The sequence below is a fragment of the Providencia vermicola genome (assembly GCF_020381325.1).
Classification (GTDB): domain Bacteria; phylum Pseudomonadota; class Gammaproteobacteria; order Enterobacterales; family Enterobacteriaceae; genus Providencia; species Providencia vermicola.
This window is the reverse complement of sequence record NZ_JAGSPI010000007.1, coordinates 115,344-173,014: the sequence shown is the minus strand read 5'-3', so window position 1 is coordinate 173,014 and position 57,671 is coordinate 115,344. Positions and strand designations below refer to the sequence as shown.

The following is a 57,671-nucleotide window of genomic DNA, read 5'->3' as shown; positions in this document are numbered from 1 at the left end:
CAATTTGCCCAACAGGCAAAAGTTGAAATCATTATTAATAGCCAAGAAATGAATGGCTTAAAAAGCCAAGGCATCAAAGGGCAGTTAACCTTGCAAGAAGGATTGCAGCAGCTTGTTGGCACAAATCCAGTTCAGGTCCAAATACACAATAATCGTATTTCTATTCATCGGGTAAATAGCTCCCCCACAAGTGAAAACGTCATTAAGTTAGATAATATTACGGTGACAGCAAGCCAAATACAGCAAGGAGATTGGGTCTACAGTAGTCCTTCATCGGTGAGTGTGATCAGTAAAAAACAAATTGAAGACAGGCCACCGAAGCATATTGCTGACGTACTGGAGCTCACCACAGGCGTGTATTCCAGTGTCAGCCAGCAAGACCCGTCTCTATCAGTGAATATTCGTGGGATCCAAGATTATGGGCGCGTGAACATGAATATTGATGGAATGCGGCAAAACTTCCAAAAAAGCGGCCATGGGCAGCGTAACGGCTCAATGTATATTGATTCTGAGTTGCTTTCTGGCGTTGAAATTCAAAAAGGAAATAGTGGTGGCATGGGGAGTGGGGGAACACTTGGCGGAGTTGCCACATTTAATACGGTAAATGCGTCTGATTTTTTATCGAAAGATAAGTCATTTGGTGGAAAATTACATGCCAGCACAGGGACAAACAATACTCATTTTATCGGCAGTAGCGCATTTGCCTTGGGAAATGAAAAGGGTGATTTACTGTTTGCCGCCAGTGAACGCCGCTTAGGTGACTATAAACCAGGGACGCACGGGAGTATTGGCGATATTCGCATCAACAATGATGCAGGGCATTATGACGAATTAGTGCGTGGTTTAAAACATACCCGAATTAACGATAGCAATTACCAAATGACCTCATATTTGGCGAAAGCAGGTTGGAATCTCAGTGAGTCACAACGCTTACAATTCAATTACTTAGAAACAAAAGTGGCGACACCGAATGCAGGTACATTAACTAATTTGACGCAAACGTGGCCATATAAACTTGGATGGAAAAGCAGTGGGTTTAGTGATGTGACAACCCAAAACTATTCCCTTGATTATACGCAGTTTAGTGGCAGTCCATGGAGTACAGAATTTAAAGGGAAAGTGTATTTTGTTGATACGAAAGATGACACTGAAACTTATTCAACGAGCCAAATTTTTAATAATGGCTACCAGATGGATACTCGGGTTAAAACATTCGGGGTGCAACTCGAAAATCATTCAGAGATCGAATTTAATCATAATAATTTATTAAAAGCGCATTATGGTTTTGAAACTTTCCAAGATAAAGCCAGTAGTAGCTCAACACGAGAAGCCGCATCGGGCGTAACACCAGATGGAAAACGTACGTTGAGCTCATTGTTTACTAATTTAACTTACGAATATGATGATTGGTTAACATTGGAAGGGGGAATGCGTTACGACTACTATACCCTCAAAGGGCAAACCAGCATGCGTTATGCCATCTTCCCTTATACAAAGGAAAACCCATGCACAGGTAGACGGTTACGTGATTGCCCAAGTACGCTGTATACAGAACATTGGAATGTTGATAAATCAGAAGGGGCGTTTTCACCTAACGCTCGTTTGGCTATCCGTCCAGGTGTCGAGTGGATGGAGTTCTTTACCAGTTATGGCCGTTCTTGGCGTCCACCTGCGATTACCGAAACACTCACGACAGGCAGTGCTCACAGTTCTTCAACACAGTTTCCTAACCCATTTTTAAAAGCGGAACGCTCAAATGCGTGGGAAATCGGGGTGAATCTGAATTACCCCCAATTGATGCTTGAAGAGGATCGATTATTGGCTAAAGTGGCTTATTTTGACACACGAGTTGATAACTATATCAACCTTGCTATTAACCGAACTAAGCCAGGGTTAGTTAACCCAAGTATAGGGAATGCAGCGTATAGTAATAACTTGAATACGACACGTTTTAGAGGGTTTGAATACCAACTCAACTATGATGCAGGGTTTGTTTATGCAGATTTAACGTTCACCCATATGATTGGCAAAAATAAATTCTGTGCTAACCGTGCGTGGTTAGGTGGCGTCTTGAAATTCCCAGAAGGTATTGGCCCCGGTAATTGGTATGCAGAGCCCGATGAGCAAGCGAACAATTATGTTAACTGTGATAGCGGTTCCATCTTTGGTAGCGCAGCAAACTTACCCGGTGACAGAGGGGCATTCACACTCGGCGGACGTGCCTTTGATAGAAAATTAGATGGCGGAATGGTTATCCGTTTCACCCCTGGCTTCCAAGACTACTCGGCACAATCAAACTACCCATATTTAGCGGACTGGCCGAAATATACCCTCGTCGATTTATACGCAAGTTATTCAATTACGGATAATTTAATTATTCGCGGTAACGTGGAGAACTTAACCAATCGGGCCTATGTGGTGAGCTACGGGGAGAGCTTAGCGAATACATTAGGTCGTGGAAGGACGATATCTGGCGGGGTTGAGTTCCGTTTCTAAATACGTCTAATCACTTGGGAAATATGCTTTCATTTTTGATTGGGATAATGCTTAGCTAAGTATTGAGTGAAAAATACGAAGCGATTGGTATCGATATTTATAACGGAAACAATAAGATGGGGAGCTTGCTCCCCATTTTAGATCTACATCAAGAAATGTTTAATTAAATAATAAGAGATGTTAATCATTTAAAGTGAAATTGTATCTTTGACTAGGCTATTTTTAAGAAAATTGTCTATGATAATAAGAGCTTCGGAGATTATCGCTGATGTCCTGTAAGTCGTTGTATATTATATTATATATCGAATTCAGGTTCGCTTTTTCATATTCTATACGCTAGAATCCTTACAGAAATTAAGTGAACAGAGTGGTTTGTTTTCGTTATTAAATTAGCGGCTTTGTTCCAAATAAAACTCCTAGCCTTTGCGTCTAAGTTTGTTTTCACAAATATGATGCTCTGGCCGTGGTCTTAGAGCCACCAGGGTGCAAGATAGAAATGTCTGCATCTCCCGTATTTGGAAAGGTGTAATTATGCAGCAACTCGTCGATCAATTTGACCGGAAATTTTATTATCTTCGGCTTTCTATAACAGATGTTTGCAATTTCCGTTGCACATACTGCCTACCTAATGGTTATCAACCAAGTGGTCGCCATGAATTCCTCACACTGGATGAGATTCGTCGTGTCAGTAGCGCATTCGCTGATTTAGGCACAGAAAAAGTGCGTATCACAGGCGGTGAGCCTACTATGCGTAAAGATTTTAGTGAAATTATCGCCACTATTCATGAAAACGCAGCGATTAAAAAAATCGCAGTTACCACCAATGGTTATCGCATGGCGAGAGACGTTCAATCGTGGAAAGATGCAGGCCTGAATGCAATTAATGTCAGTGTGGATAGCTTAGACCCACGCCAGTTTGCGGCAATCACTGGGCAAGACAAATTCTTCCAAGTGATGAAAGGGATTGATGCTGCTTTTGAGGCGGGTTTTGAAAAAGTGAAAGTCAACGCTGTGTTGATGAAAAATATCAACGACATTGCCCTGAAGTCATTCTTAAATTGGATTAAGCATCGCCCCATTCAGCTACGTTTTATTGAATTAATGGAAACAGGGGATGGCAGTGATATTTTCCAACGTTTTCATGTTTCTGGTGAAACGATTCGCGACCGTTTAATTGAAGAAGGTTGGTATCGTCTTCCCCGTTCTCGCAATGACGGCCCTGCCCAAGTCTTTAGTCACCCAGATTACCAGGGTGAAATAGGCCTTATCATGCCGTATGAAAAAGACTTTTGCCAAAGCTGCAATCGCCTTCGTGTATCTTCTTTAGGCAATCTCCATTTGTGTTTGTTTGGTGAAAATGGCATTCCTCTGCGGGATTTACTAGGGGATGATAACCAAAATGAAGCGCTAAAAGCGCGGATACAGCGTGGTTTGCATCACAAACGCGAAACGCATTTTCTACATATGGGTGATAGCGGCATTACCCCTAATTTGTCCGTTATTGGCGGTTAATTCTTTTAAGATTTTCAGGAGAAACTATGTCCCAACTGACTCACCTCAATGCGTCGGGCGAGGCGCATATGGTTGATGTTTCAGCTAAAGCTGAAACTGTCCGTGAAGCTCGTGCAGAAGCTTATGTCACCATGAACCCCGAAACGTTAGCTATGATTGTTGATGGCAGTCACCATAAAGGGGATGTGTTTGCAACGGCACGCATTGCGGGCATCCAAGCCGCTAAAAATACATGGCAGTTAATTCCATTATGCCACCCTCTGTTGTTGACGAAAGTGGAGGTTGTTCTTGAAGCAGAACAATCACATAGCCGTGTTCGCATCGAAACATGCTGCCGCCTAACAGGTAAAACTGGGGTGGAGATGGAAGCGCTGACGGCAGCCTCGGTGGCGGCATTGACCATTTACGATATGTGCAAAGCGGTACAAAAAGACATGGTCATCGGCCCTGTTCGTTTGTTAGAAAAAACAGGCGGTAAATCTGGAAATTTTAAGGTGGAATGATGATTACAGTATTATTTTTTGCACAAGTTCGCGAATTAGTAGGAACAGATAGACTTGAAATAACAGAAAAATATCAAACCGTTGAGTCTCTACGTTTTGCTTTATCGCAAAAAGGTGATCGCTGGGCGTTGGCGTTAGAAAGCGGAAAATTACTGGCAGCAGTTAATCAATCATTTGTTTCCCTCGAACATTCACTGGTGGAAGGGGATGAAGTCGCCTTTTTCCCACCAGTAACAGGGGGATAATGATGGAAAATACCCATATTGCCGTCCAAACACACAACTTTAGTGTTGGTGAACAATATCAATGGCTTGCTGAGTGTGATAGCGATGGAGCCGTCGTGACTTTTACAGGTAAAGTTCGTAATCATAACCTTGGTGATACTGTTGCGGCCTTAACGCTTGAGCATTATCCAGGTATGACGGAAAAAGCCTTAGCAAACATTGTAGTAGAAGCAAGAGAACGTTGGCCTTTGCAGCGTGTGAGTGTGATTCATCGCATTGGTACTTTGCAGCCAGGTGAGGAAATTGTGTTTGTTGGGGTGACAAGTGCGCATCGTAATGCAGCATTTCAGGCCGCTGAATTTATTATGGATTACTTAAAAACTAAAGCGCCATTTTGGAAAAAAGAGACGTTGCCAGATAACGAACGCTGGGTTGAAGCGAAAGAAAGTGACGAAACGTCCGCAAGCCGCTGGTAATCGCACTTTTTCCTCCGAAAAATACGAATTTGCCGAATGGTAATGTCATAATAATGTGTTAGACTTTGGTTAATTTTCTCCGATTGCAGTATTTTTACTGTGTCGATTTTTATTTTAGCAAAAGGGTAACCATCATGGGTCAGTTTGATCAACGTAATGATTCTCTTGTCCAGAGGGCCGAAACTGGCGTTCAGGCATTTATGTCGCAAGTCTATGGTTGGATGACCGTCGGTTTGCTGTTGACAGCATTTGTGGCTTGGTATTCAGTCAGCAGTGGCTTGTATTACACCATTGCGACTAACAAAATTTTATTTTTCGGAATGATCATTGCTGAACTGGGTTTAGTGATGGGTATTTCCTTCTTACTACAAAGAATTAGCGGAATGATGGCGACGGGCATGTTTATGCTCTATTCATTGTTAACGGGCTTAACTATTTCTGTCATTCTTGCTGCGTATACTGGTGAATCTGTCGCAGGTACCTTTGTTATCACTGCGGTCATGTTTGGTGCATTAAGCTTCTATGGCTACACCACTAAGCGTAGCTTAACAGGAATGGGTAACTTCTTGTTTATGGCGCTGATTGGTATCGTTGTGGCTTCTTTAGTTAACATCTGGCTACAAAGCTCAATGATGTACTGGGTGATCACTTACGGTGGTGTGTTACTGTTTGCTGCGTTAACGGCTTATGACACTCAAAAGCTGAAAGAAATGGGTGCTCAAATTAATGAAGATGACAGAGAAACAATGCGTAAATACTCCATTATGGGGGCGCTATCTCTGTACTTAGACTTCATCAACTTGTTCCTAATGTTACTGCGTATCTTCGGTGACCGTCGCTAACTGCGAGTAAAGCATTCATCACTAGAATGTTTTAGTGAATAAAATTCAAAACCCTTGTGACTTCGGTCGCAAGGGTTTTTTCATCATAATCGTACTAAAAAATATAATTTTCTTATTATTTGAATGCTAAACCTGAGTTTAATTAGGCAGACAAATTGACTTATATTCATCATAGCATCAGGCAATTTTCTTTCTAAAGAGATAATACGCCGCAGAACTGGTGATAATAGCAATAATCAGCAATGGCCATAAACTTTGGAAAATCACTGAAAAATCTGCGTCTTTAAGGTAGATTTGTTTAGTGATTTCAGTGAAATGGCGAATTGGGTTAACCCAAGTGATATCTTGTAGCCAAACAGGCATGTTCTCGACTGGGGATATATAGCCAGATAGCAGTACAGCAGGCATCATAAAGACAAACACCCCAATGAAGGCTTGTTGCTGCGTTGAGCACAGCGCTGAAATTAACAAGCCAAAACCCACTAGCGATAGACCATAAAATAGCATAGTGGCGTAAAACAGCAGTAGTGAGCCTGCAAATGGGATCTGATAACAAAAAATCCCGATAACCAACACCAGACTTGCTTGGGCTGTCGCCACTATTAATGCAGGCACCGCTTTACCAATAAAAATCTGCCACGTTGTTAATGGGGAAACCAGGAGTTGATCTAGCGTCCCTTGCTCCCGCTCTCGCGCAATGGAAAGGGAGGTCACAATCAGCACGCCAATCGTAGTAATCAGCGCCACCAAAGAGGGCACAATAAACCACTTATAATCTAAGTTTGGGTTGTACCAATTACGAATAACCAACTCACTATTATTAGGTTTGATTTGGTTTTGTGTTAACTCTTGTTGATATTGCATCACAATCTGTTCAACATAATTCGCCGCAATTTGTGAACTGTTTGAATTGCGACCATCGAGTAACAGCAGCATGTTCGCGGGAGTATGTGAGTCGATATCTGCGCTAAAATTTTGGCTAAAACGCACGGCTAACAGCGCCTTACGGTTATCGAGAGTGTCGCGAACTTCATGTTCACTTTTGACGAGCAACACGTGGGAAAACGCACTGGCTTTGGCTAACCTCTGAGTAAGTTCAACAGAATGTTTGCCGCCATCTTGGTCAAAAATTGCAATGGTGGTATTTGTGACTTCTAGTGTTGCCGCAAGTGGGAACAAAATCATTTGGAAAATCACAGGTAAAATCAAAATAATTCGAGTTTGTGGTTCTTGTAATAATGATTGTAACTCTTTCATAATTAAGGTGTATAAGCGATAAAACATAGTACACCTCAATCCAATCGACGGCGAGTTTTCAGCGCCGTTAGGCCAATAAATAAGATTGCTGATGCAACCAATAATAAGAAATCGATCAGTAACACCCAGTAAATATCCCCTGCAAGGAACAACGTTTGCAAGCTGCTGACAAAGTAACGTGCGGGGATAAAATAAGTTACCCATTGAATGATGGCTGGCATGCTATCAATCTCAAAAATAAATCCAGACAGCATAATTGCAGGTAAAAATGCAGCATTTAATGCCACCATTGCTGCATTAAATTGGTTGCGGGTAATGGTGGATATTAATAGTCCCATGCCAAGGGCAGTAGCAAGATAGAGACTCGTAATAACAAACAGCACCAATAATGACCCGCGGTATGGTACGCCCAGAACAAAGGTTGTAACGAGCATGCAAAGTACCATCACAAAAGAGCCAAGAACTTGGTAAGGTAATAATTTTGAGAGTAATAATTCAGTACGAGTGATTTGGGTTGAAAGTAAGGCTTCCATTGTGCCGCGTTCCCACTCCCTAGCAATAACCAGTGATGTTAAAATTGCGCCAACCACAGTGATAATAATGCTAATTGCTCCTGGAATAATAAAATGTTGGCTTATTGCTGCCTCATTAAACCAGTAACGCATATTGAGCTCAATTAATGGTGAAACCGTGTTTGCCCGGTTTTCACTTTGTTGCTGCTGCCATATTTGCCAGACACCTTTGGTGTAGGCTTGAACAAAGTTTGCGGTGTTCGGTTCACTCCCATCGGTAATAATTTGTATGGCAGCGTGCCCGTCAGGTTGTAGCAGCTGAGCCGAGAAATTTACTGGGATCACGATAATTCCACGAATTTCACCTGCTTGCATTTTATCGATTAACGCTTTTCGGTTATCACTGATAGTGGCATCAACAAAAGGAGAGCCCGTAAAGGTATCAACGAGCTCTCGTGCAGGCTGGCTTTGTTGCTCCATTAAAATGCCAAGGCGCAATTTACTTGAGTCCAAGTTAATGCCGTAACCAAAAATAAATAGCAGCATCAATGGGATCAGCACTGCAATTAGAGCACTACTAGGATCGCGTACTATTTGTTTGGTTTCTTTCCAGCACAAGGCTTTTAGCCGACGCCATGAAAAAGAAGAGGCGGCATGATTCATTTGGCCTCCTGTTGTTTGTCGTAATTCATTATAAGTTCGATAAATGCATCTTCCATGGAGGGATCTGGGTTATCACGAGTCGCAACTTGTTGTTTTAGCGCGTCAGGTGTGCCAGCTGCGATAATTTTACCATGGTAAACAAGCCCTATTCGGTCGCAATATTCCGCTTCATCCATAAAATGTGTGGTGACCATCACGGTCACGCCTTTATCCACCATCCCATTGATATGTAGCCAAAATTCACGACGAGTTAATGGGTCGACGCCTGAAGTGGGTTCATCCAAAAATAAAATATCGGGCTCATGCATGAGTGAGCAGGCAAGGGCAAGGCGCTGTTTATAACCCAAAGGAAGGGAGTCTGTAATTTGATTGATAATTGGCTTGAAGCTAAAGGCATCTACCATTTCTTGGATTTTAGCTGACTGTTTTTTATGATGTAATCCATAAACTCCCGAAAAAAACTTTAGGTTTTGCCCCACTTTTAGATTCCCATAGAGGGAAAATTTCTGCGCCATATAACCAAGGTGCTGCCTGGCTTTATTTGAGCTGGTTTTTAAATCCATACCCAGCACTAAAGCATGTCCCTCAGTGGGCTTCATCAGGGCGCACATCATTTTAAAAGTTGTTGATTTTCCTGCGCCGTTTGGGCCTAACAGCCCAAAAATTTCACCGCGTTTGACTTGAAAATTGACGTGATCTGTCGCTGCAAAATCCCCAAATTTTTTGGTGAGATTACGCGCTTCAATCACCGTTTCCTGAGGGTTTGGTGGAATTTGTGGCACAATGGCGGCTAACTCTGAACGGTGAGAAGGGCCACCGCCAAGAAGGTCAATGAACGCATCTTCAAATCGCGGTTGTGCGGCAATTAGCTTGTTTTCTTGCATATTGAGGGCACTTAACAGACTTTCTGGAGATGCATCAGGCTTTAGAATCAAACGAACATAGCGGCCTTGGATAACGCCATCAGTCGTTTCAGGAAGCACTAATGCATTTTGTAATACTGTGCGCTTTTGTGCAGCTGGAACCTCAAGTAAATAGGAACGCCCCGCCATTTTTTGTGTTAATAATTCAGGCTTGCCAGAATAGAGCGATTGCCCTTTATTAAGAAGCAATACCTCTTTACATTGTTGGGCTTCATCAAGATATGAAGTGCTCCATAATATTAGCATTCCATCATCAGCAAGAGTGTGAACCATCTGCCACAGCTCACGCCTCGCAATAGGGTCAACGCCAACGCCTGGCTCATCCAATAACAATACTTTGGGCTTACCAAGCAGTGTACAGGCTAAACCTAGCTTTTGTTTCATTCCACCTGAAAGTTTGCCTGCAAGGCGTTGCGTAAAAGGGGCAAGGTTAGTGAATGAAAGTAACTGTTGATAGGTTTTTTCGCGCTCTTCGCCAATAACACTGCGCAAATCGGCGTATAAATCCAAATTCTCTTGAACCGTTAAATCCTCATACAAACCAAACTTTTGTGGCATATAGCCGAGGTTTGCACGCACTGCGATACTGTCTTGAATAGGGTCTAACCCCATCACACGAATATGCCCAGCATCAGGTTTGAGTAGCCCTGCGAGCATACGCATTAATGTCGTTTTTCCTGCGCCGTCAGGGCCAACTAACCCTGTGACAGATCCACCGTGGATATCGATTGTGAGGCTTTCAACTGCGGGAGAATCTAAGCCGCTAAAGCTTTTTTCGACGCCTTTAAGACTGATGCTGTAATCATCACTCATGGCTATTTTTTACTTCTTGTTATTTGCAAAGTAAATGGTGACAGGCATGCCTTGGCGTAAAGCATCATCTGCATCATCAACAATAATACGTAAACGATAAACCAAATCGGTTCTTAAATCAGGTGTTTGTACACTTTTAGGCGTAAATTCAGCCGTTGGAGAAACAAAGCCAATTGTACCATGGTATGGTTGATTAGGGCGGCTATCAGTATAGAGGGTGACTTGCGATCCTGGAACAGCGTTGCCAAGGTGCGGTTCACTGATATAAGCACGTACCCAAACTGGGTGAGTGAGGGTAACACTAAAAATACTGTTTCCTGCACCAACATTGGTGCCTGGTTCGATGGCGCGGGTTAAAATAGTGCCATCAGATGGGGCAATTAGCACTGTATCTTGTAAATCTAGCTCAGCCTGGGCAACAGCAGCTTCTGCTTGTAACCATTCCCCTCTAGCTGCCGCAATTTCTTCTTGGCGGAAGCCACTTTGGTATTGATTCAATTTGTCTTGGGCGGCTTGAAGAGCTGCAAAAGCTTGATTGCGGTTATTTTTTGCATTATCGAGATCATTGGCAGAAATGACACGAGAAGCTGCTAGGCCTTGTTGGCGTTTATAAAAGTTATCTGCATATTGCCAAGCCGCTTGCCGTTGAGCAACTTCAGCTTCAACTTGGGCAATTTCTTGGGTGCGGTAGCCACTTTCTTTTAGCATTAATTGGGCTTTGGCGCTTTCTCGCACACCTTTAGCTTTATTTAATGCATTAATGTAAGGTGCATCATCTAATTGACCAAGCTTATCACCAATCGCAATGCGCGCGCCCTCATCAACAGTTAAGGACACGAGCTTGCCAGGTACTCTGAAACTTAAGTTAACCGTTCGTACATCAACATTGCCATATAACGTTAATGTTTTATCTTGTTGAGATTGATAGTAATAATAACCAGAAACTGCAGCACCGATTAATATAACAATAATAAAAACAAAAATAGAACGGCTTTTATTGTTCATCGTTGACCCTAGTTAATCGACAAGAAATGATTTCACTTTAATCAATTAATCATATCACTTTTCAATCTGTTTGCGATGACGTAATCCCGCTAATAATATATTTGTATGTTCAATAAGAACTTGATTAATAATTTTAAATTCATTTTCATTGATATGTTTCCACCCCGTTTGGCGTAATAAGGTTTCACGAGCGATACGAAATGACAACGTTTCACCTAAAATGGCGTGGGTATGAATAAGTGTTGTGAGATGATTGGGATCAGCCCCGATATAAACAGCAATTAAGCGGTTTAAACGAGAATGGATAGGGCCTAAAGCTTGCTCATGAATAATGGTATAAGCTTCGGTGGGGTTAAGTTGTTCTCGCGCTAAAATACGAGAAAAACTTAAATTTTTCTTTTCAAGCTGAAAGTAATTATACGTTATCACTGTTTTTTGTAATAAATCGAGTGCTTCTTGGGGTGTTTTTTCATTAGCGGATTGATTTAAAAAGCGATCAATGGAAAGAAACACATCGTGGAAACTGTCTTTAATATTTTTTGCAATCATCTTCGCGACAGCTAAATACAGCCCTTCTTTAGAGCCAAAATAGTAGGAAATTGCGGCGATATTTTGCCCTGATGCTTGCGCAATCTTGCGGGTAGTTGCCCCATCAAGCCCTTGTTCTCCATAAACATCCGCGGCTGTAAGTAGTAGTTGTAACTTTGCGTTTTCTCCCCGCAAGGTTGGTGACGAATTTATATTCATAAACATTCCTTTAAATCAGAATTAAATCATACTTTATAAGCTCTAAGTGGCTCTTTATGTTTAAAAGGGGTCATAAACGACAACTCATAGTGTTGTATAAGTATATATACTATATAGAGGGAATTTTATATTAATTTATTACCCAAACTAAATTAATATATTTATCACCATCAAATAATGTTAGAATTTTGCAATGTCGCACGGCAGTTTGCGCTTTTTTCTTCTGACTCACTTCCCCCAGAACTGCCACAATCAACTTGAAGCGGTGAAGCTCGGAGTAATTTAATTTGACAACTTTTTCAGACCTCGCGTTAAACGAGGAAATTTTGCTTGCCATTAATGAGTTAGGCTATGAAAGTCCAACGCCTATTCAACAACAAGCTATCCCCGCAGTGCTTGCAGGAAACGACCTTCTTGCGAGTGCACAAACTGGAACAGGTAAAACAGCAGGCTTTACACTGCCTATTTTACAAAAGCTGGTTTCTAACCCTCGCGGTAATAATCGTCGACCAATTCGTGCACTCATTTTGACGCCAACGAGGGAGCTTGCGGCTCAAGTTGCTGAAAATGTAAAAGAATATAGCCGTCACTTGCGTATTCGTTCATTTGTTGTTTTTGGTGGTGTGAGTATCAATCCACAGATGATGAAATTGCGTGGTGGGGTAGATATTTTAATTGCTACGCCAGGTCGTTTATTGGATTTAGAGCACCAAAATGCGGTTGATCTTTCTCAGGTCGAAATGTTTGTATTGGATGAAGCTGACCGCATGTTAGATATGGGCTTTATTCACGATATCCGCCGTGTTATTAATAAATTACCGAAAAAACGCCAAAACTTATTGTTTTCAGCAACCTTTTCGGATGACATCAAACAGCTAGCAAATAAGTTACTGAATAATCCCGTAACTATTGAAGTTGCCCCTCGAAATTCAGCATCTGAGCAAATAACGCAATATGTTCACTTAGTGGATAAAAAGCGTAAAGCTGAGTTACTGTCATTTATGATTGGTCGTGATAACTGGCAGCAAGTTCTTGTTTTTACAAGAACAAAACACGGCGCAAACCGCTTAGCGGAGCACTTAAATAAAGATGGTGTTAAAGCAGCTGCTATCCACGGCAATAAGAGCCAAGGTGCGCGAACACGCGCTTTAGCGGATTTTAAATCTGGGAATATCCGTGTTTTAGTCGCAACGGATATTGCAGCTCGTGGCCTTGATATTGAGCAACTCCCTTATGTGGTGAATTTTGAATTGCCAAATGTAGCCGAAGATTATGTTCACCGTATTGGTCGCACTGGTCGTGCTGAAGCGATAGGTATGGCGGTGTCATTAGTTTGTATTGATGAGGCTAAGCTACTTAAAGATATTGAAAAACTGCTGAAGAAATCGATCCCATTGATGGCGATTGACGGTTATGAACCCGATCCATCTATTAAAGCAGAACCTATCCAAAAAACACCGCAGCGCAATGAACGCCGCTCTGGTGATAGAAACCATGGTAACAATACTAAGTCTCCACGTCGTAGTCATTCACCAGCAGCGAAAGCCGGTGGTAACAGAGGTTCAGCATCTACATCACCGTGGAAAAGTGCCCAGAAAAAAGTGAGTCAAGGGCGTAAGGATAGCTAGTTACATCAAAAAATGATGTGGCTATTAGTAACATAATGAGTGCATTAAATTTTAAGGGGGTAAGGTTTGGCTTTATTCTCTTAAAATGCACCTTTCATTCTTTTAATCTATTGTTTAAACCAATCATTTGATTGATGCTAATCCTTCCAGCTTAATATTAATTTCAGCACGATACTATCTCGGTGATCATCAAATTGAGATGTACAGCATAAGATAACAATATTTTCACAAAATCCCTTTCAAATTTTAATAAAACAAATTAATTTCATCAGTGAATTATCAAAACGGGCATAAACGGGTTTATGCGGGTAAATACGGGCTTTTGTATTTTTCTTTGTATTTGCCCGTATTTGACCGATATGCAAACTATTAAGCGATACAGCATCGCTAAGTTAGGGGGAATTTGTGTTTTCTGAGATAAAAATCACAGAAAATGGCTTTTTCCCCTGATCCTAACGTTATGAGAAAAACGGCTCAGTAATCATGAATTGATACGGCTATACTCATCACCATATTGAAAGGGGACAAATATGCTACAACTCGAAAGACATAACGCTATTGTTGCCCTCATTCAAGAACATGGTGCAATGCGTGTTAATGATTTGGCCGAGCGTCTACAGGTATCTCGGGAGACAGTGCGGCGAGATTTAACAGACCTTGAACATCAAGGAATGGTGAATCGAAGCCATGGTGGGGCGTTGTTGTCAAATAAGCTAAAAACGTCGTTGATACCCTATTATGCACCTCAAGAAATGCCACCTTCAGTAAAACAAGGCGCATTCCGAGTTCGAACGGCATTAAATATAGAAAATAAAACACGCATGGCGAAAGTTGCGTTGGATTTTATTCAACCACAGCAAATTATTTTATTAGATGGTAGCAGCAGCAGCTGGTTCTTAGCTAGGCAACTTCCGGAGTTTGAATTAACAGTTGTAACGCCTTCTGTTGCGATTATTCAAACGCTGATGCCGCGGACATCGACGCGTGTCGTCGGGTTAGGTGGGGAATTTTCTGTTGCAGAAGAAGCTTTTTTTGGTGAAACGACAATCAAACAAATTAATGAACAGAATGTCGATACACTATTTTTTTCCTGCCAAGGAATTGATAGAGACAGAGGCATTTATGCGGATAGTGAAGCTCATGCAGCACTCCTTAGGCAAATGTTTTTAATATCGCGTCGAATTGTTTTATTAGTTGACCAAAGTAAGTTTGGAAAGATAGGAACAGCTCGAGTTTGTGGATTTGGTGATATTGATCTATTAATTACTGAAAAATTTGATGACCCATTATTCCAAAAAGAAATGACGTGGCATAACGTTAAAGTTATTACGATTAATTAAACTTATAATTAAATAATAAAACTCTGAATTTATATATGTCAGAGGCAGCATTGTATTAAATAAAATATTTATTAGGATGAAAAGATGAAATACTTAATTTCACCGTCTTTAATGTGTATCGATATGATGAAAGTATCTGAGCAATTATCATTTTTAAATGATAATGCGGATATGCTGCATGTGGATATAATGGATGGGCATTATGTCAAGAACTTGGCATTGTCAGTTGATTTTATTAGACAAATAAAACCCTACACACAGCTACCCATTGATGTTCACCTCATGGTAGAACACCCAATGGATTTTATTGATGATTTAATTTCTGTTGGAACTGACAGTATTTCTTTGCATGCGGAAATTATAAGTTCATATGCATTTAGAGTGATTAATCATATTCGTAATAAGGGCAAAAAAGTTGGGATTGTTTTAAATCCTGCGACAAGTATTGAGGTGTTAAATCCTTATATTCATTTAATTGATAAAGTAACTGTGATGACGGTTGATCCGGGGTATGCAGGGCAAGCGTTTATTCCTGAAATGGTAGAGAAAATCCATGCTTTGAATCAGAAAAAAGCAGAAGGGAATTATTCATTCTTAATTGAGGTTGATGGTTCTTGTAATAAAAACACGTATAAAGCCTTATTAAAAGCAGGTGGGCAAGTTTTAATTATGGGAAGTAGTGGGTTATTTAAAAAAGGTATTCCGCTATCTGAAACGTGGCAAACGATGCAAGAAGATATTCTTACCTCACTGAATTATGCTTAGTTTTAAGGATTAATTATGGCAGGAAAAGTATGTGTATTTGGCTCGTTTAACTTTGATATGGTTGCCAGAGTATCTCGTTTCCCATTTCCAGGTGAATCACTTGTTGCAAACAGCAGTATGACAAGTGCAGGTGGAAAAGGAGCAAACCAAGCAACGGCGGCTTTAAAATCAGGTGCAAATGTCCATTATATCGGAAAAATAGGTGAGGACGCTTTTGGGCAATATGCACGTAGGCATCTAAAGTCAGTTGGTTTTAATGCAGTTACCTTATTGGTAACGAATGAAATTTCAACTGGAAATTCACTCGTTTATGTCGCTGAGCGTGATGGTGATGCTGAAAATATGATAGCCGTTGACCCCGGCGCAAATATGACAGTGACAGACGATGAAATCACCCAATGTGAGCCAACAATTTCTTGTGCTGATGTTGTATTAGTGCAATTAGAAAATAATTTACAAGCTATTGAGCGCGTGATTGCTATTGGCAAGGCGAATAATGCTTTTGTCATTTTAAACCCAGCGCCTTGGCAGCCAGTGACGAGTGAGATGTTACAACAGGTTGATTTAATTACACCTAACTCAACTGAGGCATGGCTAATTACAGGGTGCAAAGTGGAGGATTATGAAAGTGCGAGCCGAGCTGCCGACTTAATCCACGCTAAAGGATGTAAAAACGTCATTATCACAATGGGTTCGCTTGGGGCATTGTTATCTGATGATGAAGGGAAAATGATTATTCCGTGTTTTCCTTCACAACCTATTGATACGACTGGTGCTGGAGATGCATTTAATGGTGCATTAGCGGCGAGATTAGCAATGGGAGATTCAATCCGTTTAGCGACCCGTTTTGCATCTGCCTATGCGGCTGTGAGTGTTGAAAAGCTAGGGGCTGGCACGTTACCTGATTTATCCGAAGTAGAAGAAAGGTTACTCGCTCAGTCTATTTAATCAATTAAATTTAATAATAAAGGCATTAGGAAAATTTAGTTACATAGTTATCAAAATAATAGAAAGCACCATCCCTACATATAAGGTAAATATAATGAAAGCTATTAATAAATTATTGCTTTGTACTATTGTTGTCTCTGCATTCTCAACAGGTTTAGCTAATGCTGAAGATAAAATAAAAATTGGTTTTGCGAATAGAACATTAAATGGCGCATTTTTTAATGGGCTTGATCAATACATGCAAAAGCATGCTAAAGAAAAAGGTTATGAAATAATCACGACAGATGCACGCGGGGATTTAAATAAGCAAATCTCAGATGTAGAGGATATGTTATCTCAAGGAATTAATTATTTAGTTTTAAATCCACAAGACCCAGAAGCAGGTATTCGTATTACGAATATGGCAAAAAATAAAGGTATTCCAACCATTATTTTAGACAGTGATATTCCACTAAGTGCTCCTGTCATAACACGTGTTCAGGCTGATAACGGAAAAAATAATGTCTTAATGGGAGAGTATGCAGTTGATTTATTTGGTAAAAATCCAATGAACTGTGTCTTTATCAGTGGGAATCAAGGTAATTTAGTCGGTGAAGCACGTCGAGCAAACTTTGTTCGTGGTGTGATGGAAGCACAACTTAGAAAATATAACCAAACAAATCTAACAGTATTAAGCCAAGGTTGGGGAAATTGGGACCAGCAAGGTGGTCTTAAAGCGATGGAAGATTTGCTCGTTGCACAAGGAGATAAAATTAATTGTGTTTATACCGAATCTGATGAAATGGTCTTAGGTGCAGTTTTATCTTTGAAAGCCGCAAACAAATTAGATAACGTGAAAATTTTCTCGAATGATGGATATAAAAAAGCACTTGAAGCGATTTCACGTGGTGAATTGCAAGCAACATCTTCAAATAACCCAGATACACTAACATCTGCTGTTATCGATGTTATTGCTAAGCATAAAGCAGGCCAAACAGAATTCCCTGATTATTCTTACATCACGCCAGTTGTCATTAATAAAGATAATGTTAAGAAATATTATGATGAAAAAGCACTGTATTAATTAAGTGCGTGAGGTGCGGTAATTGAATACCGCACCTCTAAAAATCTATCATAGTTAATAAAGCAAAAGGTATTTATGATGGAAGAATATGCAATTGTGACAAAGGGTGTGAAAAAAAGTTTTGGTGGGGTTCATGCCTTAAAAGATATTAACCTTAAAGTTAAGCGGGGTGATATACATGCAATTGTAGGTGAGAATGGAGCCGGAAAATCAACATTAATGAAAATTCTATCTGGAATATATACAAAAGATAGTGGGCAAGTTTTTATTAATGGTGAAGAAGTGAACTTCACGACACCAAAGCAAAGTAGACAACATAAAATTGGTATTATTTACCAAGAACTTGCTATTTCACCTGAGCTAACTGTCGCCGAAAATATTTTTCTGGGGGACCTTGGTTTTGGGAAAGCGACTATAAACCGAAAATTATTAAATAAACGTGCTAGTCATGTTTTAAAAAATTTAGGTTTTGATATTGATCCCACCGTTAAGGCTAAAACACTGAGTGTTGCATATCAACAAATGGTTGAAATAGCGAAGTCATTGGCTCGAGATGTTAATATTTTAATCTTAGATGAGCCTTCAGCAGTATTATCTGAGCGTGAAATTAATATTTTATTTAGCCAATTGAAATTTTTAAAGGCACAAGGTGTCACTATTTTATATATTTCCCATCGGTTAGAAGAAATATTTAGAATTGGGGATGCAATTACGGTTATTAAAGATGGGGAAACGACTAAAGAACTGGATCCTAAAACGTGTACAGAGGACGATATTATTACAGGTATGGTGGGGCGAAGTTTTGAAAATCTATACCCAGTTAAAAATATGCCAAGTAATGAGATTGCTTTGCAGGTCGAAAATTTATCCACTAAAAGCTTACTTAATAATATTAATCTTTATGTTAAAAAAGGTGAAATTGTAGGTCTAGCTGGGCTCGTCGGCTCAGGACGCACGGAAATTGCAAGATGCTTATTTGGCATCGATAAAACAATGTCGGGTAGAATCATTAAAGATAATAAAGAAATTATTATTCACCACCCAAGTGATGCAATGAGCAAAGGTATTGGATTAGTTCCAGAAGATAGAAAAATTCAAGGCGCAATTTTATCTAGACCTATTCGTGAAAATATTAGTTTGACAAAGTTACGCTCTATTTGCCAATTAAAAGGTGTTATTCGGGTTAGTAAAGAACGGGCATTAGCGAGCATTTTTAAAGATAAGTTAAAAATTAAATTTAATAATATGGATAACCCAATTTCGAGTTTAAGTGGTGGGAACCAACAAAAAGTCGTTATTGCCAAATGGCTAAATACAAACTGTGATGTATTAATTTTAGATGAACCCACTCGAGGTGTTGATGTTGGCGCTAAAGTTGAAATTTATCACTTAATTAATGAATTAGCGAAAAAAGGTTTTTCAGTAATTGTTATTTCATCGGAAATGATTGAAGTCATTTCACTTTCTCATCGTGTTTACGTTATGAGTGAAGGGCGAATTACCGCTGAGTTACAAGAAAGTGAACTATCAGAAGAAAATATCATGCGTCACGCTATTGTCAAACATGAAAAAACAGCTGCAATGGCAAATTAACTCATTTTTAAATGTAGCGCTGTAATCTAAGTTACAGATAAAAATAAAAAGGATACACCATGGAAACACTAGAAAACTCAAATTTGAGTGTGGAAAATAAATCGAATAATCAATCATCTTTATTAAGAAAAATAGCAAAGTTGATCGGCGAGAATTCAACACTACTTGTTTTTATTATCATGCTTGTTGTTGCGGGTTTTTTATCGGATCGGTTTTATAGTGCAGATAATATTACTAACGTATTAAGGCAAAGCGTTCCTCTCGGGCTAGCTACACTAGGTATGCTATTTGTTATTTTAACAGGGGGAATTGATTTATCCGTTGGTGCAATTATGGCCTTAGTTTCTGTGGTTGTTGCATTAATGATCCCTGATATTGGTCTATGGCCCGCATTAGCCGTTGGTATTATTATGGCAACCATTATTGGTGCTTTTGCAGGCATTTTAGTGACCTGGTTTAATATCGCACCATTTATTGCCACATTAGCAATGATGACAATTGCTCGGGGCTTAGGGTTGATAATATCAAAAGGACAGCCTGTATTTATTGATGACCCTGCATTAATCGAATTTGGTACTGGTTATTTATTTGGGATCCCTTTACCTGTTTACGTATTTGGTATCTTTATTTTACTAGCTCAATTTTTATATAAGCATACGGTATTTGGTCGTTTAGTAGTTTCAATTGGTTCAAATGAAACGGCAACACGCTTTGCAGGTATTCGAGTTAATTATTACAAGTTAGCTGTTTATGCGCTAAGTGGGTTAGCCTGTGGGGTTGCAGGAATTTTAGCCACAACAAGAACAGGTGTTGGTTCTCCGGTATTAGCGGTTGGTTTTGAATTAGATGTTATTGCTGCGGTAGTTGTGGGTGGTGCAAGTTTAGCGGGGGGGCGAGGCACAGTTATTAACACGATTATTGGCGTTTTAATTTTAAGTATTATTTCTAATTTGATGAACCTGATGAATATCTCTGGTTATAACCAACAAGTGGTTAAGGGCATCATTATTATTATTGCTGTGATGCTAGAAAGTATTAAATCAAAAGTAAAATTGTAAGAACACTAGGTAGTGAGCTAATAATTAGAGTTTATTTCCTGTAAAAAAACGAGCAAATAATTATCCATTATGGAGAGTGCGATTATGAGTAGTGATATTTTTTCTTTAAAAGGGAAAGTTGCCATTGTCACTGGTGGTAAGCAAGGTATTGGAAAAGTTGTTGCACAATATTTAGCGAATGCAGGTGCTGATATTGCTATTTTTGATCTTGCTGATGCCAGTGATATCGCTGAGCAATTAGAAAAAAATTATCATATCAAAGCAAAAGCTTATCGCTGCAATGTGGTAGACCCTGAAAATGTGAAGGCGTGCATTGAGTCCGTTGGAATTGATTTTGGTACCTTAGATTTATTATTTAACAATGCAGGGATTTGCTTGCATAAGCCGGCAGTTGATTGCGCCCCTGACGAGTGGCGTAAAATTGTTGATGTTAATTTAAATGGTGTTTTCTTTGTTGCTCAAGCATTCGCTCGTTATCTGATCAAAAATAATAAACCAGGTAGTATTGTGAACACAGCATCGATGTCTGGGACTATCGTGAATATTCCACAAGAGCAAGCGTCTTATAATGCATCAAAAGCGGCTGTCGTGCATTTAACCAAATCTTTAGCAGTTGAATGGAGCCAGCTTGGTATTCGCGTTAATTCAATTAGCCCTGGCTATATTCGGACTGAAATGACGGCGACGGTAAGACAAGATTGGCAGGATGAATGGGTTAAAATGATCCCATTTAAACGAATGGGGACACCTGAAGAGCTTGCTGGTGCTGTCATTTATTTATTATCTGACGCTGCAAGTTATACCTCTGGTGCTGATTTAATAATCGATGGTTGTTTTACTATCGTTTAATTGTTCATATTTTGAATGAAAAACACCTCAGTAAGTTATACTTATTGAGGTGTTTTTTGTCATTGCAAAGCACGTTCATTTTTATACTTATTTAGCCAAGAAAATGTATTATAGTCAGCTCAAATTCGTGCCTTTATTTTCCATGTGAACATATTGAGCTATCTTATGGCCAATATGTCCTGTAAAAATTGATTTTTACCTTTGTTGTTTTTGTGAGCCATTTATGCGTGTTTTATTAGCTCCTATGGAAGGAGTTTTAGATCCCCTTGTTCGCTCTTTATTAACTGCGGTCAATGATTATGACCTTTGCATCAGTGAATTTGTGCGAGTTGTTGATACATTATTACCAGCAAAAACATTTTACCGTTTATGCCCTGAACTCAAACATCAAAGTCGAACATTGTCGGGAACCCTTGTGCGCGTTCAAATACTTGGCCAGCACCCACAATGGCTAGCTGAAAATGCTTATCGAGCTATTGAGTTAGGGTCATGGGGGGTTGATTTAAATTGTGGTTGTCCTTCAAAAACAGTCAATGGTCACGGTGGTGGTGCAACGTTATTAAAGCAACCAGATTTAATTTATCGGGCAGCAAAAGCGATGCGTGAAGCCGTGCCAAAAGAATTTCCTGTGTCAGTTAAAGTACGTTTAGGTTGGGATAGTATTTCATTCGCTCATGAAATTGCGGATGCTGTTCAACAAGCTGGGGCAACGGAATTAACGGTTCATGGACGTACAAAAGAAGATGGCTATAAAGCTGAGCGTATTAACTGGCAAGCGATTGGTGAAATTCGACATCGATTATCAATTCCAGTAATAGCGAATGGTGAAATCTGGGATTATGACAGTGCTCAGCGTTGTCTTGAAGTAACAGGCTGCGATGCTGTTATGATCGGCCGAGGTGCACTTAATACTCCAAACCTTAGCCGTGTCATTAAATATAATGAAATAAAGATGCCTTGGGAGCAGGTTGAATCTCTACTACTGAAATACACGGAACTCGAAAAGTTAGGTGATACAGGCCATTACCATGCTGCTCGGATTAAACAATGGTTGGGTTATTTACGCAAAGAATACCAAGAAGCCGATGAATTATTTTCACAGGTTAGGGCGTTGAAAAATGCAGAACAAATTGCAGCGGTAATTATGCGAGTTGTTAACCATTAATTGTAAACAATCCTGTTTAGTTACTATTTTTATTTGCGAATTTCGCTTATAAGGTCTTTACTTAAACTATATGGTAGGTATATCTAATGCCTATGGTCGCATGTTTTTTAGCTATTGTTAAATAAAACCTAGTCTTGGGAGGCTTTAAATGGGCGTGATTGCGTGGATTATTTTTGGTTTGATAGCTGGTGTTTTAGCTAAGTGGTTGATGCCTGGCACTTATCATATGGGTTTCATTATGACAACGGTGCTAGGGATTGTTGGGGCAGTCGTTGGTGGTTATATCAGCACGTTTTTTGGCAAAGGTAAGGTTGATGGTTTTAACTTTGGTAGCTTTGTCGTTGCAGTGATTGGTGCCATCGTTGTGCTATTTTTAGCAGGGATATTTGCAAAATAGTCCTGATAGACCAAAAAACTTTCTTAAATAAGCCACTTCAATATGAGTGGCTTATTTATTATATAAGCTAAAAAATCAAGGTTCTATTGGTAAGCCATTATCTTGGCCCCATTCTGCCCATGAGCCGTCATATAGACGTACATTAGCGTTACCTAATAGTGTTAATGCCATAAGGACAACAGCGGCTGTCATTCCTGAGCCACAAGTAGTGATTGATGGAGCTTGAATGTCTACGCCTTGCTCTGCAAAGATAGCTTTTAGCTCTTCAGGGGATTTAAACTCGCCATTCGCAACTAACAAGTCCCATGGAACATTTTTACTTCCTGGAATGTGCCCCATGCGTAAGCCTGGGCGAGGTTCGGGTGCTTGCGCTAGGAAGCGGGGAGCTGCTCGAGCATCAATAATTTGTATTTGACCTTCGTTAACAACATCAATAACTTGCTGTTGGTTTAACGCGTTTGTATCTTTACGGGATGCTTTAAATTGCTTGCGCGCAGGAGGTGTCACTTCACCCGATTGTGTTGCAAAGCCTTCAGCTTTCCAAGCTTCGATTCCTCCTGCAAGGATTTTTACGTTTTTGCATCCCATTGTTGTAAATGTCCACCAAGCGCGTGGTGATGAAAATAAATTATTCTGTGAATAAATAATAACTTGAGTGTCATTATCAATTCCCATCGAACCAACTGCTTGGCTAAAGACTTCTGAACTTGGCAGCATATGCGGTAGGTCGCATGTTTTATCGGCGATTTCATCTTGATGGAAAAATTGCGCGTTTGGAATGTGCTCTTCTAAATAGTGCTGTCGGCAATCATAAGGGGCAGTTGGTGGTGGAGACGAAGCATCAAGTACAATGATATTGCCATCAGATAGATGTGCATTAAGCCATTGAGGGGTTACAAAATAATCGTTGTACATAAGTTATCTCCGTCCTGGGTTGATAAACCACTTTATACTATTGAACTTGGTTTGGTGCAGGCAGTAATGATGGTGATTGTGGTTGCCCCTGTTCTATCGGGGTTGTGGAGCGAGTGTAGATGTTCATCCCTGCAAGGACGATGCCGCCTACGGAACCAAAAGCGCATAATGCGCAAAGTGCGATAACAACCTTTTTCATTTTTTATAGCCTGCGTAGAAATAAGAACCCAAAGTATAACTGGATGAGTGTTGCAAACAAGTTAAAAGCGATTTTTTCTGCCTCTGAATTGGTGTTTTGCAAAAGGCTTCCCAATTTTTATGTATAATGGGTTTTAATACAGTAGTTTTGCGAAGCGGTTGGCAAAAGTTATTTTTCGTGTTTCCCTGCCGTTGTGGTTTTCGTTACCTTACATCTTACATTTGGTCATCAACGTAATTTATGTCCCTATCAAACAAAATTAAAGAGCAAATAACCCAGTGGTATAAAGGGTTGTCATCACAAATTGATGGGTTTGTTTCCCGTGCGCCGCAGCGCCAAATGATAGCGGAAGTTGCTAAAAACTTAGCGGATGACGGTGGGCGTCATTTAGTTATCGAAGCGCCCACCGGAGTAGGAAAAACGCTTTCCTATTTAATTCCAGGTATTGCAGTGGGTAGGGAAGAAGGGAAAACGCTCGTTGTTAGTACAGCGAATGTGGCATTACAGGATCAAATTTTTAGTAAAGATTTGCCGTTGTTGAGCAAAATTATCCCAGATTTAAAATTTACGGGTGCATTTGGGCGTGCACGTTATGTTTGCCCAAGAAATTTAGAGGCTATTTGTGCCGCAGAAGGCGAACAAATTGATTTAATGCTACTGGTGGAAGATAAAACGGAGATAGCCAATAGCGAAGAGCGGGCAATTTGTCAGCAATTACGTAATGACTTCAATTCCTTTATATGGGACGGTTTACGGGATCACCACAAACGGGCTTTTCCAGACAGCTTGTGGCGTAAAGTTAGCACGGACAAAATGAATTGCTTAGGTCGTAATTGCCAGTTCTATCAACGATGCCCATTTTTTATTGCAAGGCGTGAAATTGAAGATGCTGATGTCGTCGTGGCAAATCATGCTTTAGTGATGGCGGCGATGGAAAGCGAATCGGTGTTACCTGATCCTAAAAAGTTACTATTAGTTTTGGATGAGGGGCACCATGTACCCGATGTAGCACGGGATGCTTTAGAGGTTGAAGGTGAAATCACATTAGTGCAATTGAATGCACAAGTGGATAATTTTATGAGCCATGTGGGGCAATATTTAGCGCAGTTTCGACCAGTGAAGCCCCCTAAATTGGCAAATCCAGATAAATTGCAACAGCATGCTGAAAAGCTGCGTGAGGCATTTCGTGATTTTTCTTTATTAGCAAATGCAGTATTACCTGAAACATCAAAAGAAAGTGAGTATCTTTTCCCGCTAGGTGTATTGCCTGAGGCAATGCAACAGTGTTGCCAAGATCTTTTTAAACAGACGGATGCATTAAAAGGTTTAGCGGAATCAATATTGAATGATTTGACGGAGCAAACTGCAAAACAAGACATCGTACGTTTACATCGTTCTATATTAACAACGAGCAGAGCGATGGGCTATTTCGAGAATATGGCAAAACTTTGGCGATTAGCCGCACTTGAACAAAGTTCAGGCGCGCCAGTTTCGAAATGGTTAAGTCGCCGCTATGAAAAGAATCAGTCACGTATTTTTATGCATTGCGCAGGCATTCGAGTGAGTGAACAGCTACAGCATCTATTATGGCGTAATGTGCCTCATATTGTCATTACATCAGCAACACTTCGCTCCTTAAATAGTTATTCAAGGTTTATGGAATTAACGGGGTTATCGGAAAAAAATGATGACCATTTTGTGACGTTGTCTTCGCCTTTTAATCATGTTGAGCAAGGGAAAATTATTATTCCTCAAATGGAATATGAACCTACAATAACCACTGAATCACAACATCTTGCTGAAATGGCAGCATTTTTTCGTGAGCAATTCACCGAAGGTAAGCACCGTGGTGTTTTGGTGTTATTTAGTAGCCAAAGGGCAATGGAAGGGTTTCTTGAACATGTAAAAGACTTGCGCTTGCAATTGTTAGTTCAAGGAGATCAGCCACGTTATCGTTTGGTTGAAACTCACTGTGAAAGAATTCGTAAGGGGCAAGCAAGTGCGTTGGTTGGTTTACAGTCCTTCGCAGAAGGGCTTGATTTAAAAGGTGAGTATTTAACACAAGTGCATATTCATAAAATTGCATTTCCGCCTGTGACCAATCCAGTTATCGTGACCGAAGGGGATTGGTTAAAATCGTTAAAACGCTATCCGTTTGAGGTGCAAAGCTTGCCAAGTGCTTCCTTTAATTTAATTCAGCAAGCAGGGCGTTTAATCCGTAGTCATGAATGTTACGGTGAAATTATTATCTATGATAAACGCTTACTGACAAAAAATTATGGTAAACGTTTATTAAATGCTTTACCTATTTTCCCAATAGAACAACCTGAAATGCCTAAGGTAATAAATAAAAAGTAGAAAATATTGAATATCTATTAGGTTATAAATAATAAAAGGCCACAATTAAGTGGCCTTCAGGTCAATTATAATTGACTCTATGGTATGACATTACTCAATATTTGCTTCTAAAAACCAAAGGAATTTATCCATATCACGAGATGCAGCGGTAAACATATCTGCAGTATCTTCATCCTCGACTTCATCAATAGCTTTACGAATATCATTTGCGACAACAGCATAACGGTCTGCGAGCGCTTTTAAATGGTCTTGTACGCTGTGGATATTAATTGGGTAAGCTTCTAATGAAGTAAAGCGGTTAACTTCTTGTGTTGTCCCTATTGCGACCCCACCTAATTGGACAGCACGCTCTGCAAACTCGTCTAAATGTTCAACTAAAGTGGTTCTAAAACCATCTAACATTTCATGGACAGCAATAAAATTGCGACCACGCATATTCCAGTGAGCTTGTTTTGTCATTAAAGAGAGATCCGTAAAGTGAACAACCATAACATTTAAAATGCCAATGGTTTCTAATTTTACGCTATCTTCCAAGTCGTTACGTGTATATAGAAGTTCAGTTGAAGATGTTTTAAATAATTTGGCTGTGCTCATGGTTCATCCTCTTTTTAAATATTGAAACTGCTTGGTAACCTCATCTGTTAATAAATATAAAGTAATCGGTTTAATTTGTCATAGTGTAATAAACGATTAATTTAATAGGCCGATTCGATATGGTTTATTCTACTTGATTTTATTGTGGCTGCTGGAGATTTATTGTTTTTTGCAATAAGTGCGATAGGTCAAAGTTATATTAATTTAAAACAATTTTAATAAATAAATATGACAAAAAAATGAAATGTTAATGGCAAGATAACAGGTTAATAAACCGAGAGAATAAGTTTATTAACCTAATTAATGCTTCAAAAAACAAGATATTATTTGTTTTCTATGAGACTTCTTCAATTTTTGATTTCGGTGAGGCTGTGGATGTTGACCCGATAGAGGCACAAACAATACACAGCAGAGCCAGCCATTGGGTTAATGTCAGGTGCTCTTGCAAGAAAACAATGCCGAGGAATGCGCCCATGCATGGCTCTAGGCTCATTAATGTGCCAAACGTTTTTGCTGGTAGGCGTGTTAAGGCAATCATTTCAAGGGTATAAGGAAATGCTGTCGATAAGATGGCAACGGCTAAAGCGAGGGGTAAAATTGCTGGGTCAAACATCACCTCAAAGCCTGTCTGCATAAGTCCGATAGGGAAGAAAATCAGAGCAGATATAAAGGAACCAATTGCCACGGTTGCTGCGCCGTAACCTGCACCTGCACGTTGGCCAAATATAATGTAAATTCCCCAACATACGCCAGCCCCTAGCGCATAAATAGCGCCGAGTGGGTCGATGGAATTAATGTTATCACCGATAGGTAGCAAAAAGAGTAACCCAACAATAACCAGCCCAATCCACAAAAAATCGATAGGTCTGCGGGAAGAAAACATCGCAACCGCTAATGGGCCTGTAAATTCCAGTGCGACAGCAATCCCAAGAGGGATGCGTTCAAGGGATAGATAAAATAGGTAATTCATTGTTCCGAGGGATAGCCCGTACGTTAACAATGGAACCAATGAGCTTCTTCTAAACTTCAAGCGCCAAGGTTTAAAAATAACAAACAAAATGATAGTGGCCAGCAATAAGCGTAAGCCTGTTACACCTGGAGCGCCGATAAGAGGAAATAGTGTTTTAGCTAAAGAAGCGCCACTTTGAATTGAGGTCATTGCTAGTAATAATAACCCTATTGGTAATAGTGGAAATGCGCTCTTTTTGGTATCGGCAGACATAAATAATAAAACCTCAGAAAAACGTCACTAAGTCAGTAAACACGCGATAACAGTGATTCGTGTTAAATAAAAATTAAAATATTACGATGAAAAATAATTTCACAGGATTATCGCATAAAATAAGACTGCTTTATATTTGTTTATTACCTCATAGCACTCGCTGATGGGGGATAAAATGTGATATAGGGAAATCGATATTGGTTTAGTGAAATAGCAATGGTATAAAAAGAGATTAATAGGGTTTTATTATGGCAAATAATCTGGGTTGAGCTTCTTTAACGCTCCCGTATAATCCTTTTTTCACTAAAAAGTCATAATAAAATAAAAAACGAGGACGTAATGGGAACAATTAAAAGTATTGCAGTATATTGTGGCTCTAGCATGGGTAAACATGAAATTTACCAGCAAAAAGCCATTGAGTTTGCAAAAGAGATGGTCAAGCGTGACATTGCATTAGTATATGGTGGTGCCAGTGTCGGTATCATGGGGACAATCGCAGATACTGTTTTATCGTTAGGTGGAAAGGCAATAGGAGTTATACCGTCATTGCTCGAAGAGCGTGAAATTTCACATAAGAACCTAACTGAACTGTATAAAGTTGAAACAATGCATCAGCGAAAAAATAAAATGATTGAGCTGGCGGATGCTTTTGTTGCTTTACCAGGTGGATATGGCACGTTAGAAGAATATGCAGAAGTGTTTACATGGAGCCAAATTGGCCTGCATACCAAGCCTTGTGCGTTGTTTAATATCAATAATTATTGGCAGCCATTAATTGATATGACAAATAAAATGGCGGATGAAGGTTTTTTACACGAAAAGTATCGTCATATGGCGATTGTCAATGATTCACCAGCAGCGTTAATTGATAGTTTCGAATCTTATATTGCACCACCAGTGAAAACATACGATTAATCTGCGTAAAAATAATGGGAAAATGATGATAAGAGAAGCAACACATGATGATATAAATGCTATTTTATCCCTCTATCAAATTTTGTTTACGGAAATGGCCTTACTTGACCCTGAGCGCATGAAGCCGGCTGAACAATCACAAGAATTTATTGAAAATGCCATTGTTGATGATAAATTTCATCTATTAGTCGCGGAATTTGAAGGCGAAGTTAAAGGGTTTTGTATTGCCGAGCACCAATCTGCGGCCCCCTATAATTGCATGGTTCCACGGGATTTCGCCTATGTTTTTGATTTGATTGTCTCCCCAGATTTTCGTGGTGAGAAAACAGGGCATCAATTACTTGATGGCATGAAAAACTGGGCGAGAAATAAGCAGTTTAGCCACATGGAGCTATCGGTATTAGCACAAAACCATAATGCGATTCGTTTTTATGAGCGTGAAGGCCTATCTGAAATTACTCGCACTATGGGCATTAAGTTATAATTTACCTCATGTCGGCCGAATACGGCCGATATATCCTATTTTTCATATAAATTAGCAATATATTACTAAGGTAATTATATTTATAATATATTGTTTTATATTAACTTTATTTTTTTTGATATTTTTAAAAAGCCTAATTTAGATTACTTTCATTTTTACATTAAAACTGAAGTGGTTAGGAATTATATGGAATATCCTTTTAAAATAAAGCGAGTTTCACCCGCATTAGGCGCTCTCATCAGTGGTATTGATTTATCTCAACACATTGATGATAAAAAGTTTACAGCGCTGAACTATGCGTTGCAGGCATATCATGTTCTTTTTTTTAGAAACCAACCTATACAACCTGAACAGCAAAAACAATTAGCTGAGCAGTTTGGTCTATTACACACACATCCTATTTACCCTCATACGCCTGAATGCAAAGAAATAATGGTACTTGATACGGATGAACAAAACCCACCCGATAACGACAATTGGCATACTGATGTTACATTTATTGAAACACCGCCAATGGGGGCTGTTTTAGCAGCAAAGCATATTCCAGAATTAGGTGGTGATACATTATGGGCCAGCGGTGTTGTGGCTTATAGTGCATTATCTGCTCGGTGGAAACATATGCTAGCGGGTCTACAGGCAGTACATGATTTTACCAAGTCATTCCCAGAGTATCGTTTTAGCCATTCAGAAGAAACTCATTCGAGATGGTTGAAAGCCAAAGAAAATAACCCACCCGTATTGCACCCTGTCGTTAGAACTCACCCAATTTCAGGGCGAAAAGCATTGTTTGTTAATGAAGGTTTTACTACTCGCATCATTGGGTTAACGCCAAAAGAGAGCGAAATGACATTAGGTTTTTTATTCCAACATATTAATAAACCAGAATTTCAGGTGCGTTGGCAATGGCAAAAAGATGATATGGTGATTTGGGATAATCAAATCACTCAGCACTATGCGACAGCAGATTATTTGCCCGAAAGGCGTATTATGCACAGGGCAACAATCATTGGCGGCGTACCTTATTAGAATAACTGTGGAATGAAGATTATCAAAAACAGAACAAGATCTAAGCGCTCGATTATGGCATAATGCGCCGCTATTTATACCCGTCGTATTACAGATCATAGAAATCGCTGTTTTCTTTACTGTTTAAAGCAGTGCTGTTGGCTTTTTCTATGATGCGCATTCTTTAAGACAGGTAACTCTACACCGTTTAATTTAAGGCATAGCAGTGTTAACAACCAACAATATCACTATGCAGTTTGGCAGCAAGCCACTGTTTGAAAACATTTCAGTTAAATTTGGTACAGGTAACCGTTACGGTTTAATCGGCGCAAATGGTGCGGGTAAATCGACGTTTATGAAGATCTTAGGTGGCGATTTAACCCCAACAGCGGGTAACGTCAGTACAACAGATCCGAATGAACGTATTGGTAAGCTTCGCCAAGACCAGTTTGCATTCGAAGAATATACGGTTCTGGATACGGTCATTATGGGCCATACCGAGCTGTGGAATGTGAAACAAGAGCGTGACCGTATTTACGCACTACCTGAAATGAGCGAAGAAGATGGCTATCGTGTTGCTGACTTGGAAGTCGCATATGGTGAAATGGATGGCTACAGTGCGGAAGCTCGTGCGGGTGAATTATTATTAGGTGTAGGGATTCCTGTTGAGCAACATTATGGCCCAATGAGTGAAGTTGCACCAGGTTGGAAACTGCGTGTATTGCTGGCACAAGCCTTGTTTTCTAATCCTGATATTTTGTTACTCGATGAGCCAACGAACAACTTGGATATCGATACTATCCGTTGGTTAGAGCAAATCCTGAATGATCGTAACTGTACTATGATCATTATTTCCCATGATAGGCACTTCCTTAACACAGTTTGTACGCACATGGCGGATTTAGACTATGGTGAGTTGCGTTTATTCACAGGTAACTATGATGAATATATGATTGCAGCGACACAAGCGCGTGAGCGCTTACTGTCTGATAATGCGAAGAAAAAAGCGCAAATTGCTGAATTGCAATCTTTCGTTAGCCGCTTTAGTGCCAACGCATCTAAATCGAAGCAAGCGACATCACGTGCGCGCCAAATTGATAAAATTCAATTGGATGAGGTTAAAGCGTCTAGTCGTCAAAACCCATTTATTCGTTTTGAACAAGAGAAAAAACTGTTCCGTAATGCCCTTGAATTAGAAGCGGTAGCGAATGGTTACGATCAAGGTCCACTCTTCAAAAACGTTAATTTACTGCTTGAAGTGGGTGAGAAAATGGCGGTTATCGGAGCCAATGGTATCGGTAAAACCACGTTCTTAAAAACCTTAATGGGTGAGCACCCAGCAACAAGTGGGATGGTTAAATGGTCAGAAAATAGTCGTATTGGTTACTATGCACAAGACCACGCCGAAGATTTCGAAACTGATCTAAATGTTTTTGACTGGATGAGCCAGTGGAAAAACGAAGGTGATGATGAGCAAGCGGTGCGTAGTATCTTAGGCCGTTTATTATTTTCACAAGATGATATTAAGAAAAAAGTGAAAGTGTTATCGGGTGGTGAGCAAGGCCGTATGCTATTTGGTAAGTTGATGATGCAACAACCAAACATTTTGATTATGGACGAACCAACCAACCATTTAGATATGGAATCCATCGAGTCATTGAACTTAGCACTAGAGATGTACCAAGGAACATTGGTGTTTGTTTCCCATGACCGCGAGTTTGTCAGCTCACTAGCAAGTCGTATTTTAGAAATCAAAGAAGATAAAGTGATTGATTTCAAAGGTACTTATGATGAGTACCTGACAAGCCAAGGCGTTGTTCTTTAAATAAGCTTTTCTCTAACATAAAGCCCCAGTCACGTGTACGTGACTGGGGCTTTTGTATTTAAAACAGAATTAGCTTTAACTTAGTTCTTTTTCACAAACTCAGATTTCAGCTTCATTTGGCCAAAACCATCAATTTTACAATCGATATTGTGGTCACCTTCGACTAAGCGAATGCCCTTCACACGGGTACCGATTTTGAGCATGTTAGAACTGCCTTTAACTTTCAGGTCTTTGATTACGGTGATTGTGTCGCCATCCGCTAACAGATTGCCGTTAGCGTCTTTAACAATCAGTTCATCGATATCTGCCACGGGTTCTGCGTCATTCCATTCGTGCGCACATTCAGGGCAAATATACATATCGTTATCAGTATAGGTGTATTCAGACTGACATTTCGGGCAAGGAGGGAATTGCATATTCATACTCTCAGTAGCATTATAAAATAATAAAGGGTGGTGATATTTCTACGTACAGGCACCACAAAAGAGGGATAGTATAAGCTCAAAGGGCCATTAATTTGTTTTTTCGGAATAATCTTAATTTTATACCTGAAAAGAGATTAATTAGGCGAAAATATTTTCACCTAATTAAATAACTCGCTAGTTCGAGTTGCAGATTTCACAGTGTGGGTCTTTGCTCAACTTAAATTGGCGAAAATCCATTGTCATCGCATCAAACAGTAAGACTTTGCCTGAATTCACTTTGCCATAGTTGGCGAGGAGTTTAATGGTTTCCATTGCCTCCAATGTGCCGATAGTCCCAACTAGCGGAGACATCACTCCCGCCTCGACACAGGTTAAGCTGTTTTCCCCAAACAAACGGCTTAAACAGTGGTAACAAGGGGTGTTTTCTTCATAAGTAAAAACAGACAGTTGGCCTTCCATACGAATGGCTGCGCCAGAGACTAGCGGTGTTTTCTGCGCTAAACATAAACGGTTAAGTTGCTCACGAATAGCAACGTTATCGGTGCAATCTAAAACCACATCATGACGAGTGATTAATTCACTAAGCTGCGCATCCTCAAGTTTGGCATTAACCGTATCAATATGTATATGTGGATTAATTGCACAAAGTTGCCACTTTGCAGAATCAACTTTGGGTTCGCCAATTGTGGTATCACGGTGCAAAATTTGTCGCTGTAAGTTAGAAAGCGATACGGTATCAAAATCAACTAATGTTAAATAGCCAACGCCCGCCGCAGCAAGATATTGCGTTGCCGCGCAACCCAGCCCACCTAAACCAATGACCAGTACTTTGCCCGCTTTGAGCTTTTCTTGCCCGTCAAAATCAAAACCGCGAAGAATTATCTGACGGTTATAACGCAGCATTTCGTTATCGCTAAGTTCTTGCACAGTAATTATTCGCTTTTCAATAAGTAGTTGAACATTTCAATATCAACGGTTTCACCTGCTTCTACTCGACCACGTTCTCTTTCTAGCACGATAAAACAGTTGGCTAAACTAAAGGAACTAAATACGTGTGAGCCTTGATGGCCTGTTGTGGCAACTTGAAGTTGTCCTTGCTCATTGGTACTTAAAATACCGCGTTGGAAATCTAGACGACCAGGCGTTTTTTTCAAAGGTGTGGTGACGGGGACTTTGAAACGTAGTGGGGCTTGCCATTGGCTATTTCCTGCTAAGCGTGCAATCAATGGCTGAACAAGTTGATAGAACGTGAGTGCAGCAGAAACAGGGTTTCCTGGTAAGCCACAGAACCAAGAATGACTCAGTTTACCAAAGGCAAAAGGTTTTCCTGGCTTGATGGCTAATTTCCAAAAGCCAATCGTGCCCAATTCATCAAGGATTTGTTTAGTATAATCGGCTTCACCAACAGAAACGCCGCCACTGCTGATCACTAAATCCGCTTGTTGATCCGCTTCAATAAAGGTTTGTTTTAGTTTTTCAGGGGAGTCAGGGATCACGCCTAAATCTAAGACTTCACAGTTGAGTTTTTCTAACATCAAGCGAACAGTAAAGCGGTTAGTATCATAGATTTGCCCGTCATGAAGTGGTTGACCCACGGCTTGTAGCTCATCCCCCGTTGAGAACACGGCCACTTTTAAACGACGATAAACTGTCACATCCGCAATACCAAGTGAGGCGATTAATGGCAATTGGGCGGTTGTGAGTAAGGTTCCAGCAGGGAACACCGAACTGCCTTGGGCAATATCTTCGCCAGCTTTACGGATGTTACTGCCTTTTTTAATTGGCTGAGTAAATAGGATGCCACCATCTGTTTGTTCAGTGGATTCTTGCATCACTACCGTATCAACGCCTTGCGGAATAGGGGCTCCAGTCATAATGCGCACGCAACAGCCAGCTTTTAGTTCACCTTCCATCGGGTTGCCTGCGAATGATTTACCTGCAACGGGCATCGGTGTTTTTCCATCCCAATCTGCAAAACGCAAGCCATATCCATCCATTGCTGAATTATCAAAGGGAGGGACATTGATAGGGGATATAAGGTCAGTGGCAATAATCCGTTGCGCTGATGAAGTCAGTGGAATGATTTCTGTACCTGTCACGGTTTGGGTTTCAGAAAGTAATTTTTCCAATGCAAGATCTAAAGAAATCAAATCGTTAGTATGACACTGATCCATAAATAATGGCCCTCATTATTGTGAAATGCCTTGAGGCTTAAAATGTGTTCGTAATGCACATTATGGCAGAAATCCTGAGTTGGGTGAATGAATAGAAATTGATTACAGATAGCTTTTGAGCAGATATTACGGATATAAAGAACAAATAAATGCACTAAATGATAAAACGGTTTTTGTTGGATTAATGTTAAATAGTAAAAAAGTAAACTATTCTAGGTGCAATGTTTCTAGAGCCTAACGAGTGAAAATTGTGTCAATAAAGCCGATTGTAACCTCACCAAGCCGCAGCGCTGCTGCTTTTCATATTGCTTTTACAGGTTTTCTGTCGTTAATTGTGGTAATGGGAATAGGGCGATTTACGTTAACGCCTCAAGTTCCTCTAATGATTGAGGAACACCAATTAACGTTATCGAGTGCCAGTATTGTGGCTGCATGTAATTACCTTGGTTACTTGCTAGGCTCTTTTGACGCGATGCGAGCACGTTCATACATAGAAAAACGTATGTGGTTGGGCGTGTGGGGGCGGTAGTGATCACGCTACTGAGTGCATTGCTTAATGGCCCGATATTACACAGTATTGCCCGTTTTGTGATTGGCTGGGCAAGTGGCATTGCGTTAGTGTTGGTCGCGGCTTGGGCCAATGAAACCTTAGCAAGACTTAACCGACCTGCTCTTAGTGTGGCGGTGTTTGCGGGAACGGGAACAGGAATTTTCGTTAGCGGCATGTTAGCGGTGGCTATCCAACGATGGCATTTAACGGCGAGTGAAGCGTGGGTAATTTATGGTGTATTGGCGTTGATTTTGAGCCTGTACATCAGCCGTTATTTACCCCGCTCGGGGCAATGGCAACGGCCAGCGGGGGAAATTAAAACATTAACCCTAACCCCTGAAATCAAACGCTTGGTTTGGTGTTATGGGCTCGCTGGGTTTGGTTATATTCTGCCTGCTACTTTTTTATCACAAATGGCCGCACAGCGTTTTCCTGATAGCTTATTTGCTCAGTTTGTTTGGCCTGTTTTTGGGGCATCTGCGGTAGTCGGTATATTATTTGCAATGTTGCTGCGAAATTTATCAACAACCCGTAATCGGTTAGCGATTAGCTTATGGCTACAAGGGATGGGGATATTGCTTGCAGAAGTGATCCCGAGTATTTCAGGGCTGATTATCTCTGCAATATTGGTCGGAACCGGGTTTATGTGCACAGTGCAATTAGCATTACAACTTGGCCGTGAGTTGGCGCCTGATCACAATCGTTTTATGGCGGGGCTGTTGACTACCTTTTACGCTATTGGTCAGTTAGTTGGGCCAACACTGTCATTTATTTCCACCGCTTTAACAGGAAAGTTAGAGCCTGCGCTGTATATCGCACTTATCGCGTTGGTGGTGGGGGGATTATTGGTTTATCGTCGCGGAAGTAAACCAATTTATTAATAAATAGTCAGCTAATCATATTTTATAAATGATGGTGATTTGCCGTAATGAGTTTACCATAGTGAATAATGTTGTTGATGCGAATGCAAATATTTCACACATGTTGTTGCGGTTGTACTGGATTATCTGCACCTGCTGTTTTAGAGTACGGCGCACACCTGCATTTTTATAAAAATAGTCACACCATTTGTGGAGGATCACATGTCATCTCTCAGTAAAGAGGCCGAATTAGTTCACGCTGCGTTGGAAGCCAGAGGGCTAGAAACCCCTTTGCGTATTCAGCCAAAATCAGGCGATGAGCGTAAGCAACTGATTGAAGGGCACATGACAGAGATCATGAAGCTGCTCAACCTTGATCTAACTGACGATAGCCTCGCGGACACGCCTCGTCGTATTGCAAAAATGTATGTTGATGAGATCTTTTCAGGGTTGGATTACGCCAATTTTCCTAAAATCACATTAATTGAAAATAAAATGAAAGTGGATGAAATGGTGACGGTTCGTGATATCACGCTAACCAGTACCTGTGAACATCACTTTGTGACTATTGACGGTAAAGCGATAGTGGCTTATATCCCAAAAGATAAAGTGATTGGGTTATCGAAAATCAACCGCATAGTGCAGTTTTTCTCCCAACGTCCGCAAGTTCAAGAGCGTTTGACACAGCAAATTTTAGTGGCATTGCAAACATTACTTGGAACCACGAATGTGGCGGTTTCCATTGATGCGGTACATTATTGCGTAAAAGCGCGTGGTATCCGTGATGCAACCAGTGCTACTACCACAACATCGTTAGGTGGGTTGTTTAAGTCGAGCCAAAATACACGGCAAGAGTTTTTACGTGCGGTTCGCCATCTATAATCTATGGCAACCATGACATCATCAAGCCGTATCAAGCAGCTTGATACCGTTCGTGGCATGGCAATTCTTGGTATTTTTTTATTAAATATCTTTGGTTTTGCTTTGCCATTAGCGGCCTATCTAAACCCTTATTACACTGCCAGCACGCCACCTTCTGAAGCCTTTATTTGGATTGTATTTAACCTGTTTTTTCAAGGGAAAGTCCTTGCTATTTTTTCGATTTTATTCGGCGCCACATTAGCGCTATTGCAGCCTCGAACTTTAAGGTGGAACCATCAACGTTTGTTTATTTTAGCCTTATTTGGGGTTATTCATGGTATTGGTCTTTGGGATGGTGACATTCTACTGGCTTATGCATTAACGGGGCTGGTGGCTACGTATTTATTGAATCAATACGATAATAGGGCGTTATTGAAAATAGCGGCATCCATTTATTTTATTGGCTTAGTTATTTTGCTTATTTTAGGCTGGGGAGTTGATCCTCAAGGTTTTTGGCAGACCTCAGATGAGCAAATATATTTCGAATACAGTGCAAAAACTGTGGGTGGTATTGAGGGCATTATTTATCGCATGAAAGAAATCCAAGCGATGCTTCAAATGCTATTTATTCAGTATGGTTGGCAGCTTATTGCATTGATGATTATTGGTGCGCTATTAATACGAAATGGTTGGTTACGAGGGCAATTTAGTACCATGCATTATCGCCGTATGGCGCTGGTTTTTATTGTCCCTTCGCTGCTTATTCAAGTGGTTGCATTATATGGGCAGAGCCAGTTTGGATGGAGTTATTTTTCGACCTCAATTATTGGCTACATCATTAATGAGCTAGTCATTCCTTTTCAGGCGCTGGGTTATATTGCCTTGGTATATGGTTTTTGGGGGCAGATTCAGCATACTGTGGTTATTTCATGGTTACAAAATATTGGTCGAATGGCGCTGAGTAACTACATTTTACAAACGTTAATTTGCACTACTGTTTTTTACCATTTGGGGTATTTTGCGCAATTCACCCGTTTTGAGTTATTGGCCTTTATTCCCCCTGTTTGGTTAGCGAATATCCTATTTTCGTATTATTGGTTACGGTTTTTCAACCAAGGCCCACTGGAATGGGCGTGGCGAAAGCTAACGGAAAAGTTAAATCAAACGAATGAGTGCCGTTAATTTAGTTTGCTGACTTCATCCGGAGATACGGCAGGATAGCCTTTGATACCCTCAGGCATTTTTATCGGGGCAGGAATGGATTCTTGCTCACCTAAAAACTTCGGTTCACGTTTTAAGATATATACATCAGCGAGTGCACCTAAACGCGCAAATACTTCACGAACACGAACTTTGAACATTCCCGCAGGTGCGGGGACTGCGTAGCATTGTGCATCAATGCCTTTATGTTTAGCGATAAAAACGGCACGCTCACAATGGAAACGTTGTGTGATGATTGTGAAGTTATCGGTATCAAACACTTTTTTGGTACGGACAACCGAGTCTAAAGTACGGAACCCCGCAAAATCCATCACAATCTTAGAGGCTGGAACACCCGCTTTAATTAAATCCTTACGCATATTAATGGGTTCATTGTAATTATGAGCGCCATTATCACCACTGAGTAGCAAATATTTTACTTTTCCACTGTGATAGGCTTGTGCCGCGCCATTGATTCGATTGGTGTAATAGAGGTTAGTGGCGCCAGAGGTGTAGTATTTAGATGTGCCAAGTACCATGCCAACATCACGGGCAGGCAATTGCGCTACATCTTCATAGATATAGGGCGCGGTATCCCAGCTAATCCAGCGATCAAGTAGAATAATGGTCGTAACTGCTATCCCTGCAAGAATAAGAAGACCAATAAGCAGACGTTTCCTCATGTCCTAGCCTTGAAAATAAAAATTATAATAAGAAAGTGTTAGCCTCAGTAGACCCGCTTCTAGGCTACTTGACTTAAATTAGTGACGCAAGTCGCCCAACGTAAAGTCATGTCAATGTTGAGGTTATACTCAAGATTACCCTTATTAAGCCTGAAAATTGACTTAAAATTAATCAGATATTGGATAGAAAATAGTTAAGTGAAGATGATTCAAACAGTGAGTTGCTTCACAGAGCGAAATTTTTTGCCACGATTATCTGTTTGTTTTGAAATTTTAATTCTATATTTAATTATGGTGATGAAATTTCATTTCTTTTGAGGTGGGAATCATCAGTCTATAAAACAAATATGAAAATCTGATACGTGAGGGGAATATGAAACTGACCACATTACTTGCCGCTGGCGCGATGTTAGTGACAGCCAGTGTTGCGGCAAAAGAGTACCAAATTAATCATACTGACCAATTAAAATCATTAAATGATGCACAAAACGAAGCCGTATGGCAGCAAGCTGAAGTGTTAACCGACTTTATTTATCCATGGGAAAAAGAAACACCACCAAAAACCGACTTCCGTGCGCTTTGGAGTGATGATGCTCTTTATTTTCGCTTTATCGCGGATGATAAAGATATTCAGCTAGGTGATAACGCCGATAAAGACCAAGCAGTGCTAGATTCTGATCGTGTTGAATTGTTTTTTGCTACCAGCCCTGAGCTTAAACCTTATTATACTGCGGAAATGGACCCAAAAGGCCGCACGTTCGATGCAAAAGCCAACTACTATCGTGAGGTTGACCCAAGTTGGAACTGGGAAACGTTGCAAACAGTGGGGGAAATGACACCGAATGGTTATGTATTAACGGGGAAAATCGATTTGGATGAATTCACACGCTTAAATTTATGGCAAGACAAAGACAAACAAACGTTAATGTGCGCTATTTTACGTGGTGAATTCAGCGCGGGTGAAGAAAAACAAGTTCGCAAATGGATTAGCTGGATTAAACCAGATTCCGTGAAACCAGATTTCCATATCCCATCAGCCTTTGGTACCTGCAAATTTGTGAAGTAACCTGATAGCCGGTCTTTCATGGCCGGCAAACACATCATTTTTCCTTGAATGAACTGTGAGAGCGATCATATTCGCTGACGAAAATATTCATTTGTTGTGATTTTATTTGAAATTAAAGTTCATATATAGTAATTTTTTATGAAATATAATTTCAATGTGAGGGTGTTTTAATGTCTCTAGCAGAAAATACACTGAGCGACTGCCTAAAAAATGAACTCAACCATGAGACATTACAGTTTTCACGGTTGGAAACGTTAGCGATGGCCACTGCGATTAACCAAGCGGATGCGACAGTTGCTGGGGCTATTCAACAAGTTTTACCGAATATTGCGCAAGCGGTTGATGCTATTGCACAGTGCATGAAACAAGGTGGACGGCTATTTTATATTGGTGCAGGTACCTCTGGTCGTCTGGCGGTATTAGACAGTGCAGAGTGCCCCCCAACCTTTGGTACCTCACCTGAATTAGTCCAATCCATTATTGCAGGTGGCCATGATGCAATGCTAAAAGCAGTTGAAAATATTGAAGATTCAACGGATGCGGCTATTGATGAGTTAAAAAAACGCCAACTCACTGCAAAGGATGTGGTTGTCGGTATTGCGGCGAGCGGGCGAACCCCTTTTACCCTTGCAGGTATTGAATATGCCAATGAAATTGGCGCATTAACTGTTGCGATCACCACACGTGGTCACGGGTTAATCAGTGATGTGGCGAAATTAGCTATCGCTCCTGATGTTGGGCCTGAAGTGTTATCGGGCTCAACACGGATGAAAAGCGGCACCGCACAAAAAATGATTTTAGGCATGTTAAGCACATGTGTGATGGGGCGTTTAGGGCGCATTCACACCAATTTAATGGTTGATGTTGTCGCAAGTAATTATAAGTTATTGCGCCGCGCAGAACGCATTGTCAGTGAAGTTTGCGGTATTGATACCGAAGCCGCAGCACAGTTATTAGAGCAAGTGGATTACCATCCACGACGCGCAATTTTGATGTTTGAGTTACAAATTAATGCACAGCAAGCAACGGAACTCGTTCAACAACATCCAAATACTACATTGGATAGCTTGTTAGAAACTCGCCGTTAATAAATGGGAAAATGCGGGTAAGTTATGGAAATAGCTTTGCCAACATTAGGGGAACGATATGGCTAATAAAATAGAACATCTGGAAGTACTCGCCAGAGAAATAGAAAAATATGCGGGCGGCTTTGAGAACGTGGCAACATTGACTCACTGCATGACTCGCATCCGTTTAGTCTTAAAAGATAATGAAAAATTTGATGCCGAAGCTTTAAAGCAAATTGAAGGGGTAAAAGGCGTTATTTTTAACGGTGAACAACAGCAAGTGATCGTTGGTATGGGAACTGCGGCAAAAGTGTTTTCTGTGATGAATAAACGTATGCAAGGCAGCGGCGCAGCAAGCACAGAAAATACAGAACCTGAAAAGAAAAAAGGTTTCTCAATTCGCCGTACCCTCAATACATTAGCCGCGATTTTCGTACCAACCATTCCTGCACTAATTGGTTGTGGTCTGATTATGGGGCTGATTAATATCGTCCGTTTAGTCGCACCTGAAGTAGTCGATCAGTTCCCTGAGCTGTTCAAGTTATTGAAGTTAATTGGCAGTGCGGTGTTTGCTTACCTATCGATTATGATTGGGGTTAATACCGCAAAAGAGTTAGGGGCATCAACATCGATTGGTGCGGTGATGGCGGGCTTGTTGTCAATGCCAGGGTTAGCGGATATCACCTTGTTCGGCTCAAAACTAGTGCCAAATAGCGGCGGTATTTTTGCGGTCTTGATGGTGGTGGTGTTCTCCTCCAAATTTGAAGTATGGTTTAGAAGCATTATCAAAGAGAGTTTAGATCTGATAGTGACACCATTTGTGACTATTTTAGTCTCGGCGATGGTGGCAATTGCGGTATTCCAACCTGCAGGTCATTATTTAAACCAAATTTTGGCGCAAGGTGTCTCCGTTGCATTATTAAATAGTGGTGGCGGTGCGGTTGCAACGGGTGGGATCTTAGGCGGCAGCTTCCTGTTCTTATTATTAACAGGTTTGCACCAAGGCTTAATCCCAATCCACGCAGAAATCTTACAAACCTTTGGTTTAAACTACTTATTCCCTATCTTAGCGATGGGCGGTATGGGGCAAGTGGGTTCCTGTTTCTGGGTATTCTTAAAAACCAAAAATCAACGCCTGAAAAAAACCTTAGTCGGTGCGTTACCTGTGGGGATCTTTGGTGTGGGTGAACCGCTGTTATTCGGTGTGTCATTGCCCCTAGGCAAACCTTTCATTGCAGGTTGTATTGGTGGTGCAGCGGGCGGGGCGTTAATGGCGTTCTTCCATGTGGGTATCATCATCCCATTTGGCACCGCAGGGTTATCGTTAATCCCATTAGTGGGTGATGGCCAAATCCTTGATTTCCTCATTGCCGTTGCAGGTGCATGGATTGTCGGATTCATTGCCAGTATGATAATAGGCTTCACCGATCCTGAAAAATAATTAAATAAGGAATAGCCATGTCGACACTGACGGTAAAACTGGAAAGCTTGCAGACGAGAGGTAAAGGCACTGAACAGCGGATCGCGAAATTTTTACTTGATAATCGCGAAAGCTTAATTGCCATGAATGCTGCTGAATTAGCTCAAGCGGCAGGGGTTAGTAGCGCGTCTGTTATTCGCTTTTCACGCCAAATGGGTTACCGTGGCTATCCTGAATTTAAGGTGGATTATCTCTCCGATGAGAAGCAACACAAAGCGGAAAGCCTGTATGGTAATTTGAGCCGCAGTGATGATACGGCTCAAATTATTGCAAAAACGGGGCAAATGTTTATTTCAGCGATTGAAAAATCCCTCGAACTATTAGAGCCATCAATGGTTGATGAGGTCGCTAAGCGTATGGTAAATGCCAAACGTATTGTGTTGTTTGGGATTGGTTCTTCAGCGATTGTAGCGAGTGATATTTTCCATAAACTGATTCGAGTAAATAAGCACACCTTATTTAGTTATGACCTACATGTTCAACTGAGCTACTCTGCGAACTTAAGTGCCGATGATTTTGCCATTGCGGTTACTGCACGTGGTAATACGCAAGAAATCAATAACATGCTGCGTTCTGCCAAAGAAGCAGGTTGTTCTACTGTTGCCTTATGCCGTTTTGGGCAAGATGATGCAACAAAGCTGGCCGATTTCACTTTACCGTACTTTTATGATGAACAGCACACACAGCTTGGGGTTATTACCCCACAAGTTTTGCAGATGGTGACGTTCGACACGCTGTTTTTTAAATATTTGACACTCGCAGACAGTGATGCTGATGCTGCACTACAAAAAGGGCGGCGAGCCCTGATACAAGGCAAGAATTAATGATTTTAACGGAGTTAGCCATCGGTGCAGTAATCGGGCTGATTATTAGCACTACGGGGGTTGGCGGCGGGGTAATTGTCTTGCCAATACTCACTTACTTTTTCGGCTTAAATGCATTGGCTGCGGTGGCAACGGCGAACTTTTTATCGATGTTGATGAAGATATCCTCCTCATATATGCATTTTCGCCTTGGGAATATTCCCTTCAAAGGGGCAATGATTGTTTTAGCAATTATGTTGCCAAGTACATTTTTAGCCAGTTTGTTGGTGACATGGCTGGGTAGCCTTGAGGGGTATGAAAAACAAGTTGAGTGGGGGATTAACCTTCTCGTTGCAGCAGCAATTATTTTTTCCCTTTATTTATTTGTGCAGAGAATGTTTTTTGCTGCGCCAGCAAAGATAACGGTGGTGCAAACCTCCCAATTGAAGTCCATGGCACTCCCAGCAGTGCTAGCAGGAATTGTGCTTGGTGCCACAGGTGTTGGTGGTGGAGTGGTTGTCTTGCCCATGTTGTTACGTTACATGCAATTGAATATTAAACAGGCGATAGGCACCTCGATTTTTGTCACAACGGTATTGTCGGGGTCATCTGCCTTGGCCTATGCGCAGGAAGGGTATACTGACTTAAAACTGGCACTTATTTTATGTGTGGGCGCATTGATTGTCATGCCTGTAGCAAAATATTTGTTGGTTCACCTGTCAGAGCGCACATTTCAATACATTACCCTGTTACTGATCACCTGCAGTGCAGTCATGATGACATTGAATTTATTCTCTTTTTAAACAGATAGCCCTATTATTGATATTGTGAATAATAGGGCAAGTGAGCTAATCTAAATCCCATTTCTTTAGGTGATTCAGTTCTTTTTCCATCTCTTGGTAAATAAAAACGCGCTCATCATTTAGGTCTTCATCTTGCGAGGACGAATAGTGCTGCAACGCGAAAATAAGTAATCCCGCTGCAATCACTGAAATCAATAGGCTGGAAAGGTGTTTCGCCAACGGCGTAGATTGCGGTGCGAGAACAAAAGCACCACTAATGACTGCCCCTAAAATAGCCCCGCCAATATGGGCTGCGTTATCAATGCCAGACTGCAAACCATTCACTAAAGTTAAAGCAATCATCCCAATGATATTATACAGCGGGCGTTTTAATTGGCTTTTTTCTTCGATGGACAAATTAGGGTTATTCAGGGCTTTTAAAAGATAAATAACCGAAGCGGCAGCCAACCCCATAATGGCGCCTGATGCACCGATACTGACAGTGATATAAACCGTATTATCAGGTAAGTATAAGCTGTTCCATGAATTCATTGATACACGGCTAGTGGCTTCACGAATACTCTCACTATATTGCCAATAAGCACTAAAAAAGGCTGCACCAATACCTGAAAATAGGTAGATAGCGAGGTATCTGAATTTGCCGTATGTTCGCTCACATTCAATCCCTATTACAAACAGTGCCAAGGTATTTAAGGCGAGGTGAAAGCCCCCTGAATGCAACACCATACTCATTGGGTAGCGCCACCAATCACCAGTTAAGGAGAGTTGGTAAACATTTGCACCAAATATTAATAAGTTATTTTCTTGGGAATCAAGGGGCGCTGCATAGGTAAGCTGATAAAAATAAACGGTGATATTTATGGCGACTATCAATAAGGTGAGTGCCATGGCCCAAATGGAAAACTTCGGTTTATGGGGAATATGTGTCTCTAAAGGGGCAGCCATTTCAATATCCTATCTTCGTTTTGTATTGATATATTAAATAAGCTAAGCCATTAGCGCAATTTACCATTATCTGAACTCGGGTATTTTCTCTTTTTTCAGATTAATGAGGCAAATAAAAAAGGCGCAATTTGATGCGCCTTCAGACTGCTGACAAACCGATTAGGTTTGACAGCAGGTTGGATAGGTTTTGAAAAAAACAAAGGAAAATCAATTTATTGATTTTCGGCTGATAACACAAAGCAGGAAAAACCACGCTTTTATCCTGCTTTGTCAACAACCTCAAGGCGCAATTTTATGCGCCTTTCAATATGATAAATAATAAATTAGAACGAAGTACGCTTATAAGTACGATATTCTGGTTTCCAGAAATTGCGTTCAATGGCTTCATCTAAAGCGCTGTCAGATGTGACGGTTGCCACGCCTTGTACTTGCGCTTCTTTGGCAACTTGTTTGGCAATAACGCGCGAAACATCTTGGATATCCGATAGCAATGGTAACAAAGCACCTTCGCCATTTTTCGCCAACGGTGAACAGCTTGCTAATGCGCGGCTAGCAGCCATTAACATGCCATCTGTAACACGTTTTGCACCTGATGCGATAACCCCTAGGCCAATTCCTGGGAAAATATAGGAGTTATTGCACTGGGCAATTGGGAAAACTTGGTCTTTGTAAGACACTGGGCTAAACGGGCTGCCTGTTGCAACTAATGCTTTTCCGTCTGTCCAGTTGATGATGTCTTCTGGGCGAGCTTCAACGCGTGAGGTTGGGTTCGACAATGGCATCACAATTGGGCGTTCACAGTGTTTATGCATCTCTTTGATGATTTCTTCAGTGAACAAGCCCGCTTGGCCTGAAACGCCAATCAAAATAGTTGGTTTGGCATTGCGAACCACATCCAGCAGCGAAATTGAATCACTGCCCACATCCCAACTGGCTAAATTAGCACTGTTCTGTGTTAATTTTGCTTGGAAATCGAGTAGGTTAGGGAGTTTATCCGTCAATAAACCAAAGCGGTCAACCATGTAAATGCGTGAGCGAGCTTCTTCGTCGCTTAACCCTTCGGATTTCATTTGGGCAATGATTTGCTCGGCAATACCACAACCTGCAGAACCTGCACCCAAGAACGTCACACGTTGGTCACTTAATTTACTGCCTGCGGCATTGCTGGCGGCGATGAGGCTACCTAATGCTACGGACGCAGTTCCTTGAATATCATCGTTAAAGCAGCAAAGCTCATCACGGTAGCGGGTTAACAATGGCATCGCATTTTTCTGTGCGAAGTCTTCAAATTGCAGTAAAACATTTGGCCAACGGCGCTTAACGGCTTGCACAAACTCATCGAGGAATTCGTTATACTCGTCGCCAGTAATACGTGGATGACGCCATCCCATATACAGCGGGTCATTCAAGCGTTGTGGGTTATTCGTTCCTACATCAATAACAATTGGTAAGGTATAAGCAGGGCTGATACCGCCACATGCGGTATACAGTGACAGCTTACCAATTGGAATGCCCATACCGCCGATACCTTGGTCACCAAGGCCTAAAATACGCTCACCATCTGTGACAACGATGACTTTTACGTTTTGTTTTGTAGCATTTTGCAGCATATCGTCAATATGTGCGCGGTTTGGATAAGAAATAAATAAACCACGGGCACGACGATAGATATCAGAGAAATGTTCGCACGCCTCACCCACAGTTGGAGTGTAGATGATTGGCATCACTTCAGTTAAGTGGGCATCAATCAAGCGATAGAATAAGGTTTCGTTGGTATCTTGAATGTTTCTTAGGTAGATGTGTTTATCAATATCAGTCTTAAAATCAATTAATTGACGATAAGCACGTTCAACTTGCTCTTCGATAGTTTCAACTTGCTCAGGCAGCAAGCCATGCAGGTTGAAGTTTGCGCGCTCTTCTTCAGTGAACGCACTGCCTTTATTCAATAAAGGGAATTCAAGTAAAATTGGGCCAGCATAGGGGATATAGAGAGGGCGTTTTGTTTCGTATTCATGTTCCATGAAATATCACTCTTCGGACGATTAATCAACAAAGTCAGGGTAGATCCTAAGCTAAACAGGAAATATGTACAGTAAATAATGATGCAAAATCGTTAAAAATTTTATAGACATAATAAAGAATTTAGTTAAGGAATGAAACTAAAGCGTACTTTTAGGTTGTGATTACGACGGGTAGATCACGGTTAGCAACATAATGGTTTTAATCCATTTTTTAAATTTAAAGGTGTAAATACAGTTTTCTTTATTATTTCCTGAATTTGTTAATTGATGTTTATCTTTTGTCTAATAAATTAGTTTTTAACTAAATAGCGGTAAAACTATATTTAATAATATCATATATTGCCGCATGTTTTTATTTTTCATAAATTATCAAAGCTGTTATGTCTGAAATTATTTTTAATAAGGAGTGTTAACGTGTTTGGCTTAATTTTAAAATATAAGAAATCGGTGTTATTAACAGTTATTTTCTTCTTAAGTATTTCTAATTATTCAAAGGCCAATTATAGCTCAATAGAAACAATCAGAGCAGTCGACCAATATCTTTATGAGAATAAATATGGCTCACCCATTTTTGGGCGCATAGTGGCAGATTATTTTTATCTGGTAATGAAAGAAAAAGGTAAGCCTATCAATAAAGAGTTAATGGATAAACTACATTATGACCATGCATTAGAAACTCTCACAGTATTAAATAGTAAGCTAATAAAGCAAAGTACTGGGGAAAATGTCTCTCGCGATATGACTTACAAAGAAGCCGATGAGTTACATTATTTAGTCATGTTACGTAATAAAATTCCAGAAGAGGCTTGGGTATTAGGCGTTGTGTTTTCTGTATTAGACGAAAAACAAAAAGAATTCTACTGGCAAAAAATCATGGAAGCGTCAGGCGATAGAGGACAAGAATTATCGGTGATATACAGCTTAATGAAAGTGATGTTGGAAAAAGGAAAAAAAGCAAACGATAAAGAAAAAACCATAGTTAATAAATGGCATAAACGGATGGGTAAAATATTATCTATGGCAAAGTATTGACCATATATATGAATTAACGAATCTTGAGGTATAAGCAAAAGATGCGATTTAATATTTATTTAATATTTCCATTATTATTGTTTTCGTGTGTTATTAATGCAAACAACAGACCTGGGTTTGTATGTGGGAAGTTTAACGGTAATGTTGTTGAAGTTCCTCGGGAATATGTTGACTTTATTGCTGAATATGAGGGGTACAGCTATTTTGATCGTAGAGCAATAAATAATAAAAAAGGATGCGATGCTAATTTTACTGTGTTGCCCTTAAGAATGACATGGCCAGAAATGAAACCTGTCGATAGAATTAAAGCAGACCAAAATAAGGAGGAGATAAAAATAGCGGTAAAGCCATTGACGAATAGCAATGCAACAATGAATAAGTTTAGGGATAATTCGATAAATAATGATTTTTTTGGTAAAAGAAGTGGCGTTTATTATGATGATGAGCTTGATTTGTATTTTATTGAGTATTTAAAAGAAGATGCAATAACTTATAACGGAATAAGTTATTTGGATAGACGGCGTGTTTATTGGTCTGAAGACAAAGATGAAGTTACGAGTATTATAGATTGTAATTGGTTAACTTTAAAAGGGGGGTATTATCGATGTGATATAAATGGACGCATCCCAGAAATTGATGCTTACTTTCAAACGGATATAAAATGGAGCCAAATTCGTCAATGGGAACGTATTTTAGTCAAATCAAAGGAATTTGTAATAAATCACCTTAAATAGAAAAGGACTTTTAATGTTAAATAATACAAGATACAGCGCCAGTAGAATATTTACAAAAGATGATCTTATTACGACTAAAAAACTATTAAGGGAAGATAAAAGCCCAAAGGAAATGTATCAATATTTAGCGAGTAGAGGTGACCGATATGCTCTATTTGCAGGATTAAGGGGGAGTGAATCGGTTTTTTGGGGGAAATATACGCTATACACATCGAGAGGGGAAATATCCTTGGATAAGGAACCGAACAAAATGGAAGAATCTAGGGATATAGATTTTAAATTGGCAAGTGAATATTTAAAACTACTTGAGACTAAGCTCAATGAATCAGGTAGTAAATTTGTTGAAATACTAGATATTGATCACAATGAATTGATGCATATTAACATCAAAGCTTGCTCTGAAAGTAAATTTAATATTGAAGATTGGTATTTATATGCGGTATTTGAATCACTCTCACCAAATGAAAGGCAAGGTTTTTGGACTCATAGGTTAAACTCTAGCACTGAATTAAAAGAACAAATCAATCATCATTATCAAACCTTTGAAATGATGATTAAGAAATATATTTTAGCTGATGGAAGTAAAAAAGAGCTAATAAAACGGTGGTTAAATGATAATTTCTATATTACGCAATACTACCAATTGACTGAATCTAATCTTAACCTTTACAAGGAAGTAATAAATTCTAACTTTGATTTAAAAGGACTTATTGATGGAGTGAATAGGAGTATAAAAAAAGAAGAGGAAACTGTGGGAGATGTAATTCCATGTACATTTCACTATGTAGATCCTGAAAATTTATTAACCCAAGATGCTGCGTTGTTAATGAAAAATGAAAATATATTATTTTGGGAAAGAAAAGAAGAGAAAATAAAATTTTTAATGAATGATGTTAGGGAGAATATTCATAATCGCAGAAAGAAGCGTTCTGCACTATTTGATGTTAATGAACAAAGTCAAATTGAGTTACATATAAAAGATGTACAGTCAGTATGCAAAAAAGTAGAGGAAGATAGAGCTCCTCAAATTTTATATGACTATTTTGAAGCCAATGGCGAGATGTATGGTGTAATTCCAAATGGGCTGGTAAGAGGAGAGTCATATGCAGGGAAAATGGCAACAAATTATTTAATTGAAAGGGCTAGAATGGATAATATTCTATTAAACTCTGATAATTTGAAAAAAGTGCAGGTTACAGTGGCTGCCAATACATGTAAAGTATTACTTAAGAAATTTGCAGATGAAAAAACTGAAGTTCTACGTAGAAGGCTTACAATTGGTGAAGTTAAAAAAATACACAACGATTCATTTAGTGAGTTGAATCTATCTGAAGATTGTTGGACATTATCAATTCCATTAAAAATAATACCTATTGAGAAACACGATAAAATTTATGATGAAATGTTAATAAATTCAGGGAATAACCAAAATGAAGTTGAGTTTGGGCTTTATTTGATGGATGAAATGATGACGGAAATAATAAAAAATCCATCTAAAGAAAAATTTAATTTATTTGTTGAATGGACTAATACTGTATCTACAGTTGATAATATAAAAGAAACAGGATCTGTTTTTGGCGAATATCTTTTAGAAAGAGGGACGACAGTAACAGAATATGTGACTACTAAAGTAAGAGAATTAAAAGAACTTATCCCTATAAGCGATTTGGATATCTACGGGGGAGCGAATTTAAGTTCAGATAAAAAAGCACCAGTGACAAGTAGTGGAATAACGCCAGCTAGCCACCCACTTGAAAATATGCCCTCTATGAAAAACTTACATCATCCTTCTAATACCTCTCAATCTACGGAGTTAAATTTTAGCGGACACGATGTTTCATCGAGTTTTCTAGAAGGTAGAATACAAAGTAATCATCACCTTGAAAATATGCCTTCTATGAAGAATTTATCTAATCCTTCTAATATGTCTCAATCTACTGAATTTAATTTTAGCGGGTATGATGTTTCATCGAGTTTTCTAGAAGGTAGAGTACAAAGCAATCATCATCTTGAAAATATGCTTGGAAACCTTAGTGAAAATATGTCTTCCATGAACTATTCTCTGAACTCTTTTGGTAATGATTTTAGAGTGCCACAAACACCAAGCATTCCTGACTTTAGCTACGGTGGTTACGGTAGTTCTTCATCCAGATTTTCGTTCTAATCGGTATTCATACACCATTATTATTCAATAAAAAAACGGCGGTTATTGAAATTGAGAAACAACCTTAATAACCACCGCCTTAATCTTTGATACTTAATATGATTTAAATAGGTTCATCCAAATAAACTAATTCTACCTTTTGGCAACCCAAAGCCTGTAGCGTATTTTCAGTGGTACACCATTGTTTGACGATGGCATCTTGCTTTTCAACCAGTTTAGCGTGCTCAATGGCATGTATATCTTTGCCTGCAAGGTTAATCATAATTAATGCCGCTTGCAGTGGCGGTAAGCTTGGGTTGAATGCCGCATTTTCAGCGTAGCGCCCTGTAAACAGTGAGCCATCTTTAAGCTGCACAGCAATACCTGAATGGGATTGACTATAAGGTGCATGGGACTGATTCGCTGCCTCAATAGCCGCACTTAACAGTCTGTCACGGCTTTCATTTTGATAACCATGCTGGACAGAATCAAGCAATAGTGTCGTAATATTTAAATCGGCTGGGCCAAATGAATCAGGTAAATAATGGTGTAGTACCGCTGGCTCACGGCCCGGTAAATGCACCATAATTTTACCGCCTTCGCGTAATTCATTCATAAATTGGCGGCAATGGCCACATGGGGTGTAATTCACAGTGATTGACGTAATTTGCTTTTCGCCCTTCATCCACGAATGGGTGATCGCACATTGCTCAGCGTGGATCACTTGCCCCATCGAAACATGGCTAAATTCCATATTGGCGCCGAAATATAAATTACCGCTGGCACCGCAAGCGATTGCACCAACGTGGAAATGGGAGATTGGCGTAACGGCATAGGCCGCTGCAAAAGGGAGTAGTGAGAATGCTAATTCTGAGTCGCTAACACCGCTTTGCACTTTAATGTGCTTCACTTGCTCAGCCGTTAGCATTCCAGGAAAATCGGATTTATCAATGATAGGTCTAAGTACAGACTGTAGCTTCTCTGGAAGCTCGGCCCAAGCGGCCTTAAATCTTGAATGCATGAGTTACCCTCCCTATTTAATTATTTTCATTCTATTCAATAAAGCACACATTGATATGTGATTTAAATCACTAATTTAAATGAAACATATGAAACAAATTCTTTAATTGAGAGATATATCTCATGTTTTTAGTGTTCAATGATAAGTAAGAGAATATCGTTTTCTCTTACTCATCATATTTAATGGGGTGTGTAACTAATAAGATTAGCTAAAAAGATGCAAAATGACAGGAAATATAAATGGCGCACTTAACGAGGTGATCACCCCGCAGGTCATCAATGCGAGTGAACTATAAGCCCCCTCAATGTAATTAACTTCAGCGCAACGTGCGGTGCCTAATGCGTGGGAAGCCGTTCCCATCGCAAGCCCACGAGACGCATGGGTGCGTACACGTAAAGCATCAAATAAACTGTGGCCAAACATTGCGCCTAAAATCCCTACAAACAATACACAAGCGGCACTAATGGCAGGGATCCCACCAATTGAATCGGCAACTGCCATCGCAATTGGCGTCGTAACAGATTTCGGTAATATTGAGGCGGCAATATCGGGGGTTGCCCCTAGCCAAAATGCAATTGCTGCGCCACTGAACATCGCGACGATGCTACCCGCAAAGCAGATACTAAACAAAGATTTCCATTGGGCACGAATTTGGTGCATTTGCTCATACAGAGGGAAAGCCAATGCCACAACAGCGGGTTGCAGTAAATCATTCAGGATTTTACTGCCTGCAAAATAATGCTCATAGGATGTATTGGTGATAACCAATATGGCAATAAGCACTGCAATGGTAATTAATAATGGGTTTAATATTGGTAATTTAAATTTCACTGATAATTTGCGAGCAAGGTAAAACACCATAATTGTCAGCGGTAACGACCACCAAATGTGCATTAACATTATTCGTTCCCCTTAGTTTTATCATTATTAATCACCGAAGAAATTGGCTCTTCAGGAGGAAGGGGAACTTCATCAGGTTTAGCACCCACGACAGGGCGTTCTTTGTGGATATAGTTGGAGCTGATAGCGACGACTATCATCACAATTAAGGTACTGACCACACAAGAAACCACAATCGGGAGCAGCTGTTGACTCAGTAAGTCATAATAGTTCATGATCCCTACACCGATAGGTACAAATAGAATGGTCATATTTTTCAATAAAATACTGCATCCAGGTTGTGCCCAATGCGCAGGAATAATTTGTAGCGCCAGCAGTGCAAATAAAATAAGCATGCCGACAATACTGCCAGGGATAGCAAAAGGAAGTAGGGTAGAGATAAGGTTTCCGACAATCAGGCAGAGGTAAAGTATTGCGAAAGCGCGCAAATACTGCCATCCCGTTATCAGTACCTGTTTAAATGACATGAGATCCGTCCTGTAGCTTGATATCTATTCATCATACAATTAACTTGATAATTGTGCTACCGATCACAATAAAAAGCTAATAAAAAAGTGGAGAGTTTTCGCTCTCCACTTTCACAGGCTTAAAAGACCGCTATAACAAGTTAGTGTTACTTAACTTGCATGCCTGGTTGTGCGCCGCTATCAGGGCTGAGCAGATAAATGTCTTTGCCACCAGGGCCTGCTGCCATGACCATACCTTCGGAAATACCAAAGCGCATTTTACGTGGTGCTAGGTTTGCGACCATCACCGTTAAACGGCCTTCTAATGCTTTCGGGTCTGGGTATGCAGAGCGAATGCCTGAGAACACTTGGCGCGTTTCACCACCGATATCTAACTGTAATTTCAGTAGTTTGTCTGAACCCTCAACAAAATCAGCCTGTTTGATTAGCGCAATTCGCAGATCGATTTTCGCAAAATCATCAAAGGTGATCGTATCTTGAATTGGGTCATCCGCCAGTGGGCCAGTGACTTGCTGGATTGGCTTGATGCTCTCTTTTGATGCTTCAACCATTGCATCGACTTTTGTCATTTCAATGCGGTTAAATAGCGCTTTGAAAGGAGCAACACTGTGGTCAAGCAATGGTGTGTTAATCGCATCCCAAGACAGTTCAGTATTTAAGAACGCTTCCGCACGTTTGGTCAGACCCGGTAAAACAGGTTTCAGATAAGTCATCAATATACGGAACAGGTTAATCCCCATTGAGCAGATATCTTGCAACTCTTGGTCTTTGCCTTCTTGTTTAGCAACTACCCAAGGGGCTTTTTCATCAACATAACGGTTAGCGATATCAGCTAATGCCATGATTTCGCGGATCGCTTTGTTGTATTCACGATTGCTATAATCTTCACCAATGACTTTTGCCGCATCAACAAACTGTTGATATAGCTCAGGCTCTGCTAAGTTTGCAGATAATTTTCCATCGAAGCGTTTAGCAATAAAGCCTGCGTTACGCGAAGCTAAGTTAACCACTTTGTTCACGATATCGCTGTTGACACGCTGAACGAAATCTTCAAGGTTTAAATCGATATCATCGATACGAGAAGACAGTTTTGCCGCGTAGTAATAACGTAAGCAGTCTGCGTCTAAATGGTCTAAATATGAACGCGCAGTGATAAAGGTACCACGTGATTTAGACATTTTCGCGCCATTAACCGTAACATAACCATGGACAAATAGGTTAGTTGGCTTACGGTATTGGCTACCTTCTAGCATCGCAGGCCAGAACAGGCTGTGGAAATAGACGATATCTTTCCCGATAAAGTGGTAAAGATCTGTTTTCGAATCTTTATTCCAGAATTCATCGAAACTTAGGTCACCGTGTTTGTCGCACAGGTTTTTAAATGACCCCATGTAACCAATTGGTGCATCTAACCAGACATAGAAATATTTGCCTGGTGCATCTGGGATTTCAAAGCCGAAATACGGTGCATCGCGGGTAATATCCCACTGTTGCAGACCTGATTCGAACCATTCTTGCATTTTGTTCGCGACTTGTTCTTGCAGCGCACCCGAGCGAGTCCATGCTTGCAGCATGTCGCTAAATGCAGGTAAATCAAAGAAAAAGTGTTCTGAATCACGCATGACAGGCGTTGCACCAGAGATGACTGAACGCGGGTTGATTAATTCTGTTGGGCTGTAGGTTGCGCTACACACCTCACAGTTATCACCGTATTGGTCTTCTGCTTTACATTTCGGGCAAGTGCCTTTAACGAAGCGGTCTGGTAAGAACATGCCTTTTTCTGGGTCGAAAAGCTGAGAAATAGTGCGGTTTTTAATAAAACCGTTATTTTTCAGTTTCCCATAAATCAGTTCTGATAATGCTTTATTTTCTTCACTGTGTGTCGAGTGATAGTTATCATAGCTAATGGAAAAACCCGCAAAATCGTTCTGATGTTCTTGGCTCACTTCAGCAATCATGGCTTCAGGCGTGACACCTAGCTGCTGTGCTTTAAGCATGATTGGGGTTCCGTGCGCATCGTCAGCACAGATAAAATGAACCTCTTTGCCGCGCATTCGCTGATAACGGACCCAAATATCAGCCTGAATGTGTTCCAGGATATGACCAAGATGGATTGAACCGTTAGCATAGGGTAACGCACAGGTTACCAGTAATTTATTCGCGACTTGAGACATAGTAACTTTCTTACTTCCATTATTTGAAAAGGGTCTTTGATGTTAACCGATCAAAACCATCGCTGCTAGGGGTATAAAAGATTAATTGGAAATTTGTTGGAAAAAGAAATTTTCGCCTCTTCTTGGCTTTTCCTGCGCTTGGCAATCACTATTTTTTGTGTTCTCTGTTATGATTAACCTCAGTCAAAGTATATCCGTCTAATCTCAGGTAGATTATCGAGTTATATAGGATATCTATAGTTCAAAAATATAAATAAAGGAGCCGGGATGAACGATAAATCCCCCGAGCAGAACAAACCAGAACTGCTGACTGAACAAGTCTCCAAAGTTTTGGCTTCATTTACACACCCAACGCTGCAACGTAATCTGATTTCCATCAAAGCGTTACATCATTGTGCAATGTTGGACAATGTGCTGCACGTCGAATTAGTCATGCCATTTGTTTGGAAAGGGCCTTTCCAAACGCTGATTAGCGAAAAAACGGCAGAACTGAAGCAGTTAACTGGCGCTCATGCGGTTGAGTGGAAACTGCGTCACGATGTGACAACGCTAAAACGCGCGAATGATTTGCCCGGTATTAATGGCGTGCGCAATATTCTGGCGGTGAGCTCAGGTAAAGGTGGTGTAGGGAAATCCAGCACTTCCGTCAACCTCGCTTTAGCGTTAGCGCAAGAAGGGGCTAAGGTCGGCATTCTGGATGCGGACATTTATGGCCCGTCTATCCCAAATATGTTAGGTACGACATTAGAGCGCCCAACGTCACCAGATGGTCAGCACATGGCGCCAATTATGGCGTATGGTTTAGCGACGAACTCAATCGGTTATTTAGTCACTGACGATAACGCAATGGTATGGCGTGGTCCAATGGCAAGTAAGGCGTTAATGCAAATGCTGCAAGATACCTTATGGCCAGATTTAGACTATTTAGTTATCGATATGCCACCAGGAACTGGTGATATCCAATTAACTCTGTCACAGAACATCCCTGTAACAGGTGCAGTTGTGGTGACAACGCCACAAGATATCGCACTGGTTGATGCCATGAAAGGTATCGTGATGTTTAAGAAAGTGAATGTGCCAGTGTTAGGCGTGGTAGAAAATATGAGCGCACATATTTGTAGTAACTGTGGCCATGTTGAGCCAATTTTTGGTACTGGTGGTGCAGAAAAACTGGCTGAAAAATATAACACGAAACTGTTAGGCCAAGTTCCGCTACATATTTCTCTGCGTGAAGACCTCGACCGCGGTCAACCAACTGTTATGCGTGATCCTGAAGGTGAGTTTGCGGATATCTACCGTGAAATCGCATCAGGCATTTCAGCATTAATGTATTGGGAAGGGGATAAAATCCCAACGGAAATTTCATTCCGCGCGGTGTAGTTCACCGTAATCTAATAGAGGCTATTTAGTGTTTAACATTAAATAGCCTTTTTTATTTGTATTGCTTTCTAATCTAACTAACTTTCCCTTTTTCTGATTTATCTGTGGATTGTTTCTATATTGGGAAAGGATAGCGTAGAATAAAGCGATATTGTTGATGAATTCTTTTCCTATGGGCATGCCCTAAAAGGTGATTATGAAATTTTTAATTTTTATTGTCGTCGTGGTGCTGATCGTTTTTTATTTTTATAACCGTATCGTGGCATTACGTGAAGCAGTAGTTTCCAGCGAAACTGAAATTTCAGTTCAATTAGACAGACGCGGAAAAGTGTTTGATAGCTTACTTGCGACGGTGAAAAAATATTTAAGCCACGAAACGGAAGTATTTAGTAAAATTACTGAATTGCGTACTCAGGCACAAAATGCAACAGGTGATAAAGCACGTGAAGCGGAAGATGCCTTATCTAAAATGGTAAGCAGCGGTGCGATTAATGTCGCAGTTGAAGCCTACCCAGAGCTGAAATCTGATGCAATCATGGCTAACTTGCAAGAGGAAATTGTTTCTTCAGAAAATAAGCTGTCATTT

52 protein-coding genes, 1 pseudogene and 1 riboswitch (2 of these 54 cut by a window edge) are annotated in these 57,671 nt (G+C 40.3%); of the genes and pseudogenes, 34 read left to right on the top strand and 19 right to left on the bottom strand.

The features are described 5' to 3' along the window. The 6 genes from KDJ85_RS11925 to KDJ85_RS11900 form a co-directional block, all read left to right on the top strand. A protein-coding gene (locus tag KDJ85_RS11925) for a TonB-dependent hemoglobin/transferrin/lactoferrin family receptor (RefSeq protein ID WP_225819864.1) crosses the window boundary here: on the top strand, window positions 1-2,496 show its 3' portion. The gene continues 174 nt to the left of window position 1, outside the view; the window shows 2,496 of its 2,670 coding nt (coding positions 175-2,670); its start codon lies beyond the left edge, outside the window; it ends in the stop codon at window positions 2,494-2,496. Window positions 2,497-2,897: 401 nt separating this feature from the next. Next, window positions 2,898-3,038, top strand: a riboswitch (molybdenum cofactor riboswitch). Next, window positions 3,028-4,008, top strand: coding sequence for a GTP 3',8-cyclase MoaA (moaA, locus tag KDJ85_RS11920; protein WP_225819863.1), 981 nt, complete (start codon window positions 3,028-3,030; stop codon window positions 4,006-4,008). Its footprint overlaps the riboswitch before it by 11 nt. A gap of 26 nt (window positions 4,009-4,034) precedes the next feature. Then, window positions 4,035-4,511, top strand: coding sequence for a cyclic pyranopterin monophosphate synthase MoaC (gene moaC / locus KDJ85_RS11915; protein ID WP_225819862.1), 477 nt, complete (start codon window positions 4,035-4,037; stop codon window positions 4,509-4,511). Next, window positions 4,511-4,756: a molybdopterin synthase sulfur carrier subunit gene (gene moaD, locus KDJ85_RS11910; RefSeq protein ID WP_225819861.1), complete on the top strand. Its 246-nt coding sequence runs from the start codon at window positions 4,511-4,513 to the stop codon at window positions 4,754-4,756. The genes moaC and moaD overlap by 1 nt, the downstream gene beginning before the upstream one ends. A 2-nt stretch (window positions 4,757-4,758) precedes the next feature. Next, window positions 4,759-5,211: a molybdopterin synthase catalytic subunit MoaE gene (gene moaE / locus KDJ85_RS11905; protein WP_225819949.1), complete on the top strand. Its 453-nt coding sequence runs from the start codon at window positions 4,759-4,761 to the stop codon at window positions 5,209-5,211. Between the two features lie 134 nt (window positions 5,212-5,345). Next, entirely contained in the window at window positions 5,346-6,053 is a 708-nt protein-coding gene (locus KDJ85_RS11900) for a Bax inhibitor-1/YccA family protein (RefSeq protein WP_206085344.1), read from the top strand. 177 nt (window positions 6,054-6,230) lie between these two features. Here the strand turns inward: KDJ85_RS11900 and KDJ85_RS11895 are convergent, their stop codons facing one another. From KDJ85_RS11895 to KDJ85_RS11875, 5 genes are read right to left on the bottom strand one after another with little or no spacing between them, the layout of a single operon-like run. Then, window positions 6,231-7,337 (bottom strand): ABC transporter permease, encoded by a 1,107-nt coding sequence (locus KDJ85_RS11895; RefSeq protein ID WP_225819860.1) that lies wholly within the window; start codon window positions 7,335-7,337, stop codon window positions 6,231-6,233. Between the two features lie 8 nt (window positions 7,338-7,345). Next, entirely contained in the window at window positions 7,346-8,485 is a 1,140-nt protein-coding gene (locus KDJ85_RS11890; protein WP_225819859.1) for an ABC transporter permease, read from the bottom strand. Next, window positions 8,482-10,221, bottom strand: a complete 1,740-nt coding sequence (locus KDJ85_RS11885; RefSeq protein WP_225819858.1) for an ATP-binding cassette domain-containing protein — start codon at window positions 10,219-10,221, stop codon at window positions 8,482-8,484. The genes KDJ85_RS11890 and KDJ85_RS11885 overlap by 4 nt, the downstream gene beginning before the upstream one ends. 9 nt (window positions 10,222-10,230) lie before the next feature. Further along, window positions 10,231-11,226, bottom strand: coding sequence for a secretion protein HlyD (gene hlyD, locus KDJ85_RS11880; protein ID WP_225819857.1), 996 nt, complete (start codon window positions 11,224-11,226; stop codon window positions 10,231-10,233). 54 nt (window positions 11,227-11,280) lie between these two features. Further along, window positions 11,281-11,979, bottom strand: a complete 699-nt coding sequence (locus KDJ85_RS11875) for a CerR family C-terminal domain-containing protein (protein ID WP_225819856.1) — start codon at window positions 11,977-11,979, stop codon at window positions 11,281-11,283. A 281-nt stretch (window positions 11,980-12,260) separates the two neighbouring features. Here KDJ85_RS11875 and rhlE point away from each other — a divergent pair, with 281 nt between their 5' ends. From rhlE to KDJ85_RS11825, 10 genes are all read left to right on the top strand, one after another. After that, complete coding sequence (rhlE, locus tag KDJ85_RS11870) at window positions 12,261-13,601, top strand: ATP-dependent RNA helicase RhlE (RefSeq protein WP_225819855.1); 1,341 nt, start codon at window positions 12,261-12,263, stop codon at window positions 13,599-13,601. A gap of 530 nt (window positions 13,602-14,131) precedes the next feature. Continuing rightward, window positions 14,132-14,941 carry a DeoR/GlpR family DNA-binding transcription regulator gene (locus KDJ85_RS11865; RefSeq protein ID WP_225819854.1) on the top strand — a complete coding sequence of 270 codons (810 nt, stop codon included), beginning with the start codon at window positions 14,132-14,134 and terminating at the stop codon, window positions 14,939-14,941. An 84-nt stretch (window positions 14,942-15,025) separates the two neighbouring features. Then, complete coding sequence (gene alsE / locus KDJ85_RS11860) at window positions 15,026-15,706, top strand: D-allulose 6-phosphate 3-epimerase (RefSeq protein ID WP_225819853.1); 681 nt, start codon at window positions 15,026-15,028, stop codon at window positions 15,704-15,706. 15 nt (window positions 15,707-15,721) lie between these two features. Then, complete coding sequence (locus KDJ85_RS11855; RefSeq protein WP_225819852.1) at window positions 15,722-16,654, top strand: ribokinase; 933 nt, start codon at window positions 15,722-15,724, stop codon at window positions 16,652-16,654. A 94-nt stretch (window positions 16,655-16,748) separates the two neighbouring features. Continuing rightward, the gene (locus KDJ85_RS11850) at window positions 16,749-17,717 is read left to right on the top strand and encodes a substrate-binding domain-containing protein (RefSeq protein ID WP_206085354.1); all 969 of its coding nucleotides are present in this window, start codon (window positions 16,749-16,751) and stop codon (window positions 17,715-17,717) included. Between the two features lie 78 nt (window positions 17,718-17,795). After that, window positions 17,796-19,310, top strand: a complete 1,515-nt coding sequence (locus KDJ85_RS11845; protein WP_225819851.1) for a sugar ABC transporter ATP-binding protein — start codon at window positions 17,796-17,798, stop codon at window positions 19,308-19,310. Between the two features lie 179 nt (window positions 19,311-19,489). Further along, window positions 19,490-20,368 (top strand): ABC transporter permease, encoded by an 879-nt coding sequence (locus KDJ85_RS11840; protein ID WP_377210616.1) that lies wholly within the window; start codon window positions 19,490-19,492, stop codon window positions 20,366-20,368. An 84-nt stretch (window positions 20,369-20,452) separates the two neighbouring features. Next, window positions 20,453-21,217 carry an SDR family oxidoreductase gene (locus KDJ85_RS11835; RefSeq protein WP_225819849.1) on the top strand — a complete coding sequence of 255 codons (765 nt, stop codon included), beginning with the start codon at window positions 20,453-20,455 and terminating at the stop codon, window positions 21,215-21,217. Between the two features lie 223 nt (window positions 21,218-21,440). Continuing rightward, complete coding sequence (gene dusC / locus KDJ85_RS11830) at window positions 21,441-22,382, top strand: tRNA dihydrouridine(16) synthase DusC (protein ID WP_225819848.1); 942 nt, start codon at window positions 21,441-21,443, stop codon at window positions 22,380-22,382. Window positions 22,383-22,530: 148 nt separating this feature from the next. Next, window positions 22,531-22,779 (top strand): GlsB/YeaQ/YmgE family stress response membrane protein, encoded by a 249-nt coding sequence (locus KDJ85_RS11825; protein ID WP_004256598.1) that lies wholly within the window; start codon window positions 22,531-22,533, stop codon window positions 22,777-22,779. Between the two features lie 75 nt (window positions 22,780-22,854). Here the strand turns inward: KDJ85_RS11825 and sseA are convergent, their stop codons facing one another. Both sseA and KDJ85_RS11815 read right to left on the bottom strand, forming a co-directional pair. After that, complete coding sequence (gene sseA / locus KDJ85_RS11820; protein WP_225819847.1) at window positions 22,855-23,694, bottom strand: 3-mercaptopyruvate sulfurtransferase; 840 nt, start codon at window positions 23,692-23,694, stop codon at window positions 22,855-22,857. Between the two features lie 37 nt (window positions 23,695-23,731). Then, window positions 23,732-23,893 carry a hypothetical protein gene (locus KDJ85_RS11815; RefSeq protein WP_206085360.1) on the bottom strand — a complete coding sequence of 54 codons (162 nt, stop codon included), beginning with the start codon at window positions 23,891-23,893 and terminating at the stop codon, window positions 23,732-23,734. A gap of 240 nt (window positions 23,894-24,133) precedes the next feature. On the opposite strand from KDJ85_RS11815, the gene dinG reads away from it, so the two are divergent. Continuing rightward, a complete protein-coding gene (dinG, locus tag KDJ85_RS11810) occupies window positions 24,134-26,251 on the top strand; it encodes an ATP-dependent DNA helicase DinG (protein ID WP_225819846.1) in 2,118 nt (705 codons plus the stop codon). Between the two features lie 90 nt (window positions 26,252-26,341). Here the strand turns inward: dinG and dps are convergent, their stop codons facing one another. Beyond that, window positions 26,342-26,845, bottom strand: a complete 504-nt coding sequence (gene dps / locus KDJ85_RS11805) for a DNA starvation/stationary phase protection protein Dps (RefSeq protein WP_206085362.1) — start codon at window positions 26,843-26,845, stop codon at window positions 26,342-26,344. Between the two features lie 334 nt (window positions 26,846-27,179). After that, a complete protein-coding gene (rhtA, locus tag KDJ85_RS11800; protein WP_225819845.1) occupies window positions 27,180-28,067 on the bottom strand; it encodes a threonine/homoserine exporter RhtA in 888 nt (295 codons plus the stop codon). Window positions 28,068-28,406: 339 nt separating this feature from the next. Here rhtA and KDJ85_RS11795 point away from each other — a divergent pair, with 339 nt between their 5' ends. From KDJ85_RS11795 to KDJ85_RS11780, 4 genes are all read left to right on the top strand, one after another. Beyond that, entirely contained in the window at window positions 28,407-28,982 is a 576-nt protein-coding gene (locus tag KDJ85_RS11795) for an LOG family protein (RefSeq protein ID WP_206085364.1), read from the top strand. Window positions 28,983-29,007: 25 nt separating this feature from the next. Next, window positions 29,008-29,466 carry a GNAT family N-acetyltransferase gene (locus KDJ85_RS11790; RefSeq protein WP_225819844.1) on the top strand — a complete coding sequence of 153 codons (459 nt, stop codon included), beginning with the start codon at window positions 29,008-29,010 and terminating at the stop codon, window positions 29,464-29,466. A 186-nt stretch (window positions 29,467-29,652) separates the two neighbouring features. Further along, window positions 29,653-30,492, top strand: a complete 840-nt coding sequence (gene tauD / locus KDJ85_RS11785) for a taurine dioxygenase (protein WP_225819843.1) — start codon at window positions 29,653-29,655, stop codon at window positions 30,490-30,492. 205 nt (window positions 30,493-30,697) lie between these two features. Next, entirely contained in the window at window positions 30,698-32,296 is a 1,599-nt protein-coding gene (locus KDJ85_RS11780; protein ID WP_206085367.1) for an ABC-F family ATPase, read from the top strand. Between the two features lie 80 nt (window positions 32,297-32,376). Here the strand turns inward: KDJ85_RS11780 and KDJ85_RS11775 are convergent, their stop codons facing one another. The 3 genes from KDJ85_RS11775 to moeA form a co-directional block, all read right to left on the bottom strand. Further along, window positions 32,377-32,712 (bottom strand): zinc ribbon domain-containing protein YjdM, encoded by a 336-nt coding sequence (locus KDJ85_RS11775; protein WP_225819842.1) that lies wholly within the window; start codon window positions 32,710-32,712, stop codon window positions 32,377-32,379. 183 nt (window positions 32,713-32,895) lie between these two features. Then, on the bottom strand, window positions 32,896-33,648 hold the full coding sequence (moeB, locus tag KDJ85_RS11770; RefSeq protein WP_225819841.1) for a molybdopterin-synthase adenylyltransferase MoeB: 753 nt from the start codon (window positions 33,646-33,648) through the stop codon (window positions 32,896-32,898). 5 nt (window positions 33,649-33,653) lie between these two features. Then, the gene (moeA, locus tag KDJ85_RS11765; RefSeq protein WP_225819840.1) at window positions 33,654-34,895 is read right to left on the bottom strand and encodes a molybdopterin molybdotransferase MoeA; all 1,242 of its coding nucleotides are present in this window, start codon (window positions 34,893-34,895) and stop codon (window positions 33,654-33,656) included. A gap of 340 nt (window positions 34,896-35,235) precedes the next feature. On the opposite strand from moeA, the pseudogene KDJ85_RS11760 reads away from it, so the two are divergent. The 3 genes and pseudogenes from KDJ85_RS11760 to yeiB all read left to right on the top strand — a co-directional run bounded on the left by KDJ85_RS11760 (window position 35,236) and on the right by yeiB (window position 38,348). Further along, window positions 35,236-36,326: pseudogene (locus tag KDJ85_RS11760) on the top strand (YbfB/YjiJ family MFS transporter). A gap of 201 nt (window positions 36,327-36,527) precedes the next feature. After that, a complete protein-coding gene (folE, locus tag KDJ85_RS11755; RefSeq protein WP_206085371.1) occupies window positions 36,528-37,187 on the top strand; it encodes a GTP cyclohydrolase I FolE in 660 nt (219 codons plus the stop codon). A gap of 12 nt (window positions 37,188-37,199) precedes the next feature. Further along, window positions 37,200-38,348 (top strand): DUF418 domain-containing protein YeiB, encoded by a 1,149-nt coding sequence (gene yeiB / locus KDJ85_RS11750; protein WP_455430675.1) that lies wholly within the window; start codon window positions 37,200-37,202, stop codon window positions 38,346-38,348. Here yeiB and sanA read toward each other — a convergent pair. After that, window positions 38,345-39,049 carry an outer membrane permeability protein SanA gene (gene sanA, locus KDJ85_RS11745; RefSeq protein WP_225819838.1) on the bottom strand — a complete coding sequence of 235 codons (705 nt, stop codon included), beginning with the start codon at window positions 39,047-39,049 and terminating at the stop codon, window positions 38,345-38,347. The two genes, yeiB and sanA, sit on opposite strands and share 4 nt — an antisense overlap. A gap of 373 nt (window positions 39,050-39,422) precedes the next feature. Here sanA and KDJ85_RS11740 point away from each other — a divergent pair, with 373 nt between their 5' ends. The 5 genes from KDJ85_RS11740 to KDJ85_RS11720 all read left to right on the top strand — a co-directional run bounded on the left by KDJ85_RS11740 (window position 39,423) and on the right by KDJ85_RS11720 (window position 44,268). Then, window positions 39,423-40,115 carry a carbohydrate-binding family 9-like protein gene (locus tag KDJ85_RS11740; RefSeq protein WP_206085374.1) on the top strand — a complete coding sequence of 231 codons (693 nt, stop codon included), beginning with the start codon at window positions 39,423-39,425 and terminating at the stop codon, window positions 40,113-40,115. Between the two features lie 170 nt (window positions 40,116-40,285). Further along, window positions 40,286-41,203 (top strand): N-acetylmuramic acid 6-phosphate etherase, encoded by a 918-nt coding sequence (gene murQ, locus KDJ85_RS11735; RefSeq protein WP_225819837.1) that lies wholly within the window; start codon window positions 40,286-40,288, stop codon window positions 41,201-41,203. Window positions 41,204-41,261: 58 nt separating this feature from the next. Then, entirely contained in the window at window positions 41,262-42,623 is a 1,362-nt protein-coding gene (locus tag KDJ85_RS11730; protein ID WP_219244231.1) for a PTS transporter subunit EIIC, read from the top strand. Window positions 42,624-42,640: 17 nt separating this feature from the next. Next, a complete protein-coding gene (locus tag KDJ85_RS11725; RefSeq protein WP_225819836.1) occupies window positions 42,641-43,486 on the top strand; it encodes a MurR/RpiR family transcriptional regulator in 846 nt (281 codons plus the stop codon). Further along, on the top strand, window positions 43,486-44,268 hold the full coding sequence (locus KDJ85_RS11720) for a sulfite exporter TauE/SafE family protein (RefSeq protein ID WP_225819835.1): 783 nt from the start codon (window positions 43,486-43,488) through the stop codon (window positions 44,266-44,268). The genes KDJ85_RS11725 and KDJ85_RS11720 overlap by 1 nt, the downstream gene beginning before the upstream one ends. A gap of 45 nt (window positions 44,269-44,313) precedes the next feature. Here KDJ85_RS11720 and KDJ85_RS11715 read toward each other — a convergent pair whose 3' ends face one another. Both KDJ85_RS11715 and KDJ85_RS11710 read right to left on the bottom strand, forming a co-directional pair. Further along, a complete protein-coding gene (locus KDJ85_RS11715; protein ID WP_225819834.1) occupies window positions 44,314-45,213 on the bottom strand; it encodes a rhomboid family intramembrane serine protease in 900 nt (299 codons plus the stop codon). A 323-nt stretch (window positions 45,214-45,536) separates the two neighbouring features. After that, window positions 45,537-47,234, bottom strand: coding sequence for an NAD-dependent malic enzyme (locus tag KDJ85_RS11710; RefSeq protein WP_225819833.1), 1,698 nt, complete (start codon window positions 47,232-47,234; stop codon window positions 45,537-45,539). Window positions 47,235-47,648: 414 nt separating this feature from the next. Between KDJ85_RS11710 and KDJ85_RS11705 the strand changes: the two genes are divergently transcribed. Genes KDJ85_RS11705 through KDJ85_RS11695 form a run of 3 tightly spaced genes read left to right on the top strand, consistent with a single transcriptional unit; the run spans window position 47,649 to window position 51,164 of the window. Further along, complete coding sequence (locus tag KDJ85_RS11705) at window positions 47,649-48,266, top strand: hypothetical protein (RefSeq protein ID WP_225819832.1); 618 nt, start codon at window positions 47,649-47,651, stop codon at window positions 48,264-48,266. A gap of 41 nt (window positions 48,267-48,307) precedes the next feature. Then, window positions 48,308-49,000 carry a hypothetical protein gene (locus KDJ85_RS11700; protein WP_225819831.1) on the top strand — a complete coding sequence of 231 codons (693 nt, stop codon included), beginning with the start codon at window positions 48,308-48,310 and terminating at the stop codon, window positions 48,998-49,000. A gap of 13 nt (window positions 49,001-49,013) precedes the next feature. Beyond that, on the top strand, window positions 49,014-51,164 hold the full coding sequence (locus tag KDJ85_RS11695; RefSeq protein WP_225819830.1) for a hypothetical protein: 2,151 nt from the start codon (window positions 49,014-49,016) through the stop codon (window positions 51,162-51,164). Window positions 51,165-51,267: 103 nt separating this feature from the next. Here KDJ85_RS11695 and cdd read toward each other — a convergent pair whose 3' ends face one another. The 4 genes from cdd to metG form a co-directional block, all read right to left on the bottom strand. After that, window positions 51,268-52,164, bottom strand: a complete 897-nt coding sequence (gene cdd / locus KDJ85_RS11690) for a cytidine deaminase (RefSeq protein WP_225819829.1) — start codon at window positions 52,162-52,164, stop codon at window positions 51,268-51,270. Between the two features lie 204 nt (window positions 52,165-52,368). After that, window positions 52,369-53,064 (bottom strand): CidB/LrgB family autolysis modulator, encoded by a 696-nt coding sequence (locus KDJ85_RS11685; protein WP_225819828.1) that lies wholly within the window; start codon window positions 53,062-53,064, stop codon window positions 52,369-52,371. Further along, window positions 53,064-53,531 (bottom strand): CidA/LrgA family protein, encoded by a 468-nt coding sequence (locus KDJ85_RS11680; RefSeq protein WP_225819827.1) that lies wholly within the window; start codon window positions 53,529-53,531, stop codon window positions 53,064-53,066. Before KDJ85_RS11680 ends, KDJ85_RS11685 begins: the two co-directional genes overlap by 1 nt. Window positions 53,532-53,677: 146 nt before the next feature. After that, window positions 53,678-55,705, bottom strand: a complete 2,028-nt coding sequence (metG, locus tag KDJ85_RS11675; protein ID WP_225819826.1) for a methionine--tRNA ligase — start codon at window positions 55,703-55,705, stop codon at window positions 53,678-53,680. Window positions 55,706-55,972: 267 nt separating this feature from the next. Between metG and apbC the strand changes: the two genes are divergently transcribed. Further along, window positions 55,973-57,085 (top strand): iron-sulfur cluster carrier protein ApbC, encoded by a 1,113-nt coding sequence (apbC, locus tag KDJ85_RS11670; RefSeq protein ID WP_225819825.1) that lies wholly within the window; start codon window positions 55,973-55,975, stop codon window positions 57,083-57,085. A 196-nt stretch (window positions 57,086-57,281) separates the two neighbouring features. Continuing rightward, window positions 57,282-57,671: the 5' portion of a LemA family protein gene (locus KDJ85_RS11665; RefSeq protein ID WP_225819824.1), read on the top strand. It continues 171 nt past the right edge of the window; 390 of the gene's 561 nt are visible here — the first part of the coding sequence; its start codon is at window positions 57,282-57,284; its stop codon lies off the right edge, out of view.

Excerpts from the sequence above, each read along its gene's own strand:
- moaA (WP_225819863.1), top strand. The coding sequence starts at position 3,028 with ATGCAGCAACTCGTCGATCAATTTGACCGGAAATTTTATTATCTTCGG.
- moaC (WP_225819862.1), top strand. The coding sequence starts at position 4,035 with ATGTCCCAACTGACTCACCTCAATGCGTCGGGCGAGGCGCATATGGTT.
- moaD (WP_225819861.1), top strand. The coding sequence starts at position 4,511 with ATGATTACAGTATTATTTTTTGCACAAGTTCGCGAATTAGTAGGAACA.
- moaE (WP_225819949.1), top strand. The coding sequence starts at position 4,759 with ATGGAAAATACCCATATTGCCGTCCAAACACACAACTTTAGTGTTGGT.
- KDJ85_RS11900 (WP_206085344.1), top strand. The coding sequence starts at position 5,346 with ATGGGTCAGTTTGATCAACGTAATGATTCTCTTGTCCAGAGGGCCGAA.
- KDJ85_RS11895 (WP_225819860.1), bottom strand. The coding sequence starts at position 7,337 with ATGTTTTATCGCTTATACACCTTAATTATGAAAGAGTTACAATCATTA.
- KDJ85_RS11890 (WP_225819859.1), bottom strand. The coding sequence starts at position 8,485 with ATGAATCATGCCGCCTCTTCTTTTTCATGGCGTCGGCTAAAAGCCTTG.
- KDJ85_RS11885 (WP_225819858.1), bottom strand. The coding sequence starts at position 10,221 with ATGAGTGATGATTACAGCATCAGTCTTAAAGGCGTCGAAAAAAGCTTT.
- hlyD (WP_225819857.1), bottom strand. The coding sequence starts at position 11,226 with ATGAACAATAAAAGCCGTTCTATTTTTGTTTTTATTATTGTTATATTA.
- KDJ85_RS11875 (WP_225819856.1), bottom strand. The coding sequence starts at position 11,979 with ATGTTTATGAATATAAATTCGTCACCAACCTTGCGGGGAGAAAACGCA.
- KDJ85_RS11865 (WP_225819854.1), top strand. The coding sequence starts at position 14,132 with ATGCTACAACTCGAAAGACATAACGCTATTGTTGCCCTCATTCAAGAA.
- alsE (WP_225819853.1), top strand. The coding sequence starts at position 15,026 with ATGAAATACTTAATTTCACCGTCTTTAATGTGTATCGATATGATGAAA.
- KDJ85_RS11855 (WP_225819852.1), top strand. The coding sequence starts at position 15,722 with ATGGCAGGAAAAGTATGTGTATTTGGCTCGTTTAACTTTGATATGGTT.
- KDJ85_RS11850 (WP_206085354.1), top strand. The coding sequence starts at position 16,749 with ATGAAAGCTATTAATAAATTATTGCTTTGTACTATTGTTGTCTCTGCA.
- KDJ85_RS11845 (WP_225819851.1), top strand. The coding sequence starts at position 17,796 with ATGGAAGAATATGCAATTGTGACAAAGGGTGTGAAAAAAAGTTTTGGT.
- KDJ85_RS11840 (WP_377210616.1), top strand. The coding sequence starts at position 19,490 with ATGCTTGTTGTTGCGGGTTTTTTATCGGATCGGTTTTATAGTGCAGAT.
- KDJ85_RS11835 (WP_225819849.1), top strand. The coding sequence starts at position 20,453 with ATGAGTAGTGATATTTTTTCTTTAAAAGGGAAAGTTGCCATTGTCACT.
- dusC (WP_225819848.1), top strand. The coding sequence starts at position 21,441 with ATGCGTGTTTTATTAGCTCCTATGGAAGGAGTTTTAGATCCCCTTGTT.
- KDJ85_RS11825 (WP_004256598.1), top strand. The coding sequence starts at position 22,531 with ATGGGCGTGATTGCGTGGATTATTTTTGGTTTGATAGCTGGTGTTTTA.
- sseA (WP_225819847.1), bottom strand. The coding sequence starts at position 23,694 with ATGTACAACGATTATTTTGTAACCCCTCAATGGCTTAATGCACATCTA.
- KDJ85_RS11815 (WP_206085360.1), bottom strand. The coding sequence starts at position 23,893 with ATGAAAAAGGTTGTTATCGCACTTTGCGCATTATGCGCTTTTGGTTCC.
- dinG (WP_225819846.1), top strand. The coding sequence starts at position 24,134 with ATGTCCCTATCAAACAAAATTAAAGAGCAAATAACCCAGTGGTATAAA.
- dps (WP_206085362.1), bottom strand. The coding sequence starts at position 26,845 with ATGAGCACAGCCAAATTATTTAAAACATCTTCAACTGAACTTCTATAT.
- rhtA (WP_225819845.1), bottom strand. The coding sequence starts at position 28,067 with ATGTCTGCCGATACCAAAAAGAGCGCATTTCCACTATTACCAATAGGG.
- KDJ85_RS11795 (WP_206085364.1), top strand. The coding sequence starts at position 28,407 with ATGGGAACAATTAAAAGTATTGCAGTATATTGTGGCTCTAGCATGGGT.
- KDJ85_RS11790 (WP_225819844.1), top strand. The coding sequence starts at position 29,008 with ATGATAAGAGAAGCAACACATGATGATATAAATGCTATTTTATCCCTC.
- tauD (WP_225819843.1), top strand. The coding sequence starts at position 29,653 with ATGGAATATCCTTTTAAAATAAAGCGAGTTTCACCCGCATTAGGCGCT.
- KDJ85_RS11775 (WP_225819842.1), bottom strand. The coding sequence starts at position 32,712 with ATGCAATTCCCTCCTTGCCCGAAATGTCAGTCTGAATACACCTATACT.
- moeA (WP_225819840.1), bottom strand. The coding sequence starts at position 34,895 with ATGGATCAGTGTCATACTAACGATTTGATTTCTTTAGATCTTGCATTG.
- folE (WP_206085371.1), top strand. The coding sequence starts at position 36,528 with ATGTCATCTCTCAGTAAAGAGGCCGAATTAGTTCACGCTGCGTTGGAA.
- yeiB (WP_455430675.1), top strand. The coding sequence starts at position 37,200 with ATGACATCATCAAGCCGTATCAAGCAGCTTGATACCGTTCGTGGCATG.
- sanA (WP_225819838.1), bottom strand. The coding sequence starts at position 39,049 with ATGAGGAAACGTCTGCTTATTGGTCTTCTTATTCTTGCAGGGATAGCA.
- KDJ85_RS11740 (WP_206085374.1), top strand. The coding sequence starts at position 39,423 with ATGAAACTGACCACATTACTTGCCGCTGGCGCGATGTTAGTGACAGCC.
- murQ (WP_225819837.1), top strand. The coding sequence starts at position 40,286 with ATGTCTCTAGCAGAAAATACACTGAGCGACTGCCTAAAAAATGAACTC.
- KDJ85_RS11730 (WP_219244231.1), top strand. The coding sequence starts at position 41,262 with ATGGCTAATAAAATAGAACATCTGGAAGTACTCGCCAGAGAAATAGAA.
- KDJ85_RS11725 (WP_225819836.1), top strand. The coding sequence starts at position 42,641 with ATGTCGACACTGACGGTAAAACTGGAAAGCTTGCAGACGAGAGGTAAA.
- KDJ85_RS11720 (WP_225819835.1), top strand. The coding sequence starts at position 43,486 with ATGATTTTAACGGAGTTAGCCATCGGTGCAGTAATCGGGCTGATTATT.
- KDJ85_RS11715 (WP_225819834.1), bottom strand. The coding sequence starts at position 45,213 with ATGGCTGCCCCTTTAGAGACACATATTCCCCATAAACCGAAGTTTTCC.
- KDJ85_RS11710 (WP_225819833.1), bottom strand. The coding sequence starts at position 47,234 with ATGGAACATGAATACGAAACAAAACGCCCTCTCTATATCCCCTATGCT.
- KDJ85_RS11700 (WP_225819831.1), top strand. The coding sequence starts at position 48,308 with ATGCGATTTAATATTTATTTAATATTTCCATTATTATTGTTTTCGTGT.
- KDJ85_RS11695 (WP_225819830.1), top strand. The coding sequence starts at position 49,014 with ATGTTAAATAATACAAGATACAGCGCCAGTAGAATATTTACAAAAGAT.
- cdd (WP_225819829.1), bottom strand. The coding sequence starts at position 52,164 with ATGCATTCAAGATTTAAGGCCGCTTGGGCCGAGCTTCCAGAGAAGCTA.
- KDJ85_RS11685 (WP_225819828.1), bottom strand. The coding sequence starts at position 53,064 with ATGTTAATGCACATTTGGTGGTCGTTACCGCTGACAATTATGGTGTTT.
- KDJ85_RS11680 (WP_225819827.1), bottom strand. The coding sequence starts at position 53,531 with ATGTCATTTAAACAGGTACTGATAACGGGATGGCAGTATTTGCGCGCT.
- metG (WP_225819826.1), bottom strand. The coding sequence starts at position 55,705 with ATGTCTCAAGTCGCGAATAAATTACTGGTAACCTGTGCGTTACCCTAT.
- apbC (WP_225819825.1), top strand. The coding sequence starts at position 55,973 with ATGAACGATAAATCCCCCGAGCAGAACAAACCAGAACTGCTGACTGAA.